Origin of the sequence: Acinetobacter entericus, assembly GCF_026168575.1 — a bacterium.
In the GTDB taxonomy this organism is placed as follows: Bacteria; Pseudomonadota; Gammaproteobacteria; order Pseudomonadales; family Moraxellaceae; genus Acinetobacter; species Acinetobacter bouvetii.
Window position 1 is genome coordinate 1 of the sequence record NZ_JAPEQW010000008.1, and the last position, 57,671, is coordinate 57,671.

Annotated in this window: 50 protein-coding genes and 1 pseudogene (1 of these 51 running past the window's edge); 27 read left to right on the plus strand and 24 right to left on the minus strand. The window is 46.9% G+C overall.

Going from position 1 to position 57,671, the window contains the following annotated elements:
- Window positions 1-463 precede the first annotated feature (463 nt).
- On the plus strand, window positions 464-1,837 hold the full coding sequence (locus tag OKC24_RS07785) for an MFS transporter (protein WP_130145327.1): 1,374 nt from the start codon (window positions 464-466) through the stop codon (window positions 1,835-1,837).
- A gap of 286 nt (window positions 1,838-2,123) precedes the next feature.
- Here OKC24_RS07785 and OKC24_RS07790 read toward each other — a convergent pair whose 3' ends face one another.
- Window positions 2,124-2,816, minus strand: a complete 693-nt coding sequence (locus OKC24_RS07790) for a TIGR04219 family outer membrane beta-barrel protein (RefSeq protein ID WP_130145329.1) — start codon at window positions 2,814-2,816, stop codon at window positions 2,124-2,126.
- A gap of 248 nt (window positions 2,817-3,064) precedes the next feature.
- On the opposite strand from OKC24_RS07790, the gene OKC24_RS07795 reads away from it, so the two are divergent.
- From OKC24_RS07795 to OKC24_RS07805, 3 genes are all read left to right on the plus strand, one after another.
- Window positions 3,065-3,223 (plus strand): hypothetical protein, encoded by a 159-nt coding sequence (locus OKC24_RS07795; RefSeq protein ID WP_165381168.1) that lies wholly within the window; start codon window positions 3,065-3,067, stop codon window positions 3,221-3,223.
- 300 nt (window positions 3,224-3,523) lie between these two features.
- Window positions 3,524-5,011: a sodium-dependent transporter gene (locus OKC24_RS07800; protein WP_130145331.1), complete on the plus strand. Its 1,488-nt coding sequence runs from the start codon at window positions 3,524-3,526 to the stop codon at window positions 5,009-5,011.
- 1 nt (window position 5,012) lies between these two features.
- Entirely contained in the window at window positions 5,013-5,156 is a 144-nt protein-coding gene (locus OKC24_RS07805) for a methionine/alanine import family NSS transporter small subunit (RefSeq protein WP_005012345.1), read from the plus strand.
- 97 nt (window positions 5,157-5,253) lie between these two features.
- Here the strand turns inward: OKC24_RS07805 and rsmB are convergent, their stop codons facing one another.
- The 3 genes and pseudogenes from rsmB to OKC24_RS07820 all read right to left on the minus strand — a co-directional run bounded on the left by rsmB (window position 5,254) and on the right by OKC24_RS07820 (window position 8,534).
- Window positions 5,254-6,561 carry a 16S rRNA (cytosine(967)-C(5))-methyltransferase RsmB gene (rsmB, locus tag OKC24_RS07810; protein ID WP_265464942.1) on the minus strand — a complete coding sequence of 436 codons (1,308 nt, stop codon included), beginning with the start codon at window positions 6,559-6,561 and terminating at the stop codon, window positions 5,254-5,256.
- Window positions 6,558-7,520 carry a methionyl-tRNA formyltransferase gene (gene fmt, locus OKC24_RS07815; RefSeq protein ID WP_265464943.1) on the minus strand — a complete coding sequence of 321 codons (963 nt, stop codon included), beginning with the start codon at window positions 7,518-7,520 and terminating at the stop codon, window positions 6,558-6,560. Before fmt ends, rsmB begins: the two co-directional genes overlap by 4 nt.
- Before the next feature lie 142 nt (window positions 7,521-7,662).
- Window positions 7,663-8,534: pseudogene (locus tag OKC24_RS07820) on the minus strand (IS5 family transposase).
- 427 nt (window positions 8,535-8,961) lie between these two features.
- Here OKC24_RS07820 and ilvD (OKC24_RS07825) point away from each other — a divergent pair.
- The gene (ilvD, locus tag OKC24_RS07825) at window positions 8,962-10,791 is read left to right on the plus strand and encodes a dihydroxy-acid dehydratase (RefSeq protein WP_130145337.1); all 1,830 of its coding nucleotides are present in this window, start codon (window positions 8,962-8,964) and stop codon (window positions 10,789-10,791) included.
- 469 nt (window positions 10,792-11,260) lie between these two features.
- On the opposite strand, the gene OKC24_RS07830 is transcribed toward ilvD (OKC24_RS07825), so the two are convergent.
- Window positions 11,261-11,491: a hypothetical protein gene (locus OKC24_RS07830; protein WP_265464944.1), complete on the minus strand. Its 231-nt coding sequence runs from the start codon at window positions 11,489-11,491 to the stop codon at window positions 11,261-11,263.
- 178 nt (window positions 11,492-11,669) lie between these two features.
- Here OKC24_RS07830 and ilvD (OKC24_RS07835) point away from each other — a divergent pair, with 178 nt between their 5' ends.
- From ilvD (OKC24_RS07835) to OKC24_RS07845, 3 genes are all read left to right on the plus strand, one after another.
- Entirely contained in the window at window positions 11,670-13,355 is a 1,686-nt protein-coding gene (gene ilvD / locus OKC24_RS07835; RefSeq protein WP_265464945.1) for a dihydroxy-acid dehydratase, read from the plus strand.
- 71 nt (window positions 13,356-13,426) lie between these two features.
- A complete protein-coding gene (locus OKC24_RS07840) occupies window positions 13,427-14,749 on the plus strand; it encodes a hypothetical protein (RefSeq protein WP_130145341.1) in 1,323 nt (440 codons plus the stop codon).
- Window positions 14,730-15,017: a chorismate mutase gene (locus tag OKC24_RS07845; protein WP_130145343.1), complete on the plus strand. Its 288-nt coding sequence runs from the start codon at window positions 14,730-14,732 to the stop codon at window positions 15,015-15,017. Before OKC24_RS07840 ends, OKC24_RS07845 begins: the two co-directional genes overlap by 20 nt.
- A gap of 62 nt (window positions 15,018-15,079) precedes the next feature.
- On the opposite strand, the gene OKC24_RS07850 is transcribed toward OKC24_RS07845, so the two are convergent.
- A complete protein-coding gene (locus OKC24_RS07850; RefSeq protein ID WP_131276701.1) occupies window positions 15,080-15,973 on the minus strand; it encodes a DUF4198 domain-containing protein in 894 nt (297 codons plus the stop codon).
- A 100-nt stretch (window positions 15,974-16,073) separates the two neighbouring features.
- Here OKC24_RS07850 and OKC24_RS07855 point away from each other — a divergent pair, with 100 nt between their 5' ends.
- From OKC24_RS07855 to OKC24_RS07870, 4 genes are all read left to right on the plus strand, one after another.
- Entirely contained in the window at window positions 16,074-17,630 is a 1,557-nt protein-coding gene (locus OKC24_RS07855) for a DUF2271 domain-containing protein (protein WP_131276698.1), read from the plus strand.
- 30 nt (window positions 17,631-17,660) lie between these two features.
- On the plus strand, window positions 17,661-18,251 hold the full coding sequence (locus OKC24_RS07860; RefSeq protein WP_130145349.1) for a PepSY-associated TM helix domain-containing protein: 591 nt from the start codon (window positions 17,661-17,663) through the stop codon (window positions 18,249-18,251).
- 9 nt (window positions 18,252-18,260) lie between these two features.
- The gene (locus OKC24_RS07865; protein ID WP_265464946.1) at window positions 18,261-19,736 is read left to right on the plus strand and encodes a sulfite reductase subunit alpha; all 1,476 of its coding nucleotides are present in this window, start codon (window positions 18,261-18,263) and stop codon (window positions 19,734-19,736) included.
- A 186-nt stretch (window positions 19,737-19,922) separates the two neighbouring features.
- Complete coding sequence (locus tag OKC24_RS07870; protein ID WP_130145353.1) at window positions 19,923-20,660, plus strand: sulfite exporter TauE/SafE family protein; 738 nt, start codon at window positions 19,923-19,925, stop codon at window positions 20,658-20,660.
- Here OKC24_RS07870 and OKC24_RS07875 read toward each other — a convergent pair.
- From OKC24_RS07875 to OKC24_RS07890, 4 genes are all read right to left on the minus strand, one after another.
- Window positions 20,657-21,562 (minus strand): LysR family transcriptional regulator, encoded by a 906-nt coding sequence (locus OKC24_RS07875; protein WP_265464947.1) that lies wholly within the window; start codon window positions 21,560-21,562, stop codon window positions 20,657-20,659. The genes OKC24_RS07870 and OKC24_RS07875 overlap by 4 nt on opposite strands.
- Before the next feature lie 109 nt (window positions 21,563-21,671).
- Entirely contained in the window at window positions 21,672-22,976 is a 1,305-nt protein-coding gene (locus OKC24_RS07880; protein ID WP_130145357.1) for a solute carrier family 23 protein, read from the minus strand.
- A gap of 297 nt (window positions 22,977-23,273) precedes the next feature.
- Entirely contained in the window at window positions 23,274-25,958 is a 2,685-nt protein-coding gene (gene ppc / locus OKC24_RS07885; RefSeq protein WP_130145359.1) for a phosphoenolpyruvate carboxylase, read from the minus strand.
- Between the two features lie 161 nt (window positions 25,959-26,119).
- On the minus strand, window positions 26,120-26,737 hold the full coding sequence (locus OKC24_RS07890) for a TetR/AcrR family transcriptional regulator (RefSeq protein WP_131276693.1): 618 nt from the start codon (window positions 26,735-26,737) through the stop codon (window positions 26,120-26,122).
- A gap of 150 nt (window positions 26,738-26,887) precedes the next feature.
- Here OKC24_RS07890 and OKC24_RS07895 point away from each other — a divergent pair, with 150 nt between their 5' ends.
- The 4 genes from OKC24_RS07895 to dnaJ all read left to right on the plus strand — a co-directional run bounded on the left by OKC24_RS07895 (window position 26,888) and on the right by dnaJ (window position 32,866).
- Window positions 26,888-27,991: an efflux RND transporter periplasmic adaptor subunit gene (locus tag OKC24_RS07895; RefSeq protein ID WP_265464948.1), complete on the plus strand. Its 1,104-nt coding sequence runs from the start codon at window positions 26,888-26,890 to the stop codon at window positions 27,989-27,991.
- Window positions 27,992-27,993: 2 nt separating this feature from the next.
- A complete protein-coding gene (locus tag OKC24_RS07900) occupies window positions 27,994-31,131 on the plus strand; it encodes an efflux RND transporter permease subunit (RefSeq protein WP_131276689.1) in 3,138 nt (1,045 codons plus the stop codon).
- Window positions 31,132-31,265: 134 nt separating this feature from the next.
- Window positions 31,266-31,643 (plus strand): hypothetical protein, encoded by a 378-nt coding sequence (locus OKC24_RS07905; RefSeq protein ID WP_130145367.1) that lies wholly within the window; start codon window positions 31,266-31,268, stop codon window positions 31,641-31,643.
- 104 nt (window positions 31,644-31,747) lie between these two features.
- Window positions 31,748-32,866 carry a molecular chaperone DnaJ gene (gene dnaJ / locus OKC24_RS07910; RefSeq protein WP_130145369.1) on the plus strand — a complete coding sequence of 373 codons (1,119 nt, stop codon included), beginning with the start codon at window positions 31,748-31,750 and terminating at the stop codon, window positions 32,864-32,866.
- 111 nt (window positions 32,867-32,977) lie between these two features.
- Here the strand turns inward: dnaJ and OKC24_RS07915 are convergent, their stop codons facing one another.
- Window positions 32,978-34,618, minus strand: coding sequence for a PglL family O-oligosaccharyltransferase (locus OKC24_RS07915; RefSeq protein ID WP_131276686.1), 1,641 nt, complete (start codon window positions 34,616-34,618; stop codon window positions 32,978-32,980).
- A 209-nt stretch (window positions 34,619-34,827) separates the two neighbouring features.
- On the opposite strand from OKC24_RS07915, the gene dapB reads away from it, so the two are divergent.
- Both dapB and OKC24_RS07925 read left to right on the plus strand, forming a co-directional pair.
- The gene (dapB, locus tag OKC24_RS07920; RefSeq protein ID WP_131276685.1) at window positions 34,828-35,649 is read left to right on the plus strand and encodes a 4-hydroxy-tetrahydrodipicolinate reductase; all 822 of its coding nucleotides are present in this window, start codon (window positions 34,828-34,830) and stop codon (window positions 35,647-35,649) included.
- A 58-nt stretch (window positions 35,650-35,707) separates the two neighbouring features.
- The gene (locus tag OKC24_RS07925) at window positions 35,708-36,352 is read left to right on the plus strand and encodes an SRPBCC family protein (protein ID WP_130145375.1); all 645 of its coding nucleotides are present in this window, start codon (window positions 35,708-35,710) and stop codon (window positions 36,350-36,352) included.
- Between the two features lie 22 nt (window positions 36,353-36,374).
- Here OKC24_RS07925 and OKC24_RS07930 read toward each other — a convergent pair whose 3' ends face one another.
- Window positions 36,375-36,803, minus strand: a complete 429-nt coding sequence (locus tag OKC24_RS07930) for a hypothetical protein (protein WP_131276684.1) — start codon at window positions 36,801-36,803, stop codon at window positions 36,375-36,377.
- A gap of 97 nt (window positions 36,804-36,900) precedes the next feature.
- On the opposite strand from OKC24_RS07930, the gene OKC24_RS07935 reads away from it, so the two are divergent.
- Window positions 36,901-38,346, plus strand: a complete 1,446-nt coding sequence (locus OKC24_RS07935) for an aminotransferase-like domain-containing protein (protein WP_131276682.1) — start codon at window positions 36,901-36,903, stop codon at window positions 38,344-38,346.
- Between the two features lie 63 nt (window positions 38,347-38,409).
- Here OKC24_RS07935 and ahr read toward each other — a convergent pair whose 3' ends face one another.
- The 12 genes from ahr to OKC24_RS07995 all read right to left on the minus strand — a co-directional run bounded on the left by ahr (window position 38,410) and on the right by OKC24_RS07995 (window position 48,899).
- Window positions 38,410-39,432, minus strand: coding sequence for an NADPH-dependent aldehyde reductase Ahr (gene ahr / locus OKC24_RS07940; RefSeq protein WP_131276680.1), 1,023 nt, complete (start codon window positions 39,430-39,432; stop codon window positions 38,410-38,412).
- A gap of 36 nt (window positions 39,433-39,468) precedes the next feature.
- The gene (locus OKC24_RS07945; RefSeq protein ID WP_131276678.1) at window positions 39,469-40,023 is read right to left on the minus strand and encodes a DNA-3-methyladenine glycosylase I; all 555 of its coding nucleotides are present in this window, start codon (window positions 40,021-40,023) and stop codon (window positions 39,469-39,471) included.
- A 33-nt stretch (window positions 40,024-40,056) separates the two neighbouring features.
- Window positions 40,057-40,302, minus strand: coding sequence for a hypothetical protein (locus OKC24_RS07950; protein ID WP_131276676.1), 246 nt, complete (start codon window positions 40,300-40,302; stop codon window positions 40,057-40,059).
- A gap of 16 nt (window positions 40,303-40,318) precedes the next feature.
- Entirely contained in the window at window positions 40,319-40,861 is a 543-nt protein-coding gene (locus OKC24_RS07955; RefSeq protein WP_171458877.1) for a M23 family metallopeptidase, read from the minus strand.
- Between the two features lie 84 nt (window positions 40,862-40,945).
- Entirely contained in the window at window positions 40,946-41,974 is a 1,029-nt protein-coding gene (mutY, locus tag OKC24_RS07960) for an A/G-specific adenine glycosylase (RefSeq protein WP_131276672.1), read from the minus strand.
- A gap of 139 nt (window positions 41,975-42,113) precedes the next feature.
- Window positions 42,114-42,473: an HIT family protein gene (locus OKC24_RS07965; RefSeq protein WP_130145391.1), complete on the minus strand. Its 360-nt coding sequence runs from the start codon at window positions 42,471-42,473 to the stop codon at window positions 42,114-42,116.
- 50 nt (window positions 42,474-42,523) lie between these two features.
- A complete protein-coding gene (locus OKC24_RS07970; protein WP_131276670.1) occupies window positions 42,524-43,270 on the minus strand; it encodes a dienelactone hydrolase family protein in 747 nt (248 codons plus the stop codon).
- A gap of 201 nt (window positions 43,271-43,471) precedes the next feature.
- On the minus strand, window positions 43,472-44,164 hold the full coding sequence (gene bamJ / locus OKC24_RS07975) for a BamJ family beta-barrel-assembly machinery protein (RefSeq protein ID WP_130145393.1): 693 nt from the start codon (window positions 44,162-44,164) through the stop codon (window positions 43,472-43,474).
- Window positions 44,165-44,220: 56 nt separating this feature from the next.
- Window positions 44,221-44,934: a BamJ family beta-barrel-assembly machinery protein gene (bamJ, locus tag OKC24_RS07980; RefSeq protein WP_005012265.1), complete on the minus strand. Its 714-nt coding sequence runs from the start codon at window positions 44,932-44,934 to the stop codon at window positions 44,221-44,223.
- Window positions 44,935-45,182: 248 nt separating this feature from the next.
- Entirely contained in the window at window positions 45,183-47,375 is a 2,193-nt protein-coding gene (locus OKC24_RS07985; protein WP_131276668.1) for a polysaccharide biosynthesis tyrosine autokinase, read from the minus strand.
- A 19-nt stretch (window positions 47,376-47,394) separates the two neighbouring features.
- A complete protein-coding gene (locus OKC24_RS07990) occupies window positions 47,395-47,823 on the minus strand; it encodes a low molecular weight protein-tyrosine-phosphatase (protein WP_131276666.1) in 429 nt (142 codons plus the stop codon).
- Window positions 47,823-48,899, minus strand: coding sequence for a polysaccharide biosynthesis/export family protein (locus tag OKC24_RS07995; RefSeq protein ID WP_438800936.1), 1,077 nt, complete (start codon window positions 48,897-48,899; stop codon window positions 47,823-47,825). Before OKC24_RS07995 ends, OKC24_RS07990 begins: the two co-directional genes overlap by 1 nt.
- Before the next feature lie 906 nt (window positions 48,900-49,805).
- On the opposite strand from OKC24_RS07995, the gene tviB reads away from it, so the two are divergent.
- From tviB to OKC24_RS08035, 8 genes are all read left to right on the plus strand, one after another.
- On the plus strand, window positions 49,806-51,083 hold the full coding sequence (gene tviB / locus OKC24_RS08000) for a Vi polysaccharide biosynthesis UDP-N-acetylglucosamine C-6 dehydrogenase TviB (RefSeq protein ID WP_130145401.1): 1,278 nt from the start codon (window positions 49,806-49,808) through the stop codon (window positions 51,081-51,083).
- A gap of 20 nt (window positions 51,084-51,103) precedes the next feature.
- The gene (locus OKC24_RS08005; protein WP_265464950.1) at window positions 51,104-52,123 is read left to right on the plus strand and encodes an NAD-dependent epimerase/dehydratase family protein; all 1,020 of its coding nucleotides are present in this window, start codon (window positions 51,104-51,106) and stop codon (window positions 52,121-52,123) included.
- A gap of 5 nt (window positions 52,124-52,128) precedes the next feature.
- On the plus strand, window positions 52,129-53,340 hold the full coding sequence (locus OKC24_RS08010) for an oligosaccharide flippase family protein (protein WP_265464951.1): 1,212 nt from the start codon (window positions 52,129-52,131) through the stop codon (window positions 53,338-53,340).
- Entirely contained in the window at window positions 53,337-54,407 is a 1,071-nt protein-coding gene (locus OKC24_RS08015; protein ID WP_265464952.1) for a glycosyltransferase, read from the plus strand. The genes OKC24_RS08010 and OKC24_RS08015 overlap by 4 nt, the downstream gene beginning before the upstream one ends.
- Window positions 54,408-54,801: 394 nt before the next feature.
- Window positions 54,802-55,944: a glycosyltransferase family 4 protein gene (locus OKC24_RS08020; RefSeq protein WP_265464953.1), complete on the plus strand. Its 1,143-nt coding sequence runs from the start codon at window positions 54,802-54,804 to the stop codon at window positions 55,942-55,944.
- The gene (locus OKC24_RS08025; protein ID WP_131276653.1) at window positions 55,945-56,556 is read left to right on the plus strand and encodes a sugar transferase; all 612 of its coding nucleotides are present in this window, start codon (window positions 55,945-55,947) and stop codon (window positions 56,554-56,556) included. It abuts the gene before it with no gap.
- Window positions 56,549-57,205: a NeuD/PglB/VioB family sugar acetyltransferase gene (locus OKC24_RS08030; protein WP_131276652.1), complete on the plus strand. Its 657-nt coding sequence runs from the start codon at window positions 56,549-56,551 to the stop codon at window positions 57,203-57,205. Before OKC24_RS08025 ends, OKC24_RS08030 begins: the two co-directional genes overlap by 8 nt.
- A 31-nt stretch (window positions 57,206-57,236) precedes the next feature.
- Window positions 57,237-57,671, plus strand: the 5' end (the start) of a protein-coding gene (locus tag OKC24_RS08035; RefSeq protein WP_265464954.1) for a DegT/DnrJ/EryC1/StrS family aminotransferase. Its footprint extends 753 nt past the window's final position; the window shows 435 of its 1,188 coding nt (coding positions 1-435); it begins with the start codon at window positions 57,237-57,239; the stop codon falls past the right edge of the window.

A 57,671-nucleotide genomic window follows, 5' to 3' on the forward strand; every position in this document is an offset into this window, starting at 1 on the left:
TTTAAATAGAGTTCAGCTGCCTGCGCGCATGCTTCAATGCGGTGCAGAAGCCTAATATTGATATCTTTATTCTAGGCATTATCTTTAATCTTAGTTTTATTATGATTTAGTCTGATTCTTTTTGTCATTTGAGGGATAAATGCGGCTATAAGTTTAGGCCTTCATAATTTTATAGATTATCTGATTAAAACTGCCAATTTTTATATCAAATCATCTATTGTCTGATTGTTGAATCTTTATTATTAAGGTATTGATTTTTATATAAAATAAAACTAGACCCATGGTTCATCGCTTAAGTATTAAATAAATATTCTTATTTTTTATAGCTTTTTCTGACATTTTCTTACCAATTATGATTTTTATATTTTAAAGGTATGAGGTGATACCTTTGAAATTTTGGACAAAGACCATTCAAAACCGCATTGTAAACCGAAATTAATCTCACAATTGGAGGTGAGGTCTCATGTCGGCAAACACAATGAATGTGAATAATGCCATAGATAATGCAAAATTTACAAAATCACATTTAAGCATCATGCTTTGGTGCTTAATTTTAATTTTATTTGATGGCTATGATTTAGCAATTAATGGCGTGGCTTTGCCGCTGTTGATGAAAGATTGGGGGCTGACTACAGTTCAAGCGGGCATGCTGGCAAGTACGGCATTGGCTGGTATGATGTTTGGCGCGATGCTGTTTGGCACGCTGGCAGATAAGATTGGCCGTAAAAAGGTCATTATGATTTGCGTATTTTTATTCAGCGGTTTTACTTTTGCAGGCGGCTTTGCATCGAATCCAACTGAATTTGGCGCCTTGCGGTTTCTAGCCGGTTTAGGCATCGGCGGTGTACTTCCTAATCTTGTAGCGCTCACTTCGGAATATGCGCCGAAAAAGCTGCGCAGTACGCTGGTGACAACCATGTTCAGCGGCTATGCCATGGGGGGGATTATGGCAGCGCTGTTTGGCTCATGGTTTACCCCAAGCTTTGGCTGGCCGATTATGTTCTTCATTGCGGGCTTTCCACTGCTGTTATTGCCATTTGTATGGAAATTTTTGCCTGAATCAGTGACTTTTTTAGTCAAGGTCAAGCGTCATGATGAAGCGCGTCAAATTCTGAAAAAGATTTCTCCTGAGCAGCCTTTGAGTGCTGATACACAGCTTGAACTGTCGGAAGTGACTGTGCCAGGCGGAACAACAGTTAAAGCGCTGTATCAGCAAGGCCGGGGTATCGGTACAGCTTTATTCTGGCTTTGCTTCTTTATGTGCTTATTGACGCTCTATGCGTTAGGCAGCTGGCTGCCTAAATTGATGATGGCGGCAGGCTATTCGATGGGCAGCAGCTTAATGTTTCTGCTGGCGATGAATATTGGTGCAGTGATCGGGACTGTCGGCGGCGGTATTCTAGCGGATAGATTCCACTTAAAGCCGGTGATTATCAGCTTATGTTTAGCAGGGGCGGTTGCATTGTCGCTGCTGGGTTTCAACTCGCCGCAGCCTGTTATTTATTTCCTTGTCGCTGTTGCAGGTGCTTCTGCCATTGGCTCACAAATTTTGCTGTACAGTTATGTGGCGCAATATTATCCGTTATCTGTGCGTTCAACAGGAATCGGCTGGGCGTCTGCAGTTGGCCGTACGGGGGCAATTGTCGGGCCCATTTTGATTGGTATTCTGTTGGCTAAAGAATTGCCGCATCAAATCAACTTTATGGCGGTTGGCATTCCTGTGGTGATTGCGGCTGTTGCGGTGTTCTTTATCCGTAAAAGTGAAACAGACGTTGAAGAGATTCAAGCCGCGGCTTTGTCTAAAAAGGCGTTAAAGGCACAGCGCTCATTGGGTTAATTTCATGCTTGATTAAAAGGCTCATGTTATAGGGGCCTTTTTTTCTTAAAAGAATCGGGCTGCAAAGAAAAAAGCCCTTGGTATCCTGCCAAGGGCTTTTTCGTATCAGTTTTCGACTGAACTCCTGTTCGGTCTAAGCTTCCTGCTTTCTTTAATTTTATTCTTTTAATTTTGCTCTTTTGAGACATCCTGTCTCTGTATGATCCCAATATATTTGAATTCAGCATGGCTGTATAGCACTGCTTTTCGTCAGCGCTTGTAAGCGATTGCGTACATGTCAATGCATTTAAAAATGGGCTTCTATGCCTAAATATGGGCCTTTAAACTTCAGTTTAGCTTCGTCATCTGAATCTTTTTTCAATTGAATATCCAGAATGCGGTAACCGATTTTTGCGCCGACATCGACTAAAACAGAATCAATAAAATTATATTTCAGTTCAGCCTGAGCATCCGTGACTTGCTCATGATTCAATCCGGCTACGCTGACTTCAGCATTAGCGCTCAATCCAGTCAAAGGCAATTTCACGCCTGCTTGCGCGTACAGCATAGGCAGGGTTTCACTGATATCTTGCGTGAAAGTGTAGTTATGGCGAATATCACCCTCAATGCTTTTCACACCTGCGCCTACATCCGCGTTGATAATATTGTCCAATATTTCGTAATACAGAATAAAGTCTGAGTAATTGATATCGAGCTGGTTGCGATGAACATCAGAAAAGCTTTCTGCGCTTTCTGCCTGCAGATTAATATGCTTAATTTTGACATTGGGCAAAAAGGGTACAGGATGTTCAATGGCAGCAGAGAAAGCAAGTCCGCGGTCATCATCCAGTTCAGACTGAGAGGGATTGTGCTGCGGATGGCTCAGATCCGCATTGTATTGCCAGTAATCAATGCTGCCTTTGAGTCCAATAAAATCAGCATGCGCGCTATGCAGCGCCGTTATGCCCAGAATCGCGCAAAGGAGTTTTAAAGCTTTCATGTTGCATCCCATCTATGAAAAATAATTTTAAAAGTTTGAGGCGGCTGAAAAGTGCCCATATTCCACGCGCATCATAGCTTGAATGTGCTCCTGCGAAAAGAAAATCTGAATCCTGTTTGTTCTCAAAAATACGCTATTTAAGCGTTAGGACTGTGATTTACTTATAAAAAATGAAGGAAATCACATGAATAATGCGCTAAAAGGGCAGACGGACATGCTGAAATGGGGGTGATGCAGAGCGGCATTTGATGAATAGTGAAAAAAACGCTTGGGATGCATATAAAAGAGCTGAAAAAGCGGTTTTATATTGTGCTGAATGCCGGTTAGCCGCGCGGTTTAAAGACGGATTGATGCAAGCGGCAAATGCATTCCAAAAAGTTTGTTTATTTATAAATAATAATGTATAAAAAATAAGCTGATAATTTGTTCAAATGAATAGAAATATATTATGAAAAGTGAATATTTCAGCCACAAATTACAGAAAATTTGCTTAAAAGACGGTATTGTTTAGTTCATATAAAGGTCAATATCTGTAAAGAACTTTAAGCAAGATTTAGCAGAATTTTCCTGTTTGCAATTAGCCGACACCGCTCAAAAGGCGGTGCGCTATGTTCAAATACACAGAATTATTTTTTTAATGGCACTTTTGCGGCTTGCGAATAATCGATAAAAAAGCAGCATCAAAAGAAGCCTAAGGTTGACATTTTATGACAGATACTCGTGAAAACTGGACGTCACGATCGGGCTTTATTATTGCAGCCGTCGGATCTGCAGTAGGGCTTGGCAACATTTGGCGTTTCCCTTATGTTGCCTATGAAAATGGCGGCGGCGCATTTTTAATTCCATATTTAATTGCTTTAATTACTGCGGGCTTACCGCTGTTATTCTTAGATTACGCGATAGGCCATAAAAGCACCGGCTCGCCGCCAAAAGCATACCGCAAGCTGTTCCGCGGAGGCGAGACTCTGGGCTGGTGGCAAGTCTGCGTGTGCATCATTATTGGCCTGTACTATGCCAGCGTGCTGACTTGGGCCGGCAGCTATGTGTATTTCTCGATTGGCCAAATGTGGGGCCACGATCCAGAAGGCTTCTTTTTTAAGACCTATTTACAGACCAGTGATGCAGCTGGCTTTGATCCCCGATTTGTCAGCCATATCTTTTGGCCATTGGCAGGCATTTGGGCGCTGACGCTGGTGATTTTATACGGCGGAGTGAAAAAAGGCGTAGAGCTTTCAAATAAAATTTTCATGCCGTTATTATTTGTGCTGTTTACAGTATTAGTCATTCAGGCATTGCGCTTGCCAGGCGCTGCAGCGGGCTTAAATGCTTTCTTTACGCCAAACTGGGCCGCCATGATGGATTACAAAGTCTGGCTGGCGGCCTATGGCCATACCTTCTTCTCGCTGTCTGTAGGCTTCGGGATTATGGTGACTTATGCGTCTTATTTAAAGCCGAAAACCAATTTGACCGGTTCAGGCTTAATCGTTGGTTTTGCAAATGCATCGACTGAAATATTAGCAGGCATCGGTATTTTTGCCGCGCTGGGCTTTATGGCTTATACCGCAAATTCAAATGTTCAAGATGTGGTAAGCGGCGGAATTGGCTTAGCTTTTATTGCCTTCCCTAAAATTATTTCCAGCATGGGTTCTGGTTCAGACCTCTTTGGCTTTTTATTCTTCACTTCGCTTTTTGTCGCGGGCATTTCCTCAATGGTCAGTATTTTGGAAGTTCCAATTGCTGCCATGATGGATAAGCTGAAGTGGGGCCGTAGAAAAGCGGTAACGATTGTCGGCGGCGGAAGCGCAGTGGTTTCTATTGCGCTGTTTTCCAGTGTGAACTCAATTAAGCTGGTGGATATTATTGATCATTTCATCAATAACATCGGCATTATTGGCGGCGCTTTACTGTCCATTGTCTGTATTGCCTGGTTTAAGCGCTCGGCGCTGCTGGAAATTAAAAATCATGTGAATGCCATTTCTACGGTAAAATTGGGCAAGGGCTGGGATTTCACTTTAACGGTGATCACGTCACTGATTCTGCTGGTGACGCTGGCCATGACGGTTTACCATTTGCTGATGAAAGGCTATGGTGATTACAGCGCCAGCCTTCAATGGATATTTGGCTGGGGCTGTGTGATGTTCTGTGCCGTGGTTGCTGTTATTTTGGCGCAAATGAAAGACCGTGAGGAGCGTTAAGATGAATACTTCCGCAATTGTGATGATGGTAATTTCCATGGTGTTTTTATGGGGCGGATTGGCGTTGTCCATTCTGCATTTAATGAAGAACCCGGAAGAGCTGGATGATGTATTGGAAGATGTGAAGGACCAGCACACGCTTTAATAATAATCCTCAAAAAAAGCAGGCTTTACAGCCTGCTTTTTTAATCCGCGCCTGTTCAGCTTCTGCTTTTAAGCGGGGGGAAGAGCGTCAAGGAGCGTTAAGCGGTTTTCTGGATTCGGCAATAATAGAAACCGTCGCCAAAACCATTCTCAGGCAAGAGTTGACGGCCGTGAATTTGCGCCAGCCCCCAATTTTCTTCAATTTTAATTTCTTCGGCATCTGCATGTTCGGCAAAGAAATTCACCATCTGCTGTTCATTCTCAATTTTTAAAATAGAGCATGTGATATACAGCAGTGTACCGCCGACTTTCAATTGCCCCCACATATGATTCAAAATCTGCTTTTGCAAATCTGCAGTTTGCTGAATGTCGGCCGACTGGCGCAGCAAACGGATATCCGGGTGGCGGCGCATGACGCCAATGGCGGAACATGGCGCATCCAGCACAATGCAGTCTACAGGTTCTGGCGCAGTCCATTTGGCTGCATCTGCGGTGATAATTTCGACATCAGCCTGCGCGTTTAATTCCAGACGCTCTAAATTCTCAGAAACACGCAGCAAACGCTTGGCGTCATGGTCCAGCGCAATCAATTTTTTAGGCTGGAAGCGTTCTAAAATGTGCGCGGTTTTACCGCCCGGTGCAGCGCAGGCATCCACGACAATTTTGTCATCCAGATTGGGCAGCAGCATGGCGCACAGTTGCGCATGTTCGTCCTGAACTGAAAAACCGCCCTCTTCAAAACCCGGCAGTTGGGTAATATTGCCTGTTTGCTCAAGGACAATGCCGGCATCTGAAAGATCACATGCATGCGCGCCGATCTGTTCTTCATCTAAAATTTCAAGATATTCATCACGGCTGATTTGACGCTGATTGACGCGCAGGGTCAGCGGTGCAGTCTGCTTCAGATTCTGACAGAGTTCCGTCAGCTGTTCTGGCCAGTCTTTTTTCAGGCGCTTGAACAGCCAGCTTGGCAGGCCATGGCTATTTCCCAAGGCCGTTTGAAATTCCTCTGTTTCACGTGAAACACGGCGCAGAATGGCGTTGACCAATCCGCTCATCGGCTCAAAGCCTAATTGTTTGACCGCGTTGACGGTTTCAGAAATTGCTGCATGTGCAGGAATGCGCGTGCATAACAGCTGATATAAACCTAAATATAAACAGCTTTCTAAGGCTTCATTGTCTAAAGGCTTAGTGAGCAGGGGCAGGGTAATGGCTTTTAAGGAATACCATTGGCGCAAGCAGCCTAAGCTGAGCTCATGATACAAGCCGCGGTCACGTTCAGAAACAATATTGATATGCTGGTTTAAGACGGATGTTAAAGATTGCCCATTTTGTACGGCCAGTAATGTCTTAACGACTTGCGCACGCAAATTCAAATTTTTTGCAGACGATTGAATTTGACTCATGCGAATGTATTTCCTGCTGATAGTTTTTGAGTTTGATTAATTTGAACTGGATTTAACGCTTTACCGCCGGGCCATTGCAGGCTGGTGAGGCAAACGGCCTTTTCGTTGCCGCAAGCCACATGAACGCCAAGGCTGTCTAAACAGAGAATAGCACCTGGCGCCTTTCCGGCAGCATTTTGCTCAGACAGCATTGAATCCCAAACACGCAGGTTATTGCTTTCGTCCAGCGGAATAAAGGCTACAGGCCATGGGTTAAATGCGCGGATATTGCGGTCAATGCCGACCGCATCCAGAGACCAGTCAATTTTTGCTTCCGCTTTAGACAATTTATGCGCATAGACCGTAAGTGATTCGTCTTGAACTTCACGGGTGTCCAAGTAATGCTTAAGCTTTTCTTCAGATTCGAGAACCGCAACGATTGCCTCCGCGCCTTGAAGCGCTAATTTATCATGCAGGCTTGCTGACGTGTCGGTTGCGTCTATTGGGCAAATGGTTTTATACATCATGTCGCCAGTATCCAGGCCTGCCGCCATTTTCATGATGGTTACGCCTGTTTCTGCATCTCCCGCCGCAATCGCGCGCTGAATGGGTGCGGCGCCTCGCCAGCGGGGCAATAATGAGCCATGAATATTCAGGCAGCCGTATTTAGGCGTATCCAGAACCGCTTGAGGCAGGATCAGGCCATAGGCGGCTACAACCATGATATCGGCATTCAATTCAGCTAATTCTTTTTGCGCAGCCAAGCCTTCTTCAGTTGATGCTTTGAAGTGCAAGGGCTGATAAACCGGCAAATTGTGTTCGAGGGCTAATTGCTTGACAGCAGATGCTGTCAGCTTCTGTCCGCGCCCAGCTTTGCGGTCAGGCTGAGTATAGACCGCGATAATTTCGTGATCTGTATTGATCAGCGCAGCCAGTGCTTCAGCTGCAAATTCAGGTGTACCCGCAAAGACGATTTTCACATGTATGCCTAAAAAATTAAAAGTTGATTATATCAAACATGGTTCAAAAAACCTTTGTCAGCCAAAATTTGTTAATTAAGGCTTTGTTGCACAAAGATTTAAAAAATAGAGTTTCCCTAAGTCACCAAATTTAAGTGACAACTTAGGTACATGGTCGGCCTAGCTCCGCAAATTTATTGAGTACTGCTGCACGTGCGTGAATCTTATTTACTTGGTTTTGAAAGTTCCCAGCACTGAGTTTATCTCCCAATAATTTTATGCAATGCATTTTGGTTTCAACCGAACTTTGGCGATGATACCCAGACCAGTTTTTTCATATCGCCCAGCCTAAACGTTTAACTGTTCGAAGTCATTCATTTCGTTTTAGCGAATTTCTTAGGCGGAATCACCGCATGCGCCTGCCGATCCGCAATGACCTGACGGCATTGTTTTGTATTATAGGCATCATCTGTATAAACATAATTAATGTGCTCTTCTGGTGGAATTTGATCAAATAAATCGCCAAGGACTTGTGAATCGCTAACATTGTTCGCAGTCAACTGTACAGCCCGTATTTGCAAGGTTTTAGCCTCTATACCGATATGCAGTTTATGCCATTGGCGATGATATTCAGGCTAATGTTTTTCCTTTTCCATTCGCTTTCACCTAAAAACTTCAAGCCAATAAAATCGACGAGGAGATATAAGCCATCGCTGCTTTTTGATAGCCAACCGTAAGATTAATATGCATTTGCCTTCTACAGATTGTCGAGTAATCTAGAGCTGTCCAACCTAAACCACAGAGTTGAATAAGGGCCAGTGTCCATTCGCAAAGAAAGGCGAAATAGAGATTTGATCATAAGACAGCATTGGATGGATCATCTGAATAAGTTTGATTTCGTCCGTGTTTGCCTTGCGGCTGTTCATACCACTGAGTGCTAGGATCAAACTAAATTGAGATATTTCCTCTATTTACTAAGGCACGATTATAATAGCAAGGCACAAATCCGTTTAGGTTTGAAATGGATTTCGGCAAAAACGGCTGAATTATGCAGCGATCTGGAAGGTAAAAAGTGCTTAGGCCTTTATTTCATCAAGCAGAAATAAGATTTCTAATTCAAAAGCTTCTTCGGAAGCTTTTTCTATAACTTAAGATTGATAAATTTTGGATTTTTAATAAATTATATTTATATAAAATTTAAAAATTATTCATGAAAGTTTTGCAATGAATCTGGAGTGATGGCGTTATAGTAGATTTCATTAAAGATTCTTGTCGTCAGATCGTCGAGACGCACCTATACTCATATCTGCCGTTTTATTCAACGAATGGGTCATCTTGAAAAACAATGGCTTGTAGTATGATATGTGTGAAATTCGACTGATTTAACATCATGGTCAGTATGATTTAGCCAAAATGAATCTGTCTGATTCATTTCAAGCTCAAACTTTGTTGGAAATATATAATGCCTGACTATCGTTCAAAAACATCGACACACGGAAGAAATATGGCTGGCGCACGCGGTTTATGGCGTGCGACGGGGATGAAAGATGAAGACTTTGGCAAGCCGATTATTGCGGTGGTCAACTCATTCACGCAATTCGTTCCCGGTCATGTGCATTTGAAAGACTTGGGTCAATTGGTCGCGCGCCAAATTGAACAGGCAGGCGGTGTAGCCAAAGAGTTTAATACCATTGCGGTTGATGACGGTATTGCGATGGGGCATGACGGCATGCTGTATTCACTGCCTTCACGTGACTTGATTGCAGACTCTGTAGAATATATGGTGAATGCGCATTGCGCCGATGCCATGGTGTGTATCTCAAACTGTGACAAGATTACCCCAGGGATGCTCATGGCCTCTATGCGCCTCAACATTCCCGTGGTGTTTGTTTCGGGCGGGCCAATGGAAGCGGGTAAAGTGAAGATCCGCGGCAATGAGCATGCTATTGACCTTGTTGATGCCATGATTGTTGCAGCCGATGACAGCTTCACCGATGAAGAAGTGGCTGAATATGAACGTTCAGCATGTCCAACCTGCGGTTCATGTTCAGGCATGTTTACTGCAAACTCAATGAACTGCTTAACTGAAGCACTCGGTTTATCGCTTCCAGGCAACGGCTCGACACTTGCGACGCATGCCAACCGTCAAAAACTATTTGAGCGTGCGGGCCAATTGATTGTTGAAATTACCAAACGCCATTATGAAGAAAACGATTACAGCTTATTGCCGCGTTCAATTGCCACTAAAGCAGCCTTTGAAAATGCGATGACCCTTGATGTTTCAATGGGCGGTTCAACCAATACCGTGCTTCATTTATTGGCAGCAGCGCACGAAGCTGAAGTTGATTTCACCATGGCCGACATTGACCGTTTGTCACGTAAAGTGCCGGTATTGTGTAAAGTTGCACCGGCAAAACAAGACGTGCATATGGAAGACGTACACCGTGCCGGCGGCATCATGTCAATTTTAGGTGAGTTAGACCGTGCCGGTTTATTGGATACTTCCGTACCGACCGTGCATGAAAAAACCTTGAAAGATGCCTTGGACAAATGGGACATCATCCGTACAGAAGATGAAGAGGTGTACAACTTCTTTAAATCTGCACCGGGCGGCGTGCCAACGCAAACGGCATTTTCACAAAACCGCTACTATTCGCGTTTAGATGGTGATCGTGAAAATGGCGTGATCCGTAATGCGGCCAATGCTTTCTCACAAGACGGCGGTTTGGCTGTGCTTTACGGCAACATCGCGCTGGATGGCTGTATCGTCAAAACGGCCGGCGTAGATGATTCAATCTTGAAATTCAACGGCACAGCGCGTGTCTTTGAAAGTCAAGACTCAGCAGTTGAATCCATTTTGGGCAATGAAATTAAAGCCGGTGATGTGGTTGTAATTCGCTACGAAGGTCCGCGCGGCGGCCCAGGTATGCAGGAAATGCTGTATCCAACCAGCTACTTGAAATCGAAGGGCCTAGGTAAAGAGTGCGCTTTATTGACGGACGGCCGTTTCTCTGGCGGTTCATCAGGCCTTTCGATCGGCCACGTGTCTCCAGAAGCTGCTGAAGGCGGTGCGATTGGTTTGGTAGAAGATGGCGACCGTATCGAAATCGATATTCCAAACCGCACCATCCACTTAGCCGTTGATGAAGCGACCATGGCCGCGCGCCGTGCAGCGCAAGAAGCCAAAGGCTGGAAGCCTGCGGAAGAGCGTCCGCGTAAAATCTCTAAAGCCTTGAAAGCCTATGCGATGCATACCACAAGTGCTTCTAAAGGCGCAGTACGTGAAATCTAAAGTTTAGATTTTTAAGTCAAAAAGCACTCCGCATGGGGTGCTTTTTTATGCAAAAAATTATTTTAAAACTCCCAGTTTTTGTTAAGTAGGGGGGTGACAGGAAGTCGCACGTTTGTCCGTATGGCAGGGAGCCATATCGGGCAAATAAGGGCTTTTGTTTACTTTTGGCCTGTCAAAAGTAAAAAGCGCCTACGAGATAACATTAGAAATTAATCAGGTAATTTGAGGCTGTATGGGAAACAATCTAAGGTCTATATCAATACTTTTTTTATAATGAAATTTTATATGGTACATATGATGTGTTTTATGAAATATACAGTTCGTACAATCTAAGTTTTTAAATTGGACGGTAGGGTACGACGGTGCCCTATCTTTTTTAAGCAAATGTTACTTTTGTTTTGGCAAAATGAGAAGCGAAGCTTCGCAAGGAAACTATCTTACGGAGTATTGCTCCTCACTGCAAAACTCGTCAAATACCCACATTTTTTAAGTTAATCACAGAAATATTCAATATTAATTTTAGACCTGCCTCGAACAGCTGCAGATGGTCTTGCCGCGTATCAAATAACATAAATGGCGTTTGCTTCAGCTGGTTTATGCGCTGCAGAAGGGAAAGAAGGGACATTCCCTCTGCTTTTAAAAGAAGAGGGCTAGGGAGAGGATTGATATGAAAAAAACCTTCATCCTTTTGCGGAGCCATGCTCCTTATCCCGAAAAAAGAAGAGACTTTTAATATTTAGTTTATGAGCGGTTTCGTGATCATTTTGGATTTTCGAAAGAGGTTCACTATGTTGCGCTGTCTTATTTCTATACAATAAATGCAAAACAATTCGCCAAAGGCTGAAGCTTAGAATCAGCCATCGCCAAGGAACATAACAATGAGTAAAGAAAATATCCGCGAACATTCAGCCCCCGTCTATGAAGGCATTGAAAATGCGCCAGCCCGTTCCATGATGCGCGCAACAGGCTTTCAGGATGAAGACTTTACCCGCGCTTTTATTGGCATTGCATCAACATGGGCCAATGTGACGCCGTGCAATATGCATATTGACGGCTTGGCGCGCGAAGCGGAATACGGCGTGAATGCTGCTGGCGGCAAAGGCATTATTTTCAACACCATCACCATTTCAGACGGCATTTCCAATGGCACCGAAGGCATGAAGTACTCTTTGCTGTCACGGGAAATTATTGCGGATTCCATTGAAGCCGTGGTGGGCTGTCAGGCCTATGACGGTGTGATTGCGATTGGCGGCTGCGACAAAAACATGCCCGGCTGCATTATGGGGCTGGCGCGCTTAAACCGTCCGGGTTTATTTATTTACGGCGGAACCATTAAACCGGGCGCAGGCCATACCGACATGATCTCGGTATTTGAAGCAGTCGGTCAGCACGCCAAAGGCGAAATTAATGAAATTCAGGTCAAGCAGATTGAAGAAGTCGCGCTGCTGGGGCCGGGTTCGTGCGGCGGCATGTATACGGCCAATTCGATGGCTTCCGCGATTGAAGCCTTGGGGATGAGCTTGCCGGGATCTTCGGCGCAGGAAGCCGTTTCAGCGGATAAATTGGCTGATTGCCAGCGCGCAGGCGAAGCGGTCATGAATCTGCTGCGCCTTGATCTCAAGCCGCGTGACATTATGACCAAAGCAGCGTTTGAAAACTCCATTAAAGTGCTGATTGCTTTGGGCGGCTCAACCAATGGCGTACTGCATTTGATTGCCATGGCGCATACGGCGGGCGTGGAACTTAGCTTGGATGACTTCGTCCGCATCGGCAAAGACATCCCAGTGGTGGCGGATGTGCGCCCATCGGGCAAATACCTGATGTCAGAGTTAATTGCGATTGGCGGCATTCAGCCGTTAATGAAACGCATGCTGAATGCCGGCATGCTGGACGGCTCTTGCTTAACGGTGACGGGCAAAACCTTGGCGGAAAATTTGGCGGATATCGCAGACTATCCGGAAGGCCAGCAGATTATTCTGCCCTTTGATGCGCCGATTAAAAAAGACTCGCATCTGGTCGTGCTGAAAGGCAACCTGTCGCCAACGGGGGCGGTCGCTAAAATTACCGGCAAGGAAGGCTTGTTCTTTGAAGGCCCCGCACGGGTGTTTGAAGGTGAACAGGGCGCCATGCGCGGCATTTTGGATGGCGAAGTGCAGGAAGGGGAAGTGGTGGTCATCCGCGGTGTAGGGCCGAAAGGCGGGCCGGGCATGCCGGAAATGCTGAAACCGACATCAGCGATTATTGGCAAAGGCTTAGGCAAATCTGTAGCGCTGCTGACTGATGGCCGTTTTTCCGGCGGCAGCCATGGCTTCGTGATTGGCCATGTCACACCGGAAGCCTATGAAGGCGGGCCGATTGGACTGGTTAAAAATGGCGATAAAATTTCCATTAATGCCGAAACCCGTGAAATGACCTGGCATGTGTCGGACAATGAAATTGCAGCCCGCAAGGCGGCTTGGGTCAAGCCTAAGCCGAATTATACTCATGGCGCCTTAGCCAAGTTTGCAAAATTGACTTCAGGGGCTGAGAAAGGAGCAGTTACGGATCTGAATTTAGATGTATAATTGATCATTCTCTAACAAGTTGCTATAAACCCTTGTAGTCCTGCAAGGGTTTATTTTTCGAGGCAAATCTCATGTCACTGCTGCGCCGTTGGTTTGATCCAATCCGATCGAGCTGGTTTTATCAAAAACCGACTCGGCAAACGGTGTTACCCACGGAACAAGGTTTAAGCGTTTACCTGCGTTTAGATGATGTTTACAGCTACTTGGCTGCCCAGCAGCTGCCTCAGCTGGAAGAAATCCTCAGTGATGAACTGAAGCCCTTAAAAGTTTATATCTCCAATCAGAGCGGCGAACCGCCCAATCATATGTCTGCTGCAGAATGGCAGCAGTATTGCTTAAACGATGCTCAAATTCTGTCTAAGCAGCACCGCTTCAGCTTTCATGATACCCCCGAACAGCCCACGGCTGAAGCGTTGCAGCAGGCGGAAACCATTCTGCGCAATACCCCTTTGCGCGGTCAGGACTTTTTGTATTTGCTGGAAGACGTGTTCCATATGCTGTGGCAAAAGCAGTATGGCAAATTGCGCACATTGCATGCCATGGCCAGCCGGCATCATCAGCCACAGCATTTCCCAGAGCGCATTTTTGGCGAAATGCCCGTGCTGGCAAGCTATTTCGAATTTGGCGAGCGCAAATACCATGCGGTGGATGACCTGCTCCGCTTAACCCGCCGGTTAAAGCAGCAGAAGCTGCTGACGGATAATCCGATTTTCCTGATCAATCATATTGAATGGCGCGAGCATTTGATCAGTGATGCGGAAGAGCTGAATGAAATTCAGGCGCTGGATCCGGAGCTGGATTTGTATATTGCGCTGGAAGACCCGATTTCGTGGCTCTTGCTGGCCTATATCAAAGAAGAATTGGCTGATTTTTACAATATTCAGCTGAATGTCTATCCGCTCAGCTACCATGGCCGCGACCTGTTTGACTGGGGTTTGGCGACCCGCTTGTCTAAGCGGACAGAAGTGGCATTTACGCCGTTTTGCCGTCCGACAGAAGCTGCGACGCTGTACATGGCGCAGCTGTATTACAGCGTTCCGGAAGAGCAGCGCATTGAGGCAATGTACCAAATTCTGCAGGCGGTGTGGACCAAGGGCAGAGATTTATCCTTTAAAGCGCATTTTCAGCAGCTGCAGCAGGACTTGGGCATTGCCGCGCTGATTGAAGAGGATGTAGAACCAATGCTGAAGGAAAACGATATGCATTGTGAAATGAAATCTCAGCCCGATTTTCCTGTGCTGGAATTGCGCATTGACGGACAAAGCTATGTCTTTAACAGCTTATACCGCGTTTGGATGATTGAAAGTATTTTCAGTAATGTGTTAGAAGAGAAGTATAAAAGTGAAAACACAGCTGACAGTGAACAGAAGCCGCATGAACAAAGAGAAAGTTGAATCTTTAGAACAAGCCCGCGCGCAAATCGATGTGATTGATGAGGCGCTGATAGCATTGATTGCGGCGCGTCAATTTTATGTGGATCAGGCCGTGCGTTTTAAACGGACCGAGCAGGATGTGCAGTCACCGGAACGGGCGGATGAGGTCGTTAAAAAAGTGCGCAGCGCAGCGGAAGCTCAAGGGGTTGATCCGGATTTGGTTGAACATCTTTACCGTGAAATGATTCAGCATTTCATTCGCCGTGAATTAAAGGAAATCAGGCCTTAATCAGGCGCTAGAAAAACAAAAAAGCTCCAGTATCGGAGCTTTTTATGCAGTGCCGATTTTGCTTATTCAGCAACTTCTATAGTTAAGCCATAGGTAAGCGATTCAGCTTGCGGCTTTTTCGTATTATCCGGGTTGGCTTCAGGATACGCCGCAGTAATTAAATAAATGCCGGCTTTATCGAATTTCACTTCAATTTCGCCTTTCGCATTGGATTTGACTGCAGGAAGCTCCTTGGTTTTTTCAGCATCCAAATTGCCGGCGCCTTTGAAGACATCCACTTCTACATTCGGCACAGCTTTGCCATTGAAGAGGATTTGCGCTTTTAAAGCTTCGCCTGCATACAGTTCGCTTGGATGAGTCAGCAGTTTCAGCTCAAAGCCTTTATTTGAAGGCGCTGGAATTGCGCTTGGCTTGCCTTTGGTAATGTAAGTTTCAGCAATAAGCGTATTCTTCACTTCGAATACTGGCGCATTGGCAGGCACTTGGTCAGCTGCAATCATGCGCGGAGGCTGTGCATTGGCTGGCGCAGGGGTTTTCGCTGCTTCAGCTTTGGGCGCTTCAGGCGCTTTTGCCTGCTGAGCCATTGGAGCGCGCATCGGGCGGACACGCAGCCAGCGGCCATCAATCAGCGCGTATTTCCCGCTGTTGCCTACCGCATCCTTCGTCTGAATGCGGTAGGTGCCTTCATCGGCAGGGCTGAATTCAGCGACATTAAAGCGCTTTAACGATGCGGCTGCATCCAGCGCAAGCTGTTGGCCGCCCGGCTGCGTAATGACATAGCTGGTTTTAAAGTTATTGCTTGGAACAAAGAATTTTTCCACCGTTAATGCGCTTTGGAAGCTAACATTCGAGCTGCTTATATCAAATGCGTCCGGCAGGATGAATGGACTGACAGTATGTGCATGGCTCAATACCGGAAAAGAAGAGAGCAAAGCAATTTTTAACCAATGATTCATTGAACCATACTCCAAATTTAAATCGAAATTATCGGTCGTAATCTACTTGATAACTACTATCATTATCAATAAAATTCAGAAAATATTTTGGAGAATCAGTATGCCATTTACTGCTAATAAAAATGAACCTGCACGGACAGCATTCCGACTAACGCCATTGGTTGTAGCGCTGGCGCTGATTTCTCCAATCAGCGTGCAGGCGGAACAAAAAGCAGAAGATGGCCAGTTTGAACAGCAAGCGGCGCAAGCGCACCGTTTTCACCGCGATTATGTCTTGGGCACGTCTTTAGATGTGGTGGTGACAGGGGTCTCTCAGCAAGAGGCCAAATTGGCGCTAGAAGCGATTCACACTGAAATTGCCCGCATGGATCAGAAACTCTCAACTTGGCGCGCAGACAGCGAAATTACCGCCCTGAATAAAAACAAAGCCGGTACGGTTTCCCCTGAACTCTTTGAAGTGATTGCCGCCTGTGAAGCTTGGCGTAATAAAACTTGCGGCGCATTTGACGCGCGCTTAGGTCAATTGATTGGCCTATGGGAAAAATCGCAAGGCATTACTGATTTAGATACAGCAACCCATGCGCAGGTGCTGAATTTATTGAAGCCGGACAGCGTGGAAATAGACGAATCTGCGCAGCGGATCCAGATGGATGCTGCGGTGTCATTTGCGCCAGATGCCTATGCCAAAGGCTATATCATTGACCGCGCCATGGTGGCTGCCCGTCAAAAAGTGCCTGCGGCTGAAGGCCTGCTGATTGATATCGGCGGAGACATCCGCGTATGGGGCAGCGCGCCCCAAAAGGATGGCTGGAACATCGGCGTGCAGGATGCGTTTAATCATCATGATTTGGCTGTGCCAAGCGAGGTGCTGCAGCTTAAAGATCAGGCTGTGGCATTCAGCGGTCAAGGCTACCGTTCATTGGCAGGTCAATCGCATTTGCTCGATCCGAAAACCGGCCTGCCTTTGCAGCAGGTTGAGCAATGCGTGGTTGTCGGCACTTGCGCAGCGGATGCCGATGCTTTAGCCACGGCTTTGGCTGCTATGCCGCCGGCAGAGGGCTTAGAGCTGATTGAAGCTTTGGCCGGCTATGAAGCGAAATTGACTATGCGCGGCGGTGCATCTTATCAAAGCGCGGGCTGGAATGGCTTATTGCAGCATCAAGCGGCGCAGCCCGAAATGCAGGCTGTGGCAAGCACGTCATCGGCAAAATGGCCATCCGACTATCAAGCGTCGATTGATTTGGTCATTCCGAAAATTAATGTGGAAAAATACCGCGCCCCGTATGTCTCGGTTTGGGTGACGGATGCCAATAAAAAACTGGTCCGTACTTTGGCGGTTTGGGGCAAGAATGAACAATGGATTAATTCCAACTATGTGTGGTGGCGCCGCTATGGCCGTCAAATGGAAAAGCTCGATGCAGTTGCCAAGCCCTCACGCCAGCCGGGCCAATACAAGATTGCTTGGGATGGCAAAGATGACAGCGGCAAAGCGGTTCCAGCCGGTCAATATATTGTGCATATTGAAACTTCCCGTGAGCATGGCGATCACTCTTATCAGATGATGAATTTAGATGTGAAAGCCAAAAATTCCAGTCAAAGCCTGCCAGCGCAAACTGAAATTGGCAGTGTCAAAATGAATTTCCAAAAAATCAATTGATCCTGTTGAAGGATGATTAAGGTCTCAACTGTGTACCAACGCCGTGATTTTTACCGCCATGCCCGTTATGTGCATGGCTGGCTGTCAGCATTTGCCTTTATTGTGCTGGTGTTCTTCTCCCTGACCGGCCTGCTGCTGAATCATCCCGAATGGTTTGATCCGGCAAAAGACGAAAAAACGGTCAAAATCGAATTGCCTGATGATGTCCTTCAGGCCCTGCAGAAGCAGGAAAATCCTTCTAATGCATTGCTGGCGTATGTCCGTCAAAAAGAATCTATTATCGGCCGCTATCAAAGCAGTGAAGTGCTGGATGGCGAAGTGATGATCCGTCTGGAAAGCCCTGCCGGCTCTACAGATGTTTGGGCTTTGCTGGATACTGGCGAAGTTGAGATTACACAAAAGCCGGCATCCGCTGTGTCGCTGATCAGTGATTTGCACCGCGGCAAAAACGCAGGCGCTGCATGGAGCTGGCTGATTGATATCAGCGCGATATTAATTCTGGCGCTGTCTTTGGCGGGCTATATTTTATTCCTCAGCATCAAATCGCGTTTGGTGCAGCATCTGCTGCTGACGGCTGCCAGTCTTGCTGTTTTAATTGCATTAATTTGGTCGGCTGTATAGGCATTTGATATGACACATGCAGCCCTTCTGCTTCTGAGCTTTTTTGCGGTTTTACTGTTTATTCATGTTTTGCTTTTGGTTTGGCTGCTGTACGCTCGGCGTGCTGAAAAAAAACAGACACGAAGACTCGACTCTCAGCAGTATCTCATTATTTACGCCAGCCAATCAGGTCAAGCCGAGAAGTATGCGCAGCACACCGCACAGCAGTTGCGGCAAGCGGGCGCGGGCGCAAAATGCGTGAATATCCAAGACATCCGCGCTGAGGAGTTGCCGCAGGCCTGCAAAGTTTTGTGGATGGTGAGCACCTATGGCGAGGGTGATGCGCCAGATCAAGCACAGGCCTTTCAGCAAAAAATTCTCAGGCAGTCTTTTGATTTATCTCAGATGTCTTATGCTGTTTTGGCCTTTGGCGACCGCCGTTATGCCAATTTTTGCCATTTTGGGCAGGAGCTGAATGCATGGCTGCTGAAGCAGCAGGCGCAGCCATGGTTTGATTTGGTCTGTGTTGATCAGTCCTCAGCGGCAGATTTGAACACTTGGACACACCATCTTGAAAAAGCAGCGGAGCTGCAGCTGGGCATGGCGCATGAGGGAAAACAGTGGACAGATTTCCGCTTGAAGGATCGGCAGCTGCTGAATGCAGGCAGCTGCGGCGGCGCAATGTACCGCATTATGCTGTCTGTGCACAATCAGCAGTGGCAGTCTGGGGATATTCTGGAAGTGCAAAGCGCAAATGGCGCCGCAGAGATTCAGCGTTTTTTAGAGCGGCATCCAGCTGATTCTGATCAGGCTGCGGCCGATGCCCTCAAGCTGAAAAATCTGCGCCAGCTGCCTTTACGCCAGCCGGATGAAAGCTTCAGCCAGTGGGTCACACGCTTTGCGCCGCTGCCGCTACGGGATTATTCCATTGCCTCGATTCCTGAGTCTAAGCAGCTGGAACTGGTGGTGCGCCAGCAAATCACTGAACAGGGCTTAGGCGTCGGTTCGGGCTGGCTGACGGAAAGTGCTGCTTTCGGAGAAAGCATCACTGCACATATCCGGACGAATCCAGCATTTCATTTGGCAAAAATTGATAAGCCAATGATTTTTATTGGCAATGGTTCAGGAATTGCGGGATTGATGGCGCATTTGCAGCAGCGCCATGCCTGGGGATTCCGCCAAAATTGGCTGATTTTTGGCGAACGGCAGCAGCAGTTCGATTTTCTTTTTGAACAGCCGCTTTCAGACTGGAAAAACAGCGGTGTTCTGCACACGCTGGATACAGTATTTTCACGCGATCATCAGCCTAAAAAATATGTGCAGCATGCGCTGGCGGAAAAAGCTGAACAGCTGTGCGAATGGGTGAATCAGGGCGCTTATATTTACCTGTGCGGCAGCCTGCAGGGGATGGCGCAAGGGGTGGATGAAGCGCTGACTGAAATTTTAGGCGCGGCGCACTTGGAGCAGCTGCGCCGAGAACAGCGCTACCGCCGTGATGTGTACTGAGTTTTATTCAAGCCTCAAGCCTTAAATCTGTACTTAAAAAGCGTCCCTTATGGGCGCTTTTTTTTGCGGCAGAATGCGGATTACAGCAAAGCCTTAATATTTAATTGAGGCTAGATTCCAAAAACAGTGATTTTTCATTGGCGCAGAATTTTTTAGCATAGCGCTAAACATGAAACGAGTAAGCAGATGATTGGGTTTGTCATTGCGGTATTTGCCATTGCCGGCATGATTAAAGGGGCGATTGGACTGGGTTTGCCTGCTGTTGCGATGGGGCTGCTGACTATGGTTATCAGTCCGTTTCAGGCAGCGGCATTGCTGATAGTCCCTTCAATGGTCACTAATTTTTGGCAGCTGTTCGCTGAAGGGCGGGTGTTGCAGCTGGTCCAGCGTTTTTGGCCTTTGCTGCTGGGCATAATTGCCGGTTCGATTTGGAGTGTTTTTCCGACTTTAGGCCATGGCGAATTTCAAAGTGAGGCGCTGCTCGGGGCAATGCTGGCTTTATATGGGCTTTATGGCTTATGTGCCAAAAAACTGCCGAATTTTGCCGGGCAGGAAAAATGGCTGTCGCCCATTATTGGCTATTTAGGCGGCGCGCTTACTGTAGCGACTGGCGTAGTGGTGATTCCTGTGGTGCCTTATCTGCAAGGGCTGCAGCTGAAGCGGGATGACCTCGTGCAGGCGCTGGGTTTGGCATTTACGACATCGACCATTTGCCTTGCCGTATTTTTACAGCAGAATCCTGCCGATAATATGCCGCTGGATTACCAAATGTCTTTGATTGCTTTGTTTCCCGCGTTAATCGGCATGTGGGCAGGCAAAAAAATCCGTTACCGCATACCGGAACAGAAATTCCGCAAGGTTTTTTTTGCAGGACTGATTACCCTTGGCGGCTATATGATGCTGCATCAATTCGGCTGGATTTAATCCAGCTTCAATACGCTGTGCTGCGCAATTAAAAATTGGCTGAAATGCTGATACGGCGTAGATAAATCATCGAAGCTGCGAGCAGTCAGCATCAGTTTCCGGTTGGCCCAGTCGCCGGTTAAATCTACCGTGTCAAAAGCATACAGCGCCTGCAGGCGCAGAGCCGCCCGTTTAGGCATGATGGCAACGCCTACGCCATTGGCGACCACTTGAGCAATAGAGGCAAAGTTAGGCAGGCGCAGCCGGTATTGAATGCGGGATCCTAATTGTTTGGCCTGCGTTTCAATGGACTGCTGCAAGGAGTGATATTGCATCAGCCCGACAAAAGGATAGCCAAGGGCCTGAGCCAGCGGCATTGGCGCATGGCCTGTCAGCTCATGCGCCTTCGGGAAAATCAGCACCAGAGGGTCATCGGCAAATTCCAAGGTCTGCAGCTGGCTGGATCTGAAAAATCCTGAAATCAGCCCCAGCTGCGCCGTACCCTGTTCGATGGTGGCCACAATATCATGGGATTCCGCCTCTTTCAGTTCAATCTGCACATTGGGATTCTGCAATAAATACTGCGGCAGCAGCAGGGGCAAATACTCGCTTTGCGCAGAAGAATTGCACCACAGCACCATGCTGGAACTCAGCCCTGCCGCAAAAGGCGCCATGGCTTGCTCCAGCTGCCAGCCTTGCTGCAGGATCTGCTGCGCATGCTCCACGAAAGTTTGACCTGCCAGCGTAAGCTTTACGCCTGAAGCATGGCGGGTAAATAAACTGGCCGCATAGCGCTGTTCCATTTTTTTAATCCGCTCACTGCAGGCCTGCAGCGAAATTGCAGAGCGCTCAGCGCCTTTGGTCAGGCTGCCGGTTTCTACAATATGTAACACCAGCTGCAAGTCAAACAGATCTAAGCGCATGCATTTTTGCTCTTATAAGAAGGCTTTATTTTACTCAAAATCGGCAGACAAAAAATGCGGATATGAAAAAAGCAGCCAAATGGCTGCTTTTTATATTTGAAGCGTCAAATTATTCTGACTTATCCGCTAAGCTGAAGAACCAGTTCAGAATTAAAGCTGCAAATGTTGCAGTGCCAATGCCGCCTAAATTGAAGCTGCCGAACTGAAGCGCAAAGTCGCCGGTTCCTAAAATAATGGTCACGGCTGCCACCATCAGGTTTTTATTTTTAGAGAAATCGACTTTATTTTCAATCCAGATTTTCGCGCCGGCAATGGTAATTAAACCAAAGACTACAATTGATGCACCGGTTAAAATTGCGCTTGGAATAGTATGAATGATGGCGCCAAATTTTGGAGACAGGCCCAGAAATACTGCAAATACGCCCGCCACTACAAAGATAATGGTTGAATAAACGCGGGTGACTGCCATGACGCCGATGTTTTCACCATACGTGGTCATGCCTGGGCCGCCGACAGCACCGGAAAGGGTGGTCGCTACGCCATCCGCCACAAAAGCTTTGCCAATATGCGGATCCAGGTTTTCACCGGTCATGGCGCTGACTGCTTTAATATGGCCCAAGTTTTCCGCCACTAAAATCAGGGCGATCGGGGCAATAATCAGCATGGCATTGACGTTGAATTCAGGCGCATGGAAATGCGGAACACCAAACCAAGCAGCCTGCTGAATCGGCGTAAAATTTATCGGTGTGCCGTATCCCATGACATTGGATACGATGAAATAAACTAAATAAGCCAGCAGCAGGCCGACCAGCAGCAGCAAGCGCTGCAACAGGCCTTTGGTGAATACGGCAATGGAGCCCATGCACAGCACAGTCACCAGTGACATCCACATATTAAAGCTGTTGCCCATCACGCCTTTAACGGTCACCGGCGCAAGATTCAAGCCAATAATCATCACTACAGCGCCTGTGACCACAGGCGGCATGAGTTTTTCAATCCAGCGGGTGCCAGTCGCCATCACAATGAAGCCGAAAATAGCATACAAAATACCGCAGGCCATGATGCCGCCGGCAGCCATGGCAATATTGGCATTCGGAGCACCGGTGCCAGACGCTGCATAGCCCGTGGCGGCAATCACTACGCCGATAAAGGCAAAGCTTGACCCCAAATAGCTTGGCACACGGCCGCCCGTGATAATAAAGAACAAAATGGTGCACAGGCCTGACATTAAGATGGCCAAGTTTGGATCAAAGCCCATTAAGAACGGCGCAAGAACTGTCGCTCCGAACATGGCAAAGGCATGCTGTATGCCCAATACAACACTTTGCGCAGGCGGCAGATATTCATTGGTGCCAACTGGACGTGCATCGATACTGCCTTCATACGGGCGCCATTTGGGAAACCAATTGGACATAAAACGAGCACTCAAAATTTAAATTGTGCACATCATACGCTTCTTTTTTGGAAGATTTAATCACTGCAATAAAAAAAAAATTAAAACTAATCCTATGACTTTTCATTGTTTTTTACCGCACGGTAAAAGTTTTTTATTCTAAAAATAGCGTTAAATCAGTGATTAATAAATTTAAAGCCCGCAGAGGGCAGTCATAAATTTTTTTGATTTAATTTATGATTAAATGTATGGATTATAGAATAAATGGTCAATAAAAAGGCATATCCTTGGATATGCCTTTTTATTGAGTTTGGGGCTTTAGCCGGTATTGCGCAGACCTGCAGCAATGCCGGCAATACTGACCATGAGGGCATGATCAACCGGGGTGTTTTCCGCCTGACGTTCAGCCAGATAGGCGCGGCGGCGCTTCATCAATTCTGCCTGCAGCAGGTGCAGCGGCAGCAGGTATGGCTTGCGTACTTTCATCGACTGATCCAGTACGTCATTGCTGCTGAGCAGCTTGGATTCGCCTTTCAGCGCAAGCAAGGTCTGCACCGCATCGCGCAAGCGCTGGCGCAGTTCTTCGCCTAAGGCTTTCAAATCCTCGTCCTGCGTCAGATGCGATTCATAGTACAGCGCGACATGGCTGTCCGATTTGGACAGCACCATTTCCAGCATATCAATCAGGGTTTGAAAATAAGGCCATTCATGCAGCATCTCTTCCAGTACAGCTTTTTGCCCCTGATCCAGCACTTGATTGATCGCCGCGCCAGTGCCCAGCCATGCAGGCAGCATCAAGCGGATTTGCGTCCAGGCAAAGACCCATGGAATGGCGCGTAAGGATTCAATGCCGCCGCTGACTTTACGCTTGGCCGGGCGTGAGCCCAAAGGCAGCATCTGCAGTTCAAGTTCGGGGGTTACGGTACGCAGATATTTGACGAAATGCGGGTTTTCACGGACGGTTTGACGGTAGACCTGCACAGACAGTTCAGTCATTTTATGCATCAGCGCGCGCCATTCCTGCTTAGGTTCAGGCGGCGGCAGCAGCGTCGCTTCTAAGGTGGCTGCGGTATAAATTTCCAAATTCTGCAAGGCAATGCCTTCTAAGCCGAACTTAAAGCGGATCATTTCGCCTTGTTCGGTGACCCGGATCGCGCCTGAAATTGAACCCGGCGGCTGTGAGAACAGCGCCTGCTGGGTTGGCGCGCCGCCGCGGCTGATTGAACCGCCGCGGCCGTGGAACAGGGTCAGCTGTACGCCGTGTTTCTTTGCAATCTCTGTTAATTCTTCCTGCGCACGGTACTGCGCCCAGTTGGCAGACATAAAGCCGGCATCTTTAGCAGAGTCAGAATAGCCAATCATGACTTCATGCTTGCCCTGAATATGCTGCTTATACCAATGCATGCCGAATAAGGTCTGCATGGTGGCCGCAGCGCCGTCCAAATCTTTCAATGTCTCGAATAATGGCACCACCCGCAGCGCTTGCTGAATGCCGGCTTCTTTCTGCAGCAGCAGCACGGCCAGCACATCGCTTGGATATTCCGCCATTGAAATAATATACGCGCCTAAGCTTTCTGACGGCTGTTCCGCTAATGTGCGCATAGTGGCAAAGACTTCCTGCACATCAGGGTGTTCAATCAGGCTCTGTTCCGGTTCATTCAGATGCTTTGGCAGCAGCGGACGCTTGCTTTGCAGTTCCTGCAGCAGGAAGTTCTGGCGGGCCTGTTCGGTCCACGTTTCAAAATTGCCCAGGCCTAAATATTCTGTAATGGCTGAAATCGCTTGGCGGTGGCGGCCGGATTCTTGGCGGATGTCCAGTTTCAGCAGTTCAATGCCGAAACAATTCACGCGGTGAATGAAGTCCAGCAATTTGCCATTGGCGATTTCAGGCAGATCGCAATCTATCAGCGAGCGGTAGCACAGCAGCAGCGGCTGCAGCAGTTCATCTTTGCTTTGGATGACTTGACTGTCATCTGCATCTTCACCTTTCAGTTTTTGCGCCAGCCAGTAACGGGTGGCTTTCAGGCGCTGGCGGGTTTCACGCAGATATTCACGGTACGGTTCTGGGTGGTTTTGTCCCAACGCTTCCTGCAGTTCAGCGCTGCACTGTTCAATCGACAGTTCCCAGCGCAGGGCCTCAATGTCGCGCACATACAGGTCGGCGGCTTTCCAGCGCGACAGCCACAGCACTTCTTGCGTGATGTTATGGGTCACGTTCGGATTGCCGTCGCGGTCGCCGCCCATCCAGGAGGCAAAGCGCACCGGCGCAATGGTCAAAGGCAGGCGCTGGCCGCAGTGCTCATGCACCATGCCGTCCAATTCACGCATGAATTTAGGCACAGCATTCCATAGCGTCTGTTCAATAGTGGTGAAGCCCCATTTTGCCTCATCGACAGGGGTCGGGCGGTGCTGGCGGATTTCATCGGTTTGCCAGGCAGAACACACCAGCTGTTTTAAATCGTCCAATACAGCTTGGCGTTCTCGCGGGGTCAGCTTCTGCTGATCAAACTTAAACAGGCAGTCATTAATGCCGTCATATTTTTGAATCAAAGTGCGTCGGCTGACTTCAGTCGGATGCGCGGTCAGCACCAGTTCAATTTTCAATTCGCAGATTTGCTGATACAGCGCTTCGGAAGAAATGTCACGGTCTTTGAATTTTTGAAATAAATGATCCAGCGGGTTGGGTGATGGCGCCTGTTCATCAAACTCGCTTTGACGCCGGCTGCGCACTACATGGTACTGTTCGGCAATATTGGCAAAGTTTAAAAAATGGGTAAACGCGCGGGTCAGCGGCAGAATTTCATCATCTTCCAGACTGAGGAACAGCTGTTCCAGCTGTTTTTCCGCTTCAGCCTGCCCGTCGCGTGCGCCTTTCGCAAGGGCGCGAATCTGTTCAACCTGATTAAACAAATCTTGTCCAGCATGCTGCTTCAGGGTTTCGCCCAGCAGGTTGCCCAGCAATCGTACATCGTCACGTAATGGAGCATCAATTTGTTGAATCATTTTTTCGCATTCTCCGGTTGTTCTGACTTTGAATATACCCCGATTCAATGACAATCCAAGCAGGCACAGACAAAAGTCGGATTCAGTTTGCTTAGAAAATAGCAATGTTTATGCCGATCCAGACTTGACGCGGCCAATTTAAGAGAAAAATACCTTAGTCATCAGGCGCCAATTCCATAGCGCAGCAGAAACAGCGCCATGCTGTCCTGAATAATCTGCTGCTGCTCTGCATGATCGGGAACAGTCCGGATGCCCATTAAGACTTCATGATGGCGCAGGCCCAGCAGCAATGAAAAAATCAGCATGGTTTGTGTGCGGGGGACATCTGGACGGATAAATTTGAGCGCAACCGCCTGTTCAAAGAAATTTTCCCATAAACCGCAGAGCTTCTGATGAGATGCATTGTAAAACTGCTGCGCCAGCGGATTATGCTGCGAAGCCAGTTCCAGCAGCAGATATTCCATTTTCAGCGCTTCCGGCAGATTGACAATATTTAAAGACAGCTCACAGGCATGCTGCAGCGCCTGCAGAAAATTGCTGTCTGCCGACAAATGAATCGGCTGCGCGCTGATCAGCTTGTCACAGGTTTCTGCAATGGCTGCTGTAAATAGGCTTTCTTTATCTTGGAAATGGTTATACACCGTCAGTTTAGTGGTATCGGCTTTCTGCGCAATTTTATTCATGCTGCAGCCATGATAGCCGCATTCTAAAAATAAGATTTTTGCTGCATCTAAGATGCGCTTGCGTTTTTCAAAGTCTTTTGGACGTCCAGCATTCATGTGCAAAAAAATTCCAAAAATGTCATTCAGGTCATTGATTTTGTCTTAAATTAACAATTAATGTACCGTAGGGTTTATTAATTAAAAAACAATCACTTTTTAATCTGCCTATTTTGCCTTAAAAACTACTTTGATATAAGAGCGAGCTTCATGAGCACGATAAAAACCGCTGTTGCCAGCATGATTATTGTCTGCGGTGTGACCTTAGGGGGATGCAGCAAGGATCAGGCATCTGCTGAACAGGAAGTCCCATTGGTGATGGTGACACAGCCGAGCGCTGTGCAGGTCAATCAGAAAAGCTATGCCGGCGAAGTGCAGGCGCGCCAGCAGACGGCTTTGGCGTTTCGAGTGGCCGGTCAAATTGTTGAGCGCTATGTGGACGTTGGAGATCAGGTCAGGGTTGGGCAAGTGCTGGCCCGCTTGGATGTGAAAGATGCGGAACTGCAGAAAAATGCCAACCGCGCCCAGCTGGACAGCGCGCAGTCTGCAGTCAAAACTGCAGAAAGTGAATTGAGGCGCTTTCAGCAGCTGCTGCCGATCAATGCCGTCAGCCGTTCGCAATACGATGCCGCTGAAAACCAATATAAAACTGCACAGGCAAATCTAAAGCAGGCACAATCGGCTTATGACGTCAGCAGCAATCAAACGCAGTACAACCAGCTGACCGCTACAAAAAATGGGGTGATTACCGAGCGCAATATTGAAGCGGGTCAAGTGATAGCGGCGGGTCAGCCGGCATATCAGCTGGCGATCAATGGCGAGCGGGAGGTGGTGATTGGTGTGCCGGAACAGGCGATTGCAGAGATTAAGCCAGGCCAGCCGGCCAAAGTCACTTTATGGTCTAAGCCGAACGAACAGTTTAATGCTTATGTGCGTGAAATTTCGCCAGCGGCGGATCAGTCACGCACTTATAGCGTAAAAGTGGCGCTGCGGGAAGGCAATGCTTTAATTCAGCTGGGGCAAAGCGCACGGGTCTTTTTCAGCCATACTGAAAATGGCCAGCTGAATGTGCCGCTGTCCAGCGTTTCTGCGCAAGGGCAGCAGGCTTATGTGTTGACCGTAAATCCAGACAATACTGTGCATAAAGCGCCTGTAACGCTGGGCGCTTATGGCCGTGACAGTGTGCCGGTGCTCAGCGGCCTGAAGCCGTCAGAGTATGTGGTGATTGGCGGGGTGCATCTGCTGCGTGAAAAACAGAAAATTAAGCCGATTGACCGTGAAAACCGCCCAGTGACCATTCAGGCGGGAGGCTAAATATGCAATTTAACCTTTCGGAATGGGCGCTGAAAAATAAAGGCCTCGTGCTGTATTTTATGCTGCTGCTCGGCATTGTCGGCATTGTGTCCTATTCCAAGCTGTCACAAAGCGAAGATCCGCCCTTTACCTTTAAAGTAATGGTGATTCAGACCTATTGGCCGGGAGCAACCGCCAAAGAAGTGTCAATGCAGGTCACTGACCGCATTGAAAAAGAACTGATGACGACCGGCCAGTATGAACGCATTATGGCCTATTCACGCCCTGGAGAATCCATGGTAACTTTTGTTGCCAAAGATTCCCTGCGTTCCAAAGATATTCCGGATGTCTGGTACACGGTGCGCAAAAAGGTCAATGATATTAAGCACCAGCTGCCAAGCGGCGTGCAGGGGCCTTTCTTCAATGATGAATTCGGCGATACCTTCGGCAATATTTATGTGCTGACCGGCAAAGACTTTGACTATGCCGCGCTGAAAGACTATGCCGACCGCCTGCAGCTGCAGTTGCAGCGGGTCAAAGATGTCAGCAAGGTTGATTTGATTGGCCTGCAGGATCAGAAAATCTGGATTGAAATGTCGAATACCAAAGCTGCTCAGCTGGGGATTCCGGTCAGCGCGATTCAGCAGGCTTTGCAGCAGCAGAATACCGTTGCCAGCGCGGGTTTCTTTGAAACCGGTTCTGACCGCATTCAAGTCCGCGCTAGCGGCAACCTGCATAGTGTAGAAGAACTGAAGAAAATGCCGCTGCTGATTAATGGCAAGACCATTCAGCTGGGCGATGTGGCGGAAGTGTATCGCGGCTTTAGCGAGCCCGCGCAGCCGCGCATGCGCTTTATGGCGGAAAACGGCATCGGCATTGCGGTATCGATGCGTAAAGGCGGCGATATTTTGGCGCTGGGCAAAAATCTGGAAACCGAATTTGCCGCCTTGCAGAAAGCGCTGCCGCTGGGCATGACGCTGCAAAAAGTGTCCGATCAGCCTGTAGCGGTAAAGCGCAGCGTCAATGAATTTATGAAGGTGCTGACGGAAGCGGTCATCATTGTCTTGCTGGTGAGTTTTTTCTCATTGGGTTTCCGCACTGGTTTGGTGGTGGCATTCTCCATTCCCTTGGTGCTGGCCATGACCTTTGCCGGCATGAATCTGTTTGATGTCGGCCTGCATAAGATTTCCCTTGGCGCCCTGATTCTAGCGCTGGGCCTGCTGGTGGATGACGCCATTATTGCCGTGGAAATGATGGCGGTTAAAATGGAGCAGGGCTATACGCGGCTGCAGGCCGCGGGCCATGCCTGGCGCACGACTGCCTTTCCGATGCTGACGGGCACGCTGATTACGGCTGCCGGCTTTTTGCCGATTGCGACTGCGGCATCGAGTACAGGTGAATATACCCGCTCCATCTTCCAAGTGGTAACCATTGCGCTGATTGTATCGTGGTTTGCCGCGGTGCTGTTTGTCCCGTATTTGGGCGACAAGCTGCTGCCGGATTTCAATAAAGATGTGGTGCAGCGTGCGCCGTGGTATCAGCGGCTGTGGGCGCGTCTGCGCAAGCAGCCGGAACCTGAGCCGATGGTGCACCATGCTGGAGAACAGCATGATCCCTATCAGACCAAGTTCTATCAGCATTTTAAAAAATGGGTCAATGCCTGCGTCACTTACCGCAAAACCGTGATTGCGGCGACGGTGGGGATTTTTGTGCTGTCTGTGCTGATGTTTAAATTGGTGCCGCAGCAGTTCTTCCCGCCTTCCAACCGAGCCGAAATTGTAGTGGATATCAAGCTGGAAGAGGGCGCTTCATTAAAAGCGACAGAAGCGGCTGTACGCAAAGTGGAAGGTTTTCTGTCTAAACAGCAGGGCATTGACAACTTTGTGGCTTATGTCGGCACCGGTTCGCCGCGTTTTTATTTGCCGCTGGATCAGCAATTGCCGCAGGCCAGTTTTGCCCAGTTTGTCGTTTTGGCATCCTCGCTGGATGACCGGGATGAAATCCGCAAAACCTTGAGCGAGAAGATCCGCCTGCTGCTGCCGGAAGCGCGCACCCGTGTGGCTTTGCTGGAAAATGGCCCGCCTGTCGGCTATCCGCTGCAGTTCCGCGTGTCTGGCGAAGATTTGGGGCAGGTGCGTGAATGGGCGCAAAAAGTAGCCGCCAAGGTCGGTGACAATCCAAATACCACCAATGTGCATTTGGATTGGGGCGAGCCCAGCAAAGTCATTAAATTGGACATTGATCAGGACCGCGCCCGCCAATTGGGGGTAAATACGCTGGACTTATCCAATTTCCTGAACAGTTCCATCAGCGGCGCTGCCATCAACCAGTTCCGTGAAAAGCGTGAGCTGATTGAAATCCGCATGCGCGGTGATGAGGCCGAGCGTGTAGATGTCGGCTCGCTCAGCAGTTTGGCGGTTCCGACAGCATCGGGCAGCTCAGTGCCTTTGGCGCAAATTGCAAAAATTGAATACGGTTTTGAAGAAGGCTTGATTTGGCACCGCAACCGTTTGCCGACTATTACAGTGCGCGCGGATATCCGCACAAAACTGCAGCCGGCAACCGTAGTCAATGAACTGTCTGAGCCCTTGGCTGAATTGCGCAGCCAGCTGCCAAGCGGCTATCTGCTGGAAGTGGGCGGCACCGTGGAAGAATCTGCCCGCGGTCAAAACTCAGTCAATGCCGGCATGCCGATGTTTTTGGCTGTTGTGCTGACCTTGCTGATGATTCAGCTGCGCAGCATGTCGCGCACCTTTATCGTTTTTCTGACAGCGCCTTTAGGCATTATTGGCGTGGTGCTGTTCCTGCTGCTGTTCAATAAGCCTTTTGGCTTTGTGGCGATGCTGGGCACAATTGCGCTGTCTGGCATGATCATGCGCAATTCACTGATTTTGATTGATCAAATTGAGCAGGATATTCAAGCGGGGCATGATCCATGGAATGCGATTTTGGATGCCGCTGTGCGCCGCTGCCGGCCGATTGTGCTGACCGCCTTGGCGGCTGTGCTGGCCATGATTCCGCTGTCACGCAGTATTTTCTTCGGCCCTATGGCCGTTGCGATTATGGGCGGATTGATTATTGCGACGCTGCTGACTCTATTTTTCTTGCCTGCATTGTATGCGCAGTGGTTTAAGGTGAAAAAAATTCAGCAGAATCCATAAAAGTTTCATAAAATTGGGTGCGAAATATTGTTTTTTTCAATATAGTAGCACTTAATCTTTATTGATAATTTTAATAAGCAATTCACTGCGCGTATTCAGGGATTTGATGGGCAGTGGATGGGGTTGAATCAGACATGACGACAGACAACATTACCAAGTATCGCCGCTATATAGCGATTTCTTATGTCTTCATGTTTTTTGCGCTGTTTACCGTTGTGAGCGGCCTATTGGCCTATTGGTTTGCCCGTAAAGTCACGCAGCTGGATTCAGCGGAAGTCTGGATGCAGGCGCACGCATTATGGGTCATGCGCACTATCACTATTTATATTATTTTGGCGTGTTTTGCCGCCTTATGGTTTATCCCATTATTTTTCTATTATTGGGACACCTATTTATGGGTGACAGGCTGCACTGTAGCAGGAGTGATTTTCTCCTGTATCGCCTTTCTGTATTTATTGAATGCCTGGATTAAAGGCATTTCTAAGTTTTTCAAAAATAAAGCAGTTTTCTAAGCCTGCAGATTTTTTTCCAGCTCCCCCCTTGTAAAACTTGGTTTGAACCCAATTTCAGACCTCAGTTGAGTATTAATTAAATTCCGTGAGGAGCATCGCCAGTCATGGCTAAACGTGATTATTATGAGGTTTTGGGTGTCGCTAAAACCGCTAGTGATGATGAAATTAAAAAAGCCTACCGTAAGTTGGCGATGAAGTTCCATCCAGACCGCAACCCAGACAACCCGGAAGCTGAAGAAAAATTTAAAGAAGCTTCTGAAGCTTATGAAGTGCTGTCGGACGGCGAAAAGCGCAGCATGTATGACCGCATGGGCCATCAGGCTTTTGAAGGCGGCATGGGCGGAGCAGGCGGCGGTTTTGGCGGCTTCAGCGCAGAAGATATTTTCAGCCAGTTCGGCGACATTTTCGGCGGCGCATTTGGCGGCGGCGGCCGTGGCGGCCAGCAGCGCGCGCGCCGCGGGTCAGATTTGCGCTATGTGATGGAACTGACGCTTGAAGAAGCGGTTAAAGGCGTGAAGAAAACCATTACCTTTACTGCGCCGGCGCCGTGCGATGCCTGTGACGGCAACGGTTCGAAAAACCCAAATGATGTTGAAACCTGCAAAACCTGCCATGGCGCAGGCCAAGTGCGCATGCAGCAAGGTTTTTTCTCGGTGCAGCAAACCTGCAGCACCTGCCGCGGCCAAGGCAAAATCATCAAGAATCCATGCAATAAATGTCATGGTTCAGGGGTGTCAGACCGTCAGCAAACACTTGAAGTCACGATTCCTGCAGGTGTGGACAACGGCGACCGCGTCCGCTTAAGCGGCAAAGGCGAAGCAATCCGCGGCGGCCAGTCAGGTGATCTGTATGTGGAAGTCGTGGTGCGTGAGCATGAAATCTTCCAGCGTGACGGTGCAGACTTGTATATGGATGTGCCGATCAGCATTGCGGATGCGGCTTTAGGTAAAGAAATTCAGATTCCAACGCTGGATGGCCGTGTCAGCCTGAAAATTCCTGAAGGCACACAAACCGGCAAGATGTTCCGTTTGCGCGGCAAAGGGGTAAAACCGGTACGCACCAGCATGCAGGGTGACTTGCTCTGCCGTATTGTGGTGGAAACTCCTGTCCATTTGACGGCGCGTCAGCGTGAACTGCTGAAAGAGCTACAGGAAACCATGGATGGCGAAGGCAGCCGGTCATCGCCAAAGAAAAAATCATTTTTTGATCGCCTATTTGACTAATGTGGTTAAATTAGCGCGATAAAAAAAAAGCCTGCATTTTGCAGGCTCTTTTTTTAGGCTGGGATGATCAATAAGACACGAATAGCCCGTGCTGATTCAAAGATGCGCTGTTTATTTTGACGGCATATCTTTGATTAACTCTTCGTAGCTTAAATCTTTTTTCTGAATGATCTTGAGCCGCTGCAGCTGATGCTTCGCTTCAGCTTCATAACCGTTATAGGCCAGCATTTTGGCATATTTGGTCAAATTGTATTTGGTTGGATAGCTGCGGACCAATTTTTCAACTTCATCCAGCTCAGCCTTCGACATGCGCTGATAAGGGTTCGCGCGGATCAAATCAATGCGGTGGCTGAACTCCGTCAGCAAGAAAATCTGGTCATTGCGGGTAATCTTTTCTGGGGTTTTTTCAAAGCGGGCAGCCTGATCCATTTTAGGCACCAGCACATCATAATCCCGGTAAATTGCGGCGAGCAATGCAAGGCCAATGATGAGCACAGTACGCATAAAGGCGGGCGGCAGCGTTAGCGCGGCAGTATCCGTTTTTTGCGCAAGCACGGTGCCCAGAATAAAACCGACAGGCAGCAGGAAGTATGCATAATTCTGCGGAAATTCCAGCATGGCATGAATAACGAAAACACCAATCATGAGCAGGCCAATCACCGCTGCCGCTGATTGCGCGCGCTTATGCAGCTGAAGGCCTAAATAGCCGAAATACATCAGAAATGGTCCGCCAACCAGCATACCATTCCAAATCAGAAAATCTAAAATAAAATTATGTGAACTGCGGACCCAGACGGGGCCTTGAAAGGTATCTGAAATAGACACGAAGGCGGTGCTGGTTTGATACCAGCCATAGCCAAACCAAGGCTGCGCCGCCAGAGCATGCGCCATCTGCTGCCAAATGGCCAGCCGCGACATATCGCCGCCAGCACGCTGCGCCACATCACGGCTTTCGATCATCTGCAAGCCAGACACCTGCGCCAGCCATTGGCTGATTTCCGGCAGGTAAAAAATCAATCCGGCAAAGCAGGCCAGCCACACCGCATTGTAGCGCCATGGCAGGCGGATGACGTGGCGGTACTGCTGATAAGACAGATACAGCAGAATCGCAATACAAGCCACCCAAGAGGTGCGTGACTGGCTGAGCGCTACGCCAATCAGAATGGGCAGTGCAGCCAGAACCAGCCATTGAGTGGCGACGGCTTTCTTCTCATACAGATAAAGGCAGGCCAGCAGGGACATCAGCAGGAATGTACCCATGTTGTTGGGCTGGGCAAAATTGGCAAATGGCCGGGTGCTGCCGCTGATATTCATCATAATCCAGCTCAGCTGCTCATCAAAATTCAGCCACTGGCAGATCGCCACTAGGCCTGTGGCGATACCGCCAGCGAGAAAGGTGTAGCTTAAATAGAGGAAGGTTTTCTCACGGCTGTCCGGCTGGCTGCTTAGGCTGAAGCCGATGGCAATAGCCATCCAGAATGAAAAGACATACAGGAATCCGAGCAGCGCGATGCTGAAATAATAGACATGGCCGAAGGCGAATTGAATCAGCGGAATCAGCGCCAGCCCGAAGATGGGTAAGGTGATTTTCGGCAGCTGAATGTGCTGTCTTAAGAACGCTGCCGCTAAAGCGAACAGCGCAAAAAAAGCATACAGCTCGCCTAAATAAGTTGCCCATGGCCGGTAATGAATGGGGTGCAGCCATGCAATAAACATAAAAATTGCAGCGAGCGCAAACAGGAAGTTTCTCATGCCTGATCATCGTGGAAAAAACGCGCTTATCATACATCGAAATGCGCAAGATATAAAAAAGCGCTGCATTTTCTGCAGCGGCAGGCAACAGGAATGGCGCGCCGAAAACAGCCCGCAGAATTTTCAGGATTTTTTGTCCGCCGAACTTAGCCAAGCTCAGGAGTTTTGCTATAGTAAGGGCAATTTCGAATCAGCATTAGGAAAAGGTTATGTCAGCAAATCCGCGCATTGGGGTATTGGGTGCAGGCGGCCGCATGGGGCGCATCTTAATTCAAGCGGTTCAGCAGGCCGGCTATCAATTGGCGGCAGCGGTGGAGCGTCCGGAAAGCAGCCTGGTGGGTGCAGATGCAGGCGAGCTGGCAGGCATTGGCGCGGTAGGCGTGAAAGTCGCTGGCGGCCTGGAACAGGTCCTGAAAGACTGTGATGTGGTGATTGATTTTACTGCGCCGGCAGCGACAGCGCATCATCTTGAACTTTGCCGTAAAGCCGGTGTGGCGATTGTGATTGGCACAACCGGCATGAACGATGAGCAGAAAGCGCATTTAGATGAATCCGCGCAGGAAACGCCTGTGGTGTATGCCGCAAACTATTCAGTGGGTGTCAATGTTTCGATTAAGCTGCTGGAGCTGGCATCGAAAGTTTTCGGCGATACCGTGGATATTGAAATTATTGAAGCGCATCACCGCCATAAAGTTGATGCGCCGTCTGGCACCGCATTAATGATGGGCGAAGCGATTGCTGAAACGCTGGGCCGTGATTTAAAGCAGGATGCGGTATACTGCCGTGAAGGCCACACCGGTCCGCGTGAACGTCAAAGCATTGGTTTTCAAACTATCCGCGGCGGCGACATTGTCGGCGAACATACAGCAATGTTTATTGGTGAAGGCGAGCGTGTCGAAATTACCCATAAAGCCACCAACCGCATGAATTTTGCTGCTGGCGCTGTCCGCGCCGCTGCTTGGGTAGTCGGCCGTGAACCGCGCAAATATGACATGAAGGATGTGCTTGGATTTAACGATATTCAGGTATAAATCTGGATTAAAATCCGTTATAAAAATCATAGAAAACTAAAATAAGACGAACAATGGAATGAAAAGAGTCATATTGATGGCCTGTGCTGCAGCGCTGAGCGCTTCGGCACAGGCTTCGCCTGCGGGCAGCCCAAAACTCAGCTTGAATAAAAACAATATTAAGGTCTGGACATATCAGGACAGTCAAAATCCCGTCATGATGTATAAAGCTGAAACGACGTTGAATGTGCCGATTGAGCAGGCTGTCGCGCTCATTTTAAATGTAGATCATGCGGTGGATTGGGTGCCGTTTTTGGGCAAGATGAAGCTGCTGTACCGGGATGATAAAAAAGGCGAGTTTCAGCTGTATATGGTGCTGGATTTTCCATTCCCGTTAAAAGACCGTGATTTAATTGTGCAGGGTAAAATGTCCAAAGATGCGCAGGGCATTATCAGCATTCAAAATAAAGCGTTAAAGAAAGGCTATCCGCTGAATAGCAATTATGTGCGCTTAACCAGTTACGAAGGCGACTGGGCCTTTCAAAAGCTGGGTCCGCAGAAGGTGAAGGTGTCGACCTACGGCTATGCCAATCCTGAGGGCTCTATTCCGCTGTCTGTGACCAATATGTTTGTGCAGCAGCAGCCTTATCAAATGCTGCAGAAAATGAAAGCGGAATTGGCGAAACCGCAAGGGGCGATTGAACTGCCGGCAATTTTGAAATAGCCCGCATTAAAGCGCTTCAGCCCTATTCGGGCTGAACACTTTGCTCAGATGGAAGGCTGAATGCTGTGAGCGCTTTCAGCTGCATCGGTTCGGGCAGCTCAATACTTAGCTGCGCGATAGCATTTTCATGCTGCGGATCAGACAATTTCAGCTGAAACTGGCGTGCAGACAGCTGTTCACAGGCAAAGCGCAGTTTTTGCTGCTGGGGCAGAATATTCATATTGTTTGAGCCCTGCGCTTGATAGATATATAAGCGCTGACTCGCGGTGTTGTAGAGTGTGGGCTGTACTTTCCAAAGCTGATAATGCGTCAGTTTTTGAGACTTTAAAAATCCTTCAATCAACGCGCTGCAGATAAAGTTCTGCTGCTGCGCAACGGCACTGGGCTTTTGAGGCTGGCAGGCCATTAGGCATAGGCTGAAAAGAGTGAAAGGTATTGTTATTATTTTCATGAATTTCTCCTGTATCTGATTGAAAAACTGTACAGCAAGCTTAAATATGTTAGTGTTTTGGGTACAGATACAGTAAATATTAAAAAATGGGTACAGTATGGCCTTTCAGTACCAGCTGCTGGCGCAGCAAATTACACAGAAAATTTATACAGGGGAACTGAGTGCAGATCAGCGCCTCAGTTCTTTGCGCCAGTTTGCCGCGCAGCAGCGGATCAGTTTGAATACAGCAAAAAGCTGCTATGAATTGCTGGAAGCCAATGGCTTGATTTACGTTAAAGAAAAGTCCGGCTATTTTGTGCAGGAACAAGCGCCTAGCCGTGAAATTGCAGTGCCTGAGCATCCGGATTTTCAGCCCAAAGTTCGTGAAATTTCCAATTTGGAACTGCAAATTCAGATTCACGAAGCCGCCATAGACAGCAAGCTGATCCATTTAGGCTCGATTCAGCTTTCTCCGAATCTTGTTCCTGCCAAGGCGCTGAGCCGTTCGATACAGCGCGCCTTGAAGTACTGCAAGCCCGAAGATTTTTTATACAGTGACCGGCAGGGGCATTTGCGGCTGCGTGAAGCGCTGTCGGCGCACTGGTCTGAAGACGGCTTTCATATTGCCCCAGAGCAGATTTATGTCAGCAATGGCTGCATGCCGGCATTGTCAGTCATGATCCAAAGTTTAAGTGCGGAAGGGGACAGCATTATTGTTCCGACGCCCAATTATAATGGCCAGCTGCAGCTGCTGGCTTTGCTGAAACGTAAAATTATTGAAATTCCTGCAGATACCGAAGGCTTTGATTTGGAGCGGCTGGAACAGGCCATGCAGCATTCAGGCGCAAAACTTTGCCTGCTGACGGCTAATTTTCAAAACCCACTGGGCTTTTGCCTCAGCAACGCAGAAAAGCAAAAGGTTGCGCAGCTGGCGGCCAAATATCAATGCCATATGATTGAAGATGATATCTATGCTGAGTGCAGCTTCAGTGCAGCGCGGCCTCTGCCCATTCAGTATTGGGACCAGCAGGGCTATGTGATTTATTGCGGTTCAGTCTCAAAATCCTTATCCCCTTCTTACCGTGTAGGCTGGTTCTGCATACCGCCGCGGCTGAAACATTTGCATGCCAAATTGATTATTCAGAATATTTCAGTCAATACGCCTTTGCAGCTGGGTCTGGCGGATTTAATTTACAGCCGGGCATACCGCCAGCATTTAAGCCAGCTGCGTCCGAAACTCATGAAGCAGGTGGAACAGTACCGGCAGTTTATTGTTCGGGCTTTTGCAGGTATTGCGGTGAGGATCAATCATCCTCAGGGCAGTTATGCCTTATGGCTGCAATTTCCTGAGCATGTGGACGGTTTGGCGCTGTACTATCACGCGCTGCAGCAAGGCATCAATATTGTGCCTGGACTGCTGTTTGGGGAAGATCAGCGCTATAACAATTGCATTCGCCTGAATGCTGGCCATGAACTCTCGGCAGAGATCCAGCAGGCCATATTGCAGCTGGCGCATTGGGTGAAGCATGGGCTCTCAACAGCGGTGCAGGTGAATGCATCCTGAATAACGGCGCATAAAAAGCCTGCTTAGCAGCAGGCTTTTTATGCTGTGCACATGCCAGCCGTTTTAAAAATCTGCTTTTAGCACCACACGGTAGCGGGCTTGACCTGAATGCAGGCGCTCGATGGCTTCATTCAACTGCGACATAGGATACAGTTCGATTTGCGGCGCAATGTTTTTACGTGCAGCGAATTTGAGCAGCTGACGCAATGCTGCAGGTGAGCCTGTTGGCGAACCCGTGATGGACTTGGCTCCGCTGATTAGGCTGCCTGCATTCAGCTTGATGGGTTCCAGAGGCAAGCCTAGCAGATGGATCGTGCCCTTCGGCGCCAGTGTACTGATATAGGCCGGCCAATTGAGCGTGACATTCACCGTACTGAGCAACAGATCGAATTTGCCCCGCTGGGTTTTAAGCGCATCTGCATCACGGCTATTCACCACATGATCTGCACCCATGGCTTTGAGCTCTTCGGTCTTGTCTAGATTCGAGGTGAATGCTGTAATTTCACAGCCCCATGCCTTGAGCAGCTTAATCGCGATATGCCCTAAACCGCCAATGCCAATCACCCCGACATGGTGAATGGCTTGAATTTGGTGTTTTAAAATCGGATCAAAAACGGTAATGCCGCCGCACAATAAAGGACCTGCTGATTCAGGATCCAGCTCTTCAGGTAAAGGAATAATCCACTGCCAGCCTGCGCGGACTTTATCGGCAAAGCCGCCTGCATGGCCGACGATGGTTGCTGTTGACCCGCCAGTACACAGCACCTGCTGGCCCGACACACAGGGGTCACAGTGCTGGCAGCTTTCTGCAGTCCAGCCAATACCGACGCGCTGTCCAAGTTTAAGCCCTTTGGCTTCAGAACCTAAGCGGCGGATGGTGCCGATAATTTCATGGCCAGCGACAACCGGATAGACCGAAGATTTCCATTCATTGTTAATGACTGAAACATCGGAATGGCACAAGCCGCAGTATTCGACTTGGACTTCGACCTGATGCGGCTGCAGTTCGCCAGCATCGAATTGATAGGGCTGCAAAGCTGCGCCCGCCTGCATCGCCGCATAAGCGCGAATGGTGTTATCCGTCATATCTTATATCCTTATTTACCTGTTTTTTATGTACTTTTATTTAAAATGGCAGCTGTTTTCATGGTCGTTGACCATGCCGATCGCTTGCATAAAGGCATAGCAGGTAGTCGGTCCGACAAATTTAAAGCCCTGCTTTTTCAGATTTTTTGACATATTTTGGCTTTGAGGCGTTTGCGCAGGCGCTGTGCGGTAGTCTGGGACATCATTATTGATTGCGTGCTGCTCGACAAAGTTCCAAAGCCACTCGACAGGGTTAATGCCTTGCTGCTTCAGCGCTTGCCATGCAATCGCATTGTCACGAATGGCGGTCAGCTTTCCAATATGGCGAATTAAGCCTGCATCTTGGACTTTCTCGGCTAAGTCCGTGTCACTCAAAGCCGCAATCTGTTCGATGGAATGTTGGAAAAACTGGCGGTGATAATGTTCGCGCTTTTTCAGGACGGTAATCCAAGACAGCCCGGCTTGCTGGCCTTCGAGGCAGAGCATCGCGAATAGCTGTTTCTCATCATGCAGCGGTTGACCCCACTCATGATCATGGTAAGCAATATAGAGCGGGTCATTGGAACACCAGCCGCAGCGCTGTACAGACATTCGAATCCTCCTAAATTATAAAGCAGCAGGGCCTTAGAGCTTAAATTCAGCCCATTGACTGCCTTGATTGTCCCAGTAAGATAATTCGGCCTGCCCCAGCTCTGTAAACTGAATCCAGACGTCTTTACCGGATTTATCGGCATAGCCAGTGCTGATCAATAAGGCGTCTTCAGTAATTTCCATAATCCAGCCTTGATAGCTTTGTCCGGCTAAGACAATTTTCTGCTGATTGCCTGATTCAGCAAATTCGACTAGACGGTTGATCAATGCTTCTGACATGAATAATTCCTAACAATTAGCGTAAATAAGGGAAGGGGTTGACTGCGCCGCGGCCTTTGCCATTCAGATAAATCCCGTAATGCAAGTGCGGCGCGGTACTGCGCGCATTGCCGGTATTGCCGACGTAGCCGATCAGATCGCCTTTTTTGACTGTGTCACCGACATTCAGGCCGCGCTTGTGGCTGTCTAAATGCGCATAGTAATGCCATGATCCTGCTGGCCCCATGACCCAGATCACTTTACCACCCAAATTGTTATTGCGTAAGTCAGCAATCAGCCCGTCTGTAGCGCTGTATACTTTTGTTCCACGTGGAGCCAAGATATCAATGCCTTCATGCGCGCGCCCTTGGCTGCGTGAAGCGCCCCAAGTATCTTTGAGTCCATGACGTTTAATGCCTTGAACGGGGACAGGCAGCTGGTTAGCTAAACGCATGTTTTTCAGCTGCTGGACTTGTGAGGCAGGCAACTGGCTTCCGCTCGGCGCAGGCGGCGTGGTGTGGCAAGCTGCGAGCAACAGAAGCACAAAACTTAAACTGGCGAGCGCAGAAAGGCGGGGCAAACAATAACGCACGAACAATCCTTTATTCTTTCAGTGATCTAATTTTAAAGTGTCAGGGCGAACCCAATGGATTACCTGACTATGTCACAGTTGAATTGTCGAGATCAATTTTTTCATCGCGGTTGGGATGCCCATTTCTGTGACGTTTTGTATGTCTAGCCATGTGCTGGCCAATTCTATACTTAAATGTTCGAGCTGATCGGCATCGACCTCAAAGCAAAGCGCTTCAAGCTGCCAAGTGAAATGGGTGAAACTATGCGAAATTTCAGCGCGTTGCGAGACTTGTTTCAGTCTTAGACTTTGGCACAGCTGCGAGAGTTCATCACGATTTTCAAAAATAGGTAAACACCATAAGCCGCCCCACAGCCCGCTATTGGGGCGCTGTTGCCACAGCCATTGATTGTGATGCCGCAGCACCAAAACTTGGGCAGACTTCACAGGCACAGCTTTCTTGGGCTTTTTAAAAGGCAATTCAGTTTCTAGCCCTTGTGCATGGGCCTTACAATCTTGCTGCATTGGGCAATATAAACACAGCGGTTTTTTGGGGGTACAGACAGTTGCTCCTAAATCCATGATGGCTTGGGTGTAGTCGTGGTTGCGTTCAGTTGGACAGAGTTTAGCGGCCAGTTGCCACATGCTGCGTTCATGCACAGGTTTGCTTAGATCATCCTCAATGGCAAAAAAGCGTGCGAGCACGCGTTTGACATTGCCATCCATAATAACGCCGTACTGACGTAAACCCAAAGACATCAGCGCGCCTGCGGTAGATGGGCCAATGCCTGGCAGTTCAATCCAGTCCTCTAAAGTTTGAGGAAAGTGCCCCTGACGTGCCACAACCCCTGCGGCTCTATGCAGATTACGTGCGCGGGCATAGTAGCCTAGGCCTGCCCAGTAGGGTGCGACCTCATCCCATGATGCTGTTCCTAAAGCTTCAACCGTTGGGAAGCGTTCGATAAAACGTTCGAAATATTGCAGCACGGTTTTGACTTGGGTCTGCTGCAGCATAATTTCAGACACCCAGACTTTGTAGGGATCATCAGCCACTTGCCATGGCAGGTCATGTCGACCATGAACATCGAACCAAGTCAGTAACGCATCTGAAAATACAAACATAAAAGTGAACAGCAAACAGAAAAACTGCCTCAGTATACATGGAATCTTTTCAGGAATTTTCCGCAGATGCAGAATAATGAAATCTGCTTAAGGCGGACAAAAAAAGGACTCGAAGATCCTTTTTGACATGCAGGAATTTTCAGCCTGCCATGCCCCAGCGCTCATCCAGCGTTAAGGCCTGGTTTTCATAGCGCGGAATAATATGAATATGCAAATGCTCAGTGGATTCTCCAAACACTGTGCCGTCATTGAAACCAATATGGAAGCCCGTAGGATGATGGAGCAGATTCAGTTCATTGCGGGCTTGTTCCAGTAAAGCCATCAGGCTTTTCCGTTCTTTATCGGTAATGTCAAAAAAAGAGCGGACATGGCGCAAGGGAATAATGACGCAATGGCCTTTTGACAGGCTGTGAGGTTCTGGCAAGATGGCACCAAAGTCATTTTTTGCAATTGCGTCATATTCATCATAATTGCAGTAAGGGCAGTTGCTGTCAGTCATTGTTCAATCCTCCAAATCAGTAATCAGTTCAATTTCATTCAGCGTTTTGCTTATTCTTTGCTTTTCAGCCGGCGGTCCAGCAGCGCATACATTGCATCCAAACTGCCTTTTTCTGCAGCTGCGTTATAGCCTAAATCAACACCGTTGGCTTTGGCGCGCTCGTCGGCCAATGGATTGCTGAAGCCATGCTTTGCATTTTCAAAAACAATTACTTCGTGCTCGACTTTGGCTGCATGCATTTCCTGACGGAAGGCTGCGACATCGTCTAAGGTGACCATGCTGTCCAGCTCGCCGTGCATCACTAAAATTTCCGCTTTAACTTTGCCTTCCTGAGCCGGAGCTTTTGGCGCCAATGCAGCATGGAAGGTTGCAGCAGCGCGCAAATCAGCGCCTGAGCGGGCTAAGTCCAGGACCACTTTGCCGCCATAGCAGAAGCCGATTGCCGCAAGATTAGCTGCATTGACTTCTTGCTGCTGCGCCAAAGTGTTTAATCCAGCCGCCGCACGGGTAACAATGGTTTCAGGATCTTCGAAAGTCTGCATCATCCATGCGGAGGCGTCACTGACCGCAGTGGTAACTTTCTTATCGCCATACATATCAATGGCCAAGGCCGCATAGCCATGTTCAGCCAATTCGCGTGCGCGCTGCTCAGTATATTCATTGCGGCCCCACCATTCAGGCGCAACAATCACTCCAGGCACGGCTGCATCAGTTTCAGGCGCTGCAAAATAGCCGGTCAGTTTGGCGCCGTCGGCAGCAGTATATTCAATTTCGCGTGTTTTAATTTTCAGTGCCATGTATCGCTCCCTGTTTAATGGCCAATGCCATGATTAAAGCATAATAATTTGATTTTATTAATAATGATTAAGAAAAGGATGTATATTCGCCGGCAGCAGGCGAAATGAAAAAAGATAAAAATACGCTAAGGCGCACATCAGCGGTGCGGATAAAAGCATACAGCGCATTAAAGCGCTGCATGCTGAAAAAATTGTAATGATTTATTTGGCGGCGATTTCAATCAGCTCAACATCAAAAATAAGAGTGCTGTTAGGCTCAATGGCATCACCCGAACCGATTTGCCCATATGCTAAATTGGCAGGAATAAAAAAGCGGTATTTGGCACCTTCTTTCATCAGCTGAAGGCCTTCGGTCCAGCCTTGAATCACTTGGCTGACTTGGAAGCTGGCCGGCTGATTGCGCGCAATAGAGCTGTCAAAAACTGTACCGTCAATCAAGCGGCCTTCATAGTCTACTTTTACGGTAGAGTTTACCTTTGGCGATTTGCCTTGGCCTTCTTTCAATACCTGATACTGCAGACCGGATTTAGTCACTTTCACATCTGCTTTTTTTGCATTCTCTGCTAAAAAAGCGGCGCCGATTTTTGCATTCTGTTCGGCTTTCTGCTTGAGTTCAATCAGCTGTTTTGCTTCAGACTGCTTTTTATACTGAGTCAATACGCGGGTTATTTCTTCATCGCTGAGAGATGCGCTTTTGCCTTGGGTCGCTGTTTTCAAGCCTTCAATAAATGCATTCACATCCATGTCTTTCATGGCATCTGCATTGCTGCGGCCGAAACTGTAGCCGAAGCTGTAGCCGACTTGTTCTGACATGCTGCTTTTGTTGTTAATTTCTTTGGCAAATGTACTGCTGGCGCATAGTGCAAGGCAGAGCAGGGTCATCTGAATTTTCATAGGCATCTCAAAAAATAAAGAAAGGAGAGCGTAGCCGGCTCTCCTTGAAATTTTTGTTATTTCACTTTAATCAGTTCAACATCAAATATTAAAGTACTGTTTGGCGGAATCGTTCCCGGTACGCCTTGTTCACCGTAGCCCAGATTAGATGGAATATACAGTGTTGCTTTGCCGCCTTCCTTCATCAGCTGAAGGCCTTCGGTCCAGCCCGGAATCACCTGATTCAGCGGGAATTCAATCGGTTCGCCGCGCGCAATCGAGCTGTCAAAGACTTTGCCGTCCACCAGCTGGCCTTTATAATGCACTGTCACCACAGAATTTGCAGCCGGCTGTTTGCCTGTGCCTTCCTGCGTGATTTTATACTGCAGGCCGGATGCTGTTGTTATCACGCCTGGCTTTTTCGCATTCTCAGCTAAGAAAGAATCACTGCTTGTTTTTGCTTGCTTTGTCTGATCCAGCTGCTTTTGCTGCATTTCCTGCTGGAACTGAACATAGGCCTGCTGCAGTTCTTCTTCGGTATAGGCTGGCTGAGCGCGCGCATGGCCGGCGCGGACACCGGTAACAAAACTGTCAATGTTGAGTTCAGGCGGTGTTTGGTGTGCAACTTCATAGCCCAAAGCATAGCTGATCTTTTCTACTGCTGACGCATTTGCAGGGGGCTGAGTGGAAGTCGCTGCCTGCACAGCAGGCTTTTGAGTTGCATAATAAACTGGAACAAGCGCAGCACCGCCTAGAAGAACAGCGACAGCAATGGGTAGGGCCTTACTCATAAATTTTCCCACAATTATTTTATATGTAAAAAGTTGCCAAAATTTTAGCAGACTTTTCTCAGCAGCAGTTTCCTAAAGTGACTGCAGCCCAGAAAATTATCATAGACATCTTTAGGGTATTATTCTATAAAATACTGAATATATAAAACATTTTTCATACAATAATGCGAAAAAGGCGCTTATTGAATTTATCCTTTAAAAACTCAAAAAGCCAGTGTCGGCACTGGCTTTTTGGATTGAAAAAACAATTAATCCTGTTCTTTGGCCGCTTTGTAGCCATAAGAATAGTTATAGCCGTAGCCATATCCATAACCGCCGGCCGCGCGCTGAATGTCATTCAGAATGATGCCGTTGACTTTCACGTCCACTTGTTCAAAGCGGTTGACGGTAAGTTCCAGTTCTTTCATCTGTGTTTTTGCATAACGGGCGATTACTAGGTTCACGCCTGTATATTGTGAAATGATAATGCCGTCAGTCACGGCAAGCACTGGCGGAGTATCAATAATGATATGGTCAAACATTGGCGTCAGCTGTTCCAGCATGGCTGCAAATTTTGCTGAACTGAGCAGCTCTGATGGGTTTGTCGGATTTTTGCCGCGGGTAATGACGCTTAAACCCGCAATTTCCGTTGGCTTAATAATGGCGTCCAGTTCCTGAAAGCCATTCAGATAATCGGCAAGGCCTGGCTGATTATCGGTGTTGAAGTATTTGTGCAAATAGCCGCGGCGCATGTCTGCATCAATGATGAGCACACGTTTAGCGCTTTGCGCAAGAATGGCGGCCAGGTTAGTTGAAATAAAAGACTTGCCGACTTCTGGCGCAGGGCCAGAAATCATAATGATATTATTTTTCGCTGCGCTTAAGGCAAAGTGAATGGCGGTACGCATGCTGCGCAGGCTTTCAATGGCAATGTCATCGCCATTTTTAACCGCAAGTACAGGAATATGCTTTTTCTTTTTCAGCAATTTTATGCGGCTTTCCTGCACAGGCGAACGCGGCACAGTGGCATAAACAGGCAAGTCCAGCTCATTTTCAATTTGGGTAGAATCTTTAATGCCGGAACGCATCATATTGCGCAGCAAGGCCAGCAAGGTGCCTAAGAAGCCGCCGAGGAAAATAGACAGAATTAAAATTTGCAATTTTTTTGGCGCAATCGGTTCAATCGGTTCAACCGCCGTATCAACGACACGGACATTGCCGATTTCGCCTGCTTTGGCAATGCGCAGTTGCTGATAAGAGTTCAGCAGGGCGGTATACAGCTGGGTTTTAACTTCCACTTCGCGGTACAGCTGCAAATAACGGCGCTGCAAGTCAGGCAGCTGTTTTAAGGTGCCTTCCAATTCGCCGATTTTCTTATTTAATGCAGCCAGCTGGGCATTCATTTGCTGCATCACCGGATGCTCACTGGTATATTTCGCGCCTGCTTCAGCGACTTTCTGTTCCAGTTCCGCTTTTTGCGTTTCTAAAGTAACGCTTTGGGTCAAATACAGTTCAGACTCTTTGGTGACATCAACCGTATTGTATTGCTGACGGAATTTGTTGAATTCACGTTCTGCAACATCCAGCTGTTTTTTGAGATCTGGCAATTGTTCATCCAGAAACTTCAATGTTTGCGCGCTTTCAGCCGAACGGCGTTCAATATTTTGCTGGCTGTAAGCGGTCAATATTGAGTTCAATACTTTGGTGATGTGCTGTTTATCTTGGCCTTGATAATTTAAACCCAGCACGCCGGTCATTTTGCCTTTTTCAGCAACAGAAAAGCTGTCTAAAATACTGTCAACAGCTGCAGGCAAGGACTGTTTTTCGATTAAGTAAGCATCGTTGAATTGATCTTGGCTGAAAATTGAGACTTGCCATAGGCCTTGCGGAGTCTGCAGCTGATTATCGGCATTCATGCTGCCGCTAAATACAGCCTGATCAGTTTTAGGATCTGTTATGCTGAGTTTATTGCCGTCAAAATGCAGTTCCAGCTGTTTATCCCGATAGGCTGCCGGAACAATAAATTTACGCACTTCAAATGCTTTTTCGTCATCTTTGAACACAACAGACTTTGACAGATATTCTGTGCTGTAGTCATGCGGCGCAAATAAACGGTCTGTAAAAGAATTTTGCGTACCGGAAATTTTCAAATCTAAATTCAGATTTTGAATGACTGTGCCTAAGACCAAGCGTGATTTTAAGATTTCAATTTCGGCTTGAGCGGGCTGCTTTTGATCAATCATACTGGACAGATCGCCCAATAAGGCTGCTGAAGCGCCTTTGCTTTCTTCGACTTGAACCAATGCATTGACTGCATAAGTATCTGGTGTTGCTCTAAGATACAGCAGTGCGCACACTAAGCTTAAAATGACGCAAAGCGCAATCAGCTTCCATTGCGCGATTAAAGAAAAAAACAGTTCTTTTAAGTCAATTGTATCTTCAGTATTGGTATTTTGGCTCATAATCGTCGTTCAAATTCAGTTAAATGTGTTTTTTCCAGTCTGCAGCATACTGCTGAATCAGCTGACAGGTCTCATCAAATACAGATTGATCATGCCGATAGGGATCAGCCACATTCTTGCCTTGCCAGTGCCCGAGGCGGAAGGTCTTGCCTTTCGCAAATGGCCAAGTTTGTTCGATGTGCTTTTGCTGATTTTGACTCATGACCAAAATCAAATCTGCCTGTTTAATTAATTCTGCGTTCAGCTTGCGTGCAACGTGTCCAGACATGTCAATGCCTAAGCGCTGCATGCAAAGCCGCGCTTTTTCATCTGCTGGATGGCCAGTAAGTCCAGAGATTCCAGCAGAATGAATGCGCAAAGCGGGGTATTCCTGTTTGAAAAAATATTCCGCCATAGGACTTCTGCAAATATTGCCAATACAGACCACTAAAATATTATTAATCTGCATTATTGTCCCAAACGGTCCATATTATAAATCATGTTGGAGAATGGAATAACTTGGTTGATAATCCGCTGCCAGCGCGCCAAGCCGGAAGCATCTACATAAATAATATCGTTGCTGCGCAGCTTGAATTGATTGGCAAGGCCAAAATCGCCAATGCTGGTGAGATTTAAATGATAAATTTCAGTCATCGGGTTGCTTGGACTGCTGCGCACCACATAAATTTTTCCGCGGCTGGCAGATAATGGGTTCAAGCCTAAGCTTTCACCTAAAGCATCACTGAGTGTCATGCCTTGATCACGCATCGGCAAAGACTGGTTTTTGCCGGATTCACCCATGACATAAACTTTTTGATTTTCCCGGGAATTGACGTAAATCGTGTCATTGGGCTGAATCAGTAAATTATGCAGAGAATAGCCAGCCTTTTCCAGCTCAATACTGTTCAGATTATAGGTTTGCCCTTGGCGCACTAAAGTGATGGAGGTGTTATCGCCATATTGGGTGTTTACGCCGCCCGCCATGCCTAAAGCGCTATAAATACTGACAGGCTGATCACTTAAAGCAAATTGCCCGCCTTTCATGACGTTGCCTTGTACCGAAAAACGCTGCCCCTGATATGATAAAACCCGCGCAACAACGTCTGGGGTTTTAAGGTAGCGTGAGAGCTGGCTGCGCAATTCCTGATTGACTTGATTTAGTGTTTTTCCAGCGGCCTTATAACGGCCTATAACCGGAAATTGAATATAGCCGTCTTGATCAATTTGAAATCCATTGGATTGAACGCCAACCTCGTTATTAATTGTATTGGTTGGCGGGGTAATTTCAGGATAGGCCCATAAATAAATGGATAAGATATCGCCAGAGCTTAAGCGGTAATTTTTATGTCCAGCATGAAATAAATTGGCATAACTTTGCTGATTAATTTGAGCTGGCTGCACAGCCGCTAAGCTCTCCTGAGTAAGCTGGACTACGTTGACTTGAGTTCCTAAGTCAGTTTGGTAAACACCTTCACTGGGTAAATCATAGGTTTGCAGGCCTGAAGTTATGGCGCAGCCCGTCATTCCTAAACTTAATGCCAACATAATGCTGTAACGGTAGTAACTCACTCGAAATCCTGTTTTATAAAAATAATAAATTGCTTAATTAGGCTGAATATACCCAAAATATAAATTTAAAACGGTATGATTTTATACCAGCATTGTTATGGAATATACCATAAGATGCCGCTGATTCGTACGTATTTTAAGTATACAGCCTGCACTGGTTTAATTATGTATCAAAAAATAGTTAAACTGTTTATTTATAGTCTTATTGAAAAATAATGTGAACTATCTTAGGCAGTTATGAAATCGAGCTTGATTCAAAATGCGGTGAATCCTCTGAATATGCCAGCATTATAAATGCTGTTTGAATGTTTGAATTAAAAAATATTAATAAAAATAATATATTAAGTGCAGTTGCGGTTTTTGTGCAGAAAGGTGGAGGGTATCTGCTGTGCTCAATCAGGATGTTCCTAAAAACGGTCGTTATTGTATTTGTGCAGGATGCTTAGATTTTTTATATCCTTGAGAAGGCATTAAACTGTTTGCCTTCTTGTATAAATTATGTGACATAAGCTGCAATTAACTTCAGCTGGTCATTTATTTTGGATGGACGGATTGTGCGGCGGATGCCATGCAGATTGCGCGGTCTGTATAGATTCAGACAGCGGTTTGATTGCTTTGAAATATTTTCTGCTCTTTTGGTAATTTTGAGGAAGTGCATATTTGAGAATGGCTTTGTACAAAGGGCTTCATCATTAATTGATTGGCTTGAATACAATTAATCTGCCGGGTTCTCATCTTTAGCGGATTTCAACAGTTTGCAGGGTTCGGTAGTTTGAATTTTCATAATATTTTACAACATCATTTAGATCTGATTTCTGCTATATTATAAGGCTCTTTACAACGTAACGATGAATCATAATACATCGATGGCACAGGCTTTATATGTTACAACTATCTGAACTGAAAATAGCAATTATTGGGCTAGGTTATGTTGGTTTGCCGTTAGCGGTCGAGTTTGGAAAACAGGTCCCAGTGGTTGGCTTTGATATCCATCAAAAACGCATTGATGAGTTGCAAAGCGGACAGGACCATACTTTAGAAGTATCTTCAGAAGAATTAAAACAAGCGGCTTTTTTAAGCTATACCACTGATTTGCAGCAGCTGAGCGGCTGCAATTTCTTCATTGTGACCGTGCCAACGCCAATTGATGAATACAAGCAGCCTGATTTAACCCCTTTGGTCAAAGCCTCCGAAAGCATTGCTAAAGTTCTGAAAAAAGGCGATATCGTGGTTTATGAGTCAACCGTCTATCCTGGCGCGACAGAAGAAGTGTGTATTCCTGTTTTAGAAAAAAACTCAGGACTTAGCTTCAATCAAGATTTTTATGCAGGCTACAGCCCTGAACGTATTAATCCCGGTGATAAATTGCACCGTGTCACCAATATTCTAAAAATCACATCTGGCTCAACACCAGAAGTTGCCGAATATGTCGATCAAGTTTACAACTTGATTATTGAAGCAGGCACGCATAAAGCGGCCAGCATCAAAGTTGCAGAAGCGGCGAAAGTGATTGAGAACACGCAGCGCGATGTCAATATTGCTTTAATTAATGAGCTGGCGCTGATTTTCAACAAAATGGGCATTGATACTGAAGCCGTGTTAAATGCTGCCGGCACAAAATGGAATTTTCTGCCGTTCCGCCCCGGTTTGGTGGGCGGCCACTGTATTGGCGTTGACCCTTACTATTTAACCCATAAAGCGCAGGCCATAGGCTATAACCCGGAAATTATTTTAGCGGGCCGCCGTTTAAATGACGGTATGGGCGCTTATGTGGTGACCCAGCTGGTCAAAGCCATGCTGAAAAAACGCATTCAGGTTGAAGATGCCAAAGTCTTGATTTTAGGCTTAAGCTTTAAAGAAAACTGTCCGGATATCCGCAATACCCGCATTATCGATATTGTGAATGAACTGAAAGAATATCATGTCAATGTAGATGTGCATGACCCTTGGGTGGATGCGGCTGAAGCGGAGCATGAGTACGGCATTCAGCCGATTCAAACGGTTGAGCAAGGCCAATATGATGCTGTGATTTTAGCAGTTGCGCATGAGCAGTTTAAAGCGATGGGCGCGGCAGAAATCCGCGCTTTGGGCAAGGCTGAACATGTGCTGTATGACCTGAAATATGTCCTGTCAGAGGCTGAATCAGATATCCGTTTATAAGCGCGGTGAAAGGAAAGATCATGAATACTTTTGAAACCGTCCGCATGCAGTTGCAGCAAGCTCCTAAAACGTGGCTCGTGACAGGCGTAGCAGGCTTTATTGGTTCAAATTTGCTTGAAACCTTGCTGAAGTTGAATCAAAACGTTGTCGGTCTGGATAACTTCGCGACAGGCCATCAATATAATCTGGATGAAGTTCAAGGCTTGGTGTCGAAAGAGCAATGGGCGAAATTCAAATTCATTGAAGGCGATATCCGTCAGTTTGACACTTGCCAAAAAGCCTGCGCCGGGGTGGATTATGTGCTGCATGAGGCTGCATTGGGTTCTGTACCGCGTTCAATTGCAGATCCTATCGCCACTAATGAAACCAATATCAGCGGTTTTCTGAATATGCTGACAGCGGCGCGTGATGCCGAGGTGAAAAGCTTTACCTATGCGGCCAGCAGTTCGACCTATGGGGATCATCCTGCATTGCCGAAAGTGGAAGAAAACATTGGCAATCCGCTGTCACCTTATGCTGTGACCAAATACGTGAATGAACTGTATGCAAGTGTTTTTGCGCGTACATACGGTTTTAAAACTATTGGCCTGCGCTACTTTAATGTCTTTGGCAAACGTCAAGATCCAAATGGGGCTTATGCCGCGGTAATTCCAAAATGGACGGCAGCCATGATTGCCGGTGATGATGTGTTTATTAATGGTGATGGTGAAACCAGCCGTGATTTCTGCTTTATTGACAATACTGTACAGGCGAATATTTTAGCGGCTGCTGCTCCAGATCAAGCGAAGGATCAAGTGTACAATGTTGCGGTCGGAGATCGGACCACATTGAATGAATTATTCAATGAGATTAAATCTGCATTAAATGAAAATGGGATAGTGTATTTAAAAGACCCGGTTTATAGAGAGTTTCGCGCGGGTGATGTCCGTCACTCACAAGCAAGTATAGAAAAAATAGAGAAATATTTGCACTTTAAGCCTGATTTTAATATCAAGCAGGGCATTAAAATTGCTATGCCTTGGTATGTTAAATTTGCATAAATAATATGAAAGAAGTAAAAAACTTGCTGGGAAAAGCAAAATGGCTTATTGGCGGAAATTTTGTATTTGCCTTTTCTCAGTGGGTTATTTTAATTCTATTCGCCCGATTAACCAGTCAAGACAATTTGGGGCAATATTCATTGGCCTTGGCCATCGCGGCGCCATTATTTGCGATTAGCAATTTACAGCTGAGGCCTTTGTATATTTTGGATGTAAATAGCCAGAAAAAATATGCATATTCGCAATTTTATTATTTAAGAATAATTGCTTCTTTTTTAGCGTTGATTTGCTGTTTAATTTGGGGATTGGCTTCTCATCTATCCTTTTGGGTTTTGCTGCTGGTAAGCCTGTTGAAGTTCTTTGAATCATATTCAGATATTATCTATGCTTACTACAATGCCCATGATAAAACAAAATTAATAAGTAAATCATTGTTTATAAAAGGTTTATTTTCTATTTTAGCTGTTTTTGCAGGGCTGTATTATTTTGACTTCCACACCTCTTTAGTTTTGTTTTTAAGCGTTTATTTTCTAGTTTGGGTGTTTTTAGATAATTTATATATATTAAAAACCAAGGAGATTCATTCTTTTAATTTGAACATCAATATTCTCAGATCTGCTATTCCTATGGGGATCTCTTTGGGAATCGTAACACTGCAAAGTACAATTCCGAGATTATTTTTAAATAAGTATTCTGGAATTGAATCTGTCGGTATTTTTACTGTGCTGAGTTATTTCATTATTGTCGGCAGTATTTTTATTAATTCTATTTGCCAGTATCTTAGCCCTAAAATTACGGGCGCCTGGAATACGAGTATAGCGGATTTTAAAAAATATTTAATGACCGCTTTAGGGATTGCGGGCGGACTCGGTGTCCTCGCGATTATTGTAAGCGTAATCTTAGGCGAATACATTTTAAATTTAATCTATGGAAATGCATATGTTGTTTATGAAAAAGAATTAATCTTAATCATGTGTGCGGGTCTGGCGCTCTATCTGTCCACTGTATTGGGGTATACATTGACAGCCATCGGCATCATCAAGCAGCAGGTATACTTATTTTCAGCATTATTAATTTTAACGCTATTCGTTTCATATTTGTGTATTCCACAGTATGGACTGACCGGTGGCATTTATACATTGATTATCAGCTATATTTTTCAGTGCCTGCTTGCATTTTCGATGATTTTCTTCCATTTAAAAGGTAAACAAAAATGAAAGTTATGTTGCTGATTACTGGTTTAGGAATGGGAGGGGCGGAAAAAGTTGTGTGTGAACTTGCGGATAAATTATATGAATCCGGTCAGGAAGTCTGTCTGGTTTATTTCACTGGAGACATCGTAAGAAGGCCAGTTTATCAAAATATTAAGCTGTATAAAATACCGCTGAGTTCTGGAATTTCGGCTTTTAAGTCGATCTATTCATTGCTGAAGCTGGTAGATCAGGTGCAGCCGGATGTCATTCATGCGCACATGTTCCATGCCAATATTATGGCGCGTTTGGTTAAACTTTTCAGAAAAAGCGTTCGGGTTATTTGCAGCTCTCATTCCAATTTTGAAGGGGGGCGGCTGCGCATTGCCACTTACGCCTTGACGGAAAATTTATGCGATGTGCATACCAATGTAAGCGATAATGCTTCAAGGGCCTTAATGCAGGCAGGCGCGGTAAAAAAGAAAAAAATCATGACCGTTTATAATGGCATCGATTCAAACCGCTATAAATATGATCCGGATTTAAGGGCAAGCGCCCGCCAGCAGCTGAAAATTGCTGATAATGCAAAAATCATTATGACGATTGGACGGATAGATACTCCAAAAGATTATCCAACCTTATTAAAAGCATTTAAGATTGTTGCGGAAAAAGAAAAAAATGCATTTTTATTAATCGTAGGCGATGGTCCTAAAAGACAAGAAATGGAAAATTTGGCAAATGTCTTGGGTATAGAAAATCGCCTGCAATTTCTTGGAATCAGAAATGATATTACAGCGCTTTTAAATGCTAGTGATGTATTTGTTTCTTCATCAGCATGGGAAGGATTTGGGCTTGCAATATTAGAGGCTATGTTATGCGAGCGTCCAATTGCAGCAACTGCAACGGATGGCGCTGTTGAATTGCTTCAATCCAATTTGGTTGAAATAGGAAAACCAGAAGCGCTTGCCAAAATAATAGAAAATTCATTAAATAGCGCGCAGAAAAATTGGGTTTATCCTAAAGCGGAAAGTTTTGATTGGAAATATATTTTAACTCAATGGTTAAATCTTTATCAGGCTAATGCTGGTAAATGAATTTTCAGCAGCATGAATCCTATGGGTAATCATTTTTAGATGCTTGCCGGGGTGTTTTTAACATTTGTTGATACTTCTTATATTTTCCCTTTCATTATTCAGCATTCCCTGTGTACCGCCGCTTTCAAAGCATGGAATCGCAGTTTGCAATTATGAAAGGGCTGATGCGGGCCTGTCTGTAAAAGTGATGCAGGCTTTTTTGTTATATGATTGATTGTCATATCTATTTTAATGGAATAAATTGCCTTCAGCATAACTCTATACTTTATATGCTCACAAAGGATGGCATTTCTCTCTTTTTATTCGATGTATTATTTGGATTTTATTATCTTCTCTAACGGCTTATAATCTGAGGAATAGAAGTCATTCATTTAGATTTTATGGTGCATGTAAAATGGTTTTTTGTATAATTTCTAGCTACCTTCCTTCAGTTTTAAATTTCCGTGGAAAGTTGTTAGAGGCTATACATGCGCAAGGCTTTGAAATTCATATCTTGTCGCCAGATTTAGAGCAGTTTGCCGCAGAGCATAAGCAGCTGGAAAATTTTGGCTATTTCGTGCATGAAATACCTATGCAGCGAACAGGCACGAATCCGATAGCGGATTTGAAAACACTTTGGGCTATGCGTGCAATCATTACAAAAATAAAGCCGGATTATGTGCTTGCCTATACGATTAAACCGGTTATTTATGGAACTCTTGCCGCATGGCTGGCTAAAGTTCCGCAGAGGTTCGCATTAATTACAGGCTTGGGCTATGCATTTCAAAATGTAGAAGCCGAAGGCGGCCGCAGTATTTTTCAAAAGCTGGTGCATGGTTTGTATCAGCAAGCGCTTGCGCGCAGTTCCAAAGCCTTTTTTCAAAATCCTGATGACTTGGCGCTTTTTAAACAGCTGAATTTAATCACTCAGGTGACCCCGGCTGTTGTGGTAAACGGGTCTGGCGTGAATGTTTCAGATTTTAATGTTGTGCCTTTGCCCTTAGATAATACCCATCAAATTAAAATTTCTTTTTTGCTGATTGCCCGTTTATTGGGTGATAAAGGTGTCAGGGAGTTTGCGGCTGCGGCGGCAATCATTAAGCAGTCAAACCCTGAAGTGGAATTTAATTTGGTGGGCTGGATTGATGAAAATCCCGCCGCCATTTCTCAGCAAGAGCTGGATCACTGGGTGGCCGAGAAGACCGTAAATTATTGGGGTAAATTGTCGGATGTCCGTCCTGCAATTGCCGAGAGTTCTATATATGTGCTGCCTTCATACCGTGAAGGCACGCCGCGTACGGTTTTAGAAGCCATGGCAATGGGCCGCGCAATTATTACCACAGATGCGCCAGGATGCCGTGAAACTGTTGTGGATGGGGAAAATGGCTATTTAGTTTCTGTCAAATCTGTTGAGAGTTTGGTTCAAGCCATGCGTAAGTTTATTGATGATCCTGAACGTGCTGAAAAAATGGGTCAACGCTCCAGGGAAATTGCTTTAACTAAATATGATGTGCATGAAGTGAATAAGCATATGATGACGGAAATGGGATTAATCTAAATGCTTAAACGTTTATTAGACATCGTCATTGCTTCAATTGCGCTTATTCTGCTGTCGCCGCTCTATGCTTTTGTTGCTTATAAGGTGAAGAAGAATTTAGGCTCACCGGTGCTGTTCCGGCAAGTGCGTCCGGGCTTAAATGGCAAGCCCTTTGAAATGATTAAATTCCGCACCATGAAAGATGCGGCGGATGCTCAAGGCAATCCCTTGCCGGACAGCGAGCGTTTAACCCCGTTTGGCAAAATGCTGCGTGCTACCAGTTTGGATGAAATGCCTGAACTGTGGAATGTGATCAAAGGCGATATGAGCGTGGTTGGCCCGCGTCCGCTGCTGATGGAATACCTGCCTTTATATAATGCAGAACAGGCAAAGCGCCACAATGTGCGTCCTGGAATGACCGGGCATGCGCAAGTGAATGGCCGCAATGCCATTGGCTGGGAAGAAAAATTCAAGCTGGATACATGGTATGTGGAAAATCAGTCCACTGCGCTGGATTTTAAAATCATGCTGAAGACCGTTCAGAAAGTGATTGCAAAAGAGGATATCAGCGCTGAAGGCGAGGCCACTATGACCAAGTTCACGGGCACAAAGCAGGATCAGCACCATGACTGAACTATATGCAATTTATGGTGCATCCGGTTGCGGACGCAGTTTGATGCCTGTTGCCAGAGAACAGTTGGCGAGATTGAAAATAAAGGCTGAGATCGTTTTTATTGATGATGGTCTAAAAGCGCCGGCAATGGTGAATGGTCATCGCGCATTAAATTATGATGATTTTAAACGGATCGCTGCGGAAAATAAATTTGTTTTAATTGCCATCGCAAACGGTAAAATCCGTGAAATGCTGGCAAATAAACTGGAACAGGACCAAATTGCACTTTGGTCAATTAAGGCAAATAATACCGTCACTATGGATGATGTCTCTGTTGGAGCTGGCGCTGCATTGAGCCCTTTTGTCACCATTACCTCCAATATCAAAATTGGTAAATGTTTCCATGCCAACTTATATAGCTATGTTGAACATGACTGTGTCATTGGCGATTATGTGACATTTGCCCCAGGTGTAAAGTGCAATGGCAATATTCATATTGAAGACCATGCTTATATTGGCGCAGGTGCGGTGATTAAGCAGGGCGTGCCAGGCAAGCCGCTAGTTATCGGCAAAGGCGCTGTGATTGGCATGGGCGCGGTGGTGACGAAAAATGTTCCTGCAGGCGTGACGGTAGTCGGCAATCCTGCCCGAATTTTAGAGAAGAAATAAAGATTTTTAAAATCTTATCTAGGAATTGAATATGTTAAACACTGCATTTGAACCATGGCCAAGCTTTACGCAAGAAGAAGCTGATGCTGTTTCTCAAGTATTGCTGTCGAATAAGGTGAACTATTGGACGGGTCAGGAATGCCGTGAATTTGAAAAAGAATTTGCTGCATTTGCAGAGACAGAATATGCAGTGGCTTTAGCCAACGGCACTGTGGCATTGGATGCCGCATTAAAAGCTTTAGGCATTGGCGCAGGCGATGATGTGATTGTCACCTCCCGCACATTTTTAGCTTCTGCCAGCTCCATTGTGACGGCTGGCGCGAACCCTGTATTTGCCGATGTGGAATTGGACTCGCAGAATATTTCTGCACGGAGCATTGAAGCCGTTTTAACGCCGAATACCAAAGCCATTATCTGTGTCCATTTAGCGGGCTGGATGTGCGATATGGATCCGATCATGCAGCTG

Excerpts from the sequence above, each read along its gene's own strand:
- OKC24_RS07785 (WP_130145327.1), top strand. The coding sequence starts at position 464 with ATGTCGGCAAACACAATGAATGTGAATAATGCCATAGATAATGCAAAA.
- OKC24_RS07790 (WP_130145329.1), bottom strand. The coding sequence starts at position 2,816 with ATGAAAGCTTTAAAACTCCTTTGCGCGATTCTGGGCATAACGGCGCTG.
- OKC24_RS07795 (WP_165381168.1), top strand. The coding sequence starts at position 3,065 with ATGAATAGTGAAAAAAACGCTTGGGATGCATATAAAAGAGCTGAAAAA.
- OKC24_RS07800 (WP_130145331.1), top strand. The coding sequence starts at position 3,524 with ATGACAGATACTCGTGAAAACTGGACGTCACGATCGGGCTTTATTATT.
- OKC24_RS07805 (WP_005012345.1), top strand. The coding sequence starts at position 5,013 with ATGAATACTTCCGCAATTGTGATGATGGTAATTTCCATGGTGTTTTTA.
- rsmB (WP_265464942.1), bottom strand. The coding sequence starts at position 6,561 with ATGAGTCAAATTCAATCGTCTGCAAAAAATTTGAATTTGCGTGCGCAA.
- ilvD (WP_130145337.1), top strand. The coding sequence starts at position 8,962 with ATGCCTGACTATCGTTCAAAAACATCGACACACGGAAGAAATATGGCT.
- OKC24_RS07830 (WP_265464944.1), bottom strand. The coding sequence starts at position 11,491 with ATGGCTCCGCAAAAGGATGAAGGTTTTTTTCATATCAATCCTCTCCCT.
- ilvD (WP_265464945.1), top strand. The coding sequence starts at position 11,670 with ATGAGTAAAGAAAATATCCGCGAACATTCAGCCCCCGTCTATGAAGGC.
- OKC24_RS07840 (WP_130145341.1), top strand. The coding sequence starts at position 13,427 with ATGTCACTGCTGCGCCGTTGGTTTGATCCAATCCGATCGAGCTGGTTT.
- OKC24_RS07845 (WP_130145343.1), top strand. The coding sequence starts at position 14,730 with ATGAACAAAGAGAAAGTTGAATCTTTAGAACAAGCCCGCGCGCAAATC.
- OKC24_RS07850 (WP_131276701.1), bottom strand. The coding sequence starts at position 15,973 with ATGAATCATTGGTTAAAAATTGCTTTGCTCTCTTCTTTTCCGGTATTG.
- OKC24_RS07855 (WP_131276698.1), top strand. The coding sequence starts at position 16,074 with ATGCCATTTACTGCTAATAAAAATGAACCTGCACGGACAGCATTCCGA.
- OKC24_RS07865 (WP_265464946.1), top strand. The coding sequence starts at position 18,261 with ATGACACATGCAGCCCTTCTGCTTCTGAGCTTTTTTGCGGTTTTACTG.
- OKC24_RS07870 (WP_130145353.1), top strand. The coding sequence starts at position 19,923 with ATGATTGGGTTTGTCATTGCGGTATTTGCCATTGCCGGCATGATTAAA.
- OKC24_RS07875 (WP_265464947.1), bottom strand. The coding sequence starts at position 21,562 with ATGCGCTTAGATCTGTTTGACTTGCAGCTGGTGTTACATATTGTAGAA.
- OKC24_RS07880 (WP_130145357.1), bottom strand. The coding sequence starts at position 22,976 with ATGTCCAATTGGTTTCCCAAATGGCGCCCGTATGAAGGCAGTATCGAT.
- ppc (WP_130145359.1), bottom strand. The coding sequence starts at position 25,958 with ATGATTCAACAAATTGATGCTCCATTACGTGACGATGTACGATTGCTG.
- OKC24_RS07890 (WP_131276693.1), bottom strand. The coding sequence starts at position 26,737 with ATGAATGCTGGACGTCCAAAAGACTTTGAAAAACGCAAGCGCATCTTA.
- OKC24_RS07895 (WP_265464948.1), top strand. The coding sequence starts at position 26,888 with ATGAGCACGATAAAAACCGCTGTTGCCAGCATGATTATTGTCTGCGGT.
- OKC24_RS07900 (WP_131276689.1), top strand. The coding sequence starts at position 27,994 with ATGCAATTTAACCTTTCGGAATGGGCGCTGAAAAATAAAGGCCTCGTG.
- OKC24_RS07905 (WP_130145367.1), top strand. The coding sequence starts at position 31,266 with ATGACGACAGACAACATTACCAAGTATCGCCGCTATATAGCGATTTCT.
- dnaJ (WP_130145369.1), top strand. The coding sequence starts at position 31,748 with ATGGCTAAACGTGATTATTATGAGGTTTTGGGTGTCGCTAAAACCGCT.
- OKC24_RS07915 (WP_131276686.1), bottom strand. The coding sequence starts at position 34,618 with ATGAGAAACTTCCTGTTTGCGCTCGCTGCAATTTTTATGTTTATTGCA.
- dapB (WP_131276685.1), top strand. The coding sequence starts at position 34,828 with ATGTCAGCAAATCCGCGCATTGGGGTATTGGGTGCAGGCGGCCGCATG.
- OKC24_RS07925 (WP_130145375.1), top strand. The coding sequence starts at position 35,708 with ATGAAAAGAGTCATATTGATGGCCTGTGCTGCAGCGCTGAGCGCTTCG.
- OKC24_RS07930 (WP_131276684.1), bottom strand. The coding sequence starts at position 36,803 with ATGAAAATAATAACAATACCTTTCACTCTTTTCAGCCTATGCCTAATG.
- OKC24_RS07935 (WP_131276682.1), top strand. The coding sequence starts at position 36,901 with ATGGCCTTTCAGTACCAGCTGCTGGCGCAGCAAATTACACAGAAAATT.
- ahr (WP_131276680.1), bottom strand. The coding sequence starts at position 39,432 with ATGACGGATAACACCATTCGCGCTTATGCGGCGATGCAGGCGGGCGCA.
- OKC24_RS07945 (WP_131276678.1), bottom strand. The coding sequence starts at position 40,023 with ATGTCTGTACAGCGCTGCGGCTGGTGTTCCAATGACCCGCTCTATATT.
- OKC24_RS07950 (WP_131276676.1), bottom strand. The coding sequence starts at position 40,302 with ATGTCAGAAGCATTGATCAACCGTCTAGTCGAATTTGCTGAATCAGGC.
- mutY (WP_131276672.1), bottom strand. The coding sequence starts at position 41,974 with ATGTTTGTATTTTCAGATGCGTTACTGACTTGGTTCGATGTTCATGGT.
- OKC24_RS07965 (WP_130145391.1), bottom strand. The coding sequence starts at position 42,473 with ATGACTGACAGCAACTGCCCTTACTGCAATTATGATGAATATGACGCA.
- OKC24_RS07970 (WP_131276670.1), bottom strand. The coding sequence starts at position 43,270 with ATGGCACTGAAAATTAAAACACGCGAAATTGAATATACTGCTGCCGAC.
- bamJ (WP_130145393.1), bottom strand. The coding sequence starts at position 44,164 with ATGAAAATTCAGATGACCCTGCTCTGCCTTGCACTATGCGCCAGCAGT.
- bamJ (WP_005012265.1), bottom strand. The coding sequence starts at position 44,934 with ATGAGTAAGGCCCTACCCATTGCTGTCGCTGTTCTTCTAGGCGGTGCT.
- OKC24_RS07985 (WP_131276668.1), bottom strand. The coding sequence starts at position 47,375 with ATGAGCCAAAATACCAATACTGAAGATACAATTGACTTAAAAGAACTG.
- OKC24_RS07990 (WP_131276666.1), bottom strand. The coding sequence starts at position 47,823 with ATGCAGATTAATAATATTTTAGTGGTCTGTATTGGCAATATTTGCAGA.
- OKC24_RS07995 (WP_438800936.1), bottom strand. The coding sequence starts at position 48,899 with ATGTTGGCATTAAGTTTAGGAATGACGGGCTGCGCCATAACTTCAGGC.
- tviB (WP_130145401.1), top strand. The coding sequence starts at position 49,806 with ATGTTACAACTATCTGAACTGAAAATAGCAATTATTGGGCTAGGTTAT.
- OKC24_RS08005 (WP_265464950.1), top strand. The coding sequence starts at position 51,104 with ATGAATACTTTTGAAACCGTCCGCATGCAGTTGCAGCAAGCTCCTAAA.
- OKC24_RS08010 (WP_265464951.1), top strand. The coding sequence starts at position 52,129 with ATGAAAGAAGTAAAAAACTTGCTGGGAAAAGCAAAATGGCTTATTGGC.
- OKC24_RS08015 (WP_265464952.1), top strand. The coding sequence starts at position 53,337 with ATGAAAGTTATGTTGCTGATTACTGGTTTAGGAATGGGAGGGGCGGAA.
- OKC24_RS08020 (WP_265464953.1), top strand. The coding sequence starts at position 54,802 with ATGGTTTTTTGTATAATTTCTAGCTACCTTCCTTCAGTTTTAAATTTC.
- OKC24_RS08025 (WP_131276653.1), top strand. The coding sequence starts at position 55,945 with ATGCTTAAACGTTTATTAGACATCGTCATTGCTTCAATTGCGCTTATT.
- OKC24_RS08030 (WP_131276652.1), top strand. The coding sequence starts at position 56,549 with ATGACTGAACTATATGCAATTTATGGTGCATCCGGTTGCGGACGCAGT.